This is a genomic window from Mesorhizobium sp. P2_D5, assembly GCF_056404355.1.
This window is the reverse complement of the sequence record NZ_JBFUEE010000001.1, coordinates 388,394-446,064: the sequence shown is the minus strand read 5'-3', so window position 1 is coordinate 446,064 and position 57,671 is coordinate 388,394. Positions and strand designations below refer to the sequence as shown.

Annotated in this window: 49 protein-coding genes (2 of these 49 running past the window's edge); 25 read left to right on the top strand and 24 right to left on the bottom strand. The window is 64.0% G+C overall.

What is annotated here, in order from left to right; all coding sequences use genetic code 11:
- A protein-coding gene (gene rtcR, locus AC1DYW_RS02135) for an RNA repair transcriptional activator RtcR (RefSeq protein WP_477224964.1) crosses the window boundary here: on the bottom strand, positions 1-1,369 show its 5' portion. Its footprint begins 230 nt before the window's first position; the window shows 1,369 of its 1,599 coding nt (coding positions 1-1,369); its start codon is at positions 1,367-1,369; its stop codon lies off the left edge, out of view.
- Between the two features lie 206 nt (positions 1,370-1,575).
- On the opposite strand from rtcR, the gene AC1DYW_RS02130 reads away from it, so the two are divergent.
- Positions 1,576-3,135 carry a vWA domain-containing protein gene (locus AC1DYW_RS02130; protein ID WP_477224963.1) on the top strand — a complete coding sequence of 520 codons (1,560 nt, stop codon included), beginning with the start codon at positions 1,576-1,578 and terminating at the stop codon, positions 3,133-3,135.
- A gap of 1,151 nt (positions 3,136-4,286) precedes the next feature.
- Positions 4,287-5,690 (top strand): RtcB family protein, encoded by a 1,404-nt coding sequence (locus AC1DYW_RS02125; RefSeq protein WP_477224962.1) that lies wholly within the window; start codon positions 4,287-4,289, stop codon positions 5,688-5,690.
- A gap of 46 nt (positions 5,691-5,736) precedes the next feature.
- Here the strand turns inward: AC1DYW_RS02125 and AC1DYW_RS02120 are convergent, their stop codons facing one another.
- Positions 5,737-6,606: a helix-turn-helix domain-containing protein gene (locus AC1DYW_RS02120; protein WP_477224961.1), complete on the bottom strand. Its 870-nt coding sequence runs from the start codon at positions 6,604-6,606 to the stop codon at positions 5,737-5,739.
- A gap of 93 nt (positions 6,607-6,699) precedes the next feature.
- On the opposite strand from AC1DYW_RS02120, the gene AC1DYW_RS02115 reads away from it, so the two are divergent.
- Together AC1DYW_RS02115 and AC1DYW_RS02110 are read left to right on the top strand one after the other, a co-directional pair.
- Positions 6,700-8,244, top strand: coding sequence for a 4-hydroxyphenylacetate 3-hydroxylase N-terminal domain-containing protein (locus AC1DYW_RS02115; RefSeq protein ID WP_477224960.1), 1,545 nt, complete (start codon positions 6,700-6,702; stop codon positions 8,242-8,244).
- A 6-nt stretch (positions 8,245-8,250) separates the two neighbouring features.
- Positions 8,251-8,760 (top strand): flavin reductase, encoded by a 510-nt coding sequence (locus AC1DYW_RS02110; RefSeq protein ID WP_477224959.1) that lies wholly within the window; start codon positions 8,251-8,253, stop codon positions 8,758-8,760.
- Positions 8,761-8,789: 29 nt separating this feature from the next.
- On the opposite strand, the gene hpaR is transcribed toward AC1DYW_RS02110, so the two are convergent.
- Positions 8,790-9,185 (bottom strand): homoprotocatechuate degradation operon regulator HpaR, encoded by a 396-nt coding sequence (gene hpaR / locus AC1DYW_RS02105; protein ID WP_477225557.1) that lies wholly within the window; start codon positions 9,183-9,185, stop codon positions 8,790-8,792.
- A 223-nt stretch (positions 9,186-9,408) separates the two neighbouring features.
- Between hpaR and AC1DYW_RS02100 the strand changes: the two genes are divergently transcribed.
- The 5 genes from AC1DYW_RS02100 to hpaH all read left to right on the top strand — a co-directional run bounded on the left by AC1DYW_RS02100 (position 9,409) and on the right by hpaH (position 14,227).
- On the top strand, positions 9,409-9,795 hold the full coding sequence (locus AC1DYW_RS02100) for a 5-carboxymethyl-2-hydroxymuconate isomerase (RefSeq protein WP_477224958.1): 387 nt from the start codon (positions 9,409-9,411) through the stop codon (positions 9,793-9,795).
- A gap of 11 nt (positions 9,796-9,806) precedes the next feature.
- Positions 9,807-11,324: a 5-carboxymethyl-2-hydroxymuconate semialdehyde dehydrogenase gene (gene hpaE, locus AC1DYW_RS02095; RefSeq protein ID WP_477224957.1), complete on the top strand. Its 1,518-nt coding sequence runs from the start codon at positions 9,807-9,809 to the stop codon at positions 11,322-11,324.
- A 14-nt stretch (positions 11,325-11,338) separates the two neighbouring features.
- Positions 11,339-12,319, top strand: a complete 981-nt coding sequence (hpaD, locus tag AC1DYW_RS02090; protein ID WP_477224956.1) for a 3,4-dihydroxyphenylacetate 2,3-dioxygenase — start codon at positions 11,339-11,341, stop codon at positions 12,317-12,319.
- Between the two features lie 232 nt (positions 12,320-12,551).
- Entirely contained in the window at positions 12,552-13,424 is an 873-nt protein-coding gene (locus tag AC1DYW_RS02085) for a fumarylacetoacetate hydrolase family protein (RefSeq protein WP_477224955.1), read from the top strand.
- A complete protein-coding gene (gene hpaH / locus AC1DYW_RS02080) occupies positions 13,421-14,227 on the top strand; it encodes a 2-oxo-hept-4-ene-1,7-dioate hydratase (protein ID WP_477224954.1) in 807 nt (268 codons plus the stop codon). The genes AC1DYW_RS02085 and hpaH overlap by 4 nt, the downstream gene beginning before the upstream one ends.
- 16 nt (positions 14,228-14,243) lie before the next feature.
- Here the strand turns inward: hpaH and AC1DYW_RS02075 are convergent, their stop codons facing one another.
- Genes AC1DYW_RS02075 through AC1DYW_RS02050 form a run of 6 tightly spaced genes read right to left on the bottom strand, consistent with a single transcriptional unit; the run spans position 14,244 to position 20,705 of the window.
- Positions 14,244-15,266, bottom strand: coding sequence for a phosphotransferase enzyme family protein (locus AC1DYW_RS02075; protein WP_477224953.1), 1,023 nt, complete (start codon positions 15,264-15,266; stop codon positions 14,244-14,246).
- Complete coding sequence (locus AC1DYW_RS02070) at positions 15,263-16,585, bottom strand: aminotransferase class III-fold pyridoxal phosphate-dependent enzyme (RefSeq protein ID WP_477224952.1); 1,323 nt, start codon at positions 16,583-16,585, stop codon at positions 15,263-15,265. Before AC1DYW_RS02070 ends, AC1DYW_RS02075 begins: the two co-directional genes overlap by 4 nt.
- Before the next feature lie 29 nt (positions 16,586-16,614).
- Positions 16,615-17,964 (bottom strand): aminotransferase class III-fold pyridoxal phosphate-dependent enzyme, encoded by a 1,350-nt coding sequence (locus AC1DYW_RS02065; RefSeq protein WP_477224951.1) that lies wholly within the window; start codon positions 17,962-17,964, stop codon positions 16,615-16,617.
- A gap of 19 nt (positions 17,965-17,983) precedes the next feature.
- Positions 17,984-18,640 (bottom strand): HAD-IA family hydrolase, encoded by a 657-nt coding sequence (locus tag AC1DYW_RS02060; protein WP_477225556.1) that lies wholly within the window; start codon positions 18,638-18,640, stop codon positions 17,984-17,986.
- 8 nt (positions 18,641-18,648) lie between these two features.
- Complete coding sequence (locus AC1DYW_RS02055; RefSeq protein ID WP_477224950.1) at positions 18,649-19,935, bottom strand: Tm-1-like ATP-binding domain-containing protein; 1,287 nt, start codon at positions 19,933-19,935, stop codon at positions 18,649-18,651.
- A complete protein-coding gene (locus tag AC1DYW_RS02050; protein ID WP_477224949.1) occupies positions 19,935-20,705 on the bottom strand; it encodes an IclR family transcriptional regulator in 771 nt (256 codons plus the stop codon). The genes AC1DYW_RS02055 and AC1DYW_RS02050 overlap by 1 nt, the downstream gene beginning before the upstream one ends.
- A 184-nt stretch (positions 20,706-20,889) precedes the next feature.
- Between AC1DYW_RS02050 and AC1DYW_RS02045 the strand changes: the two genes are divergently transcribed.
- The 5 genes from AC1DYW_RS02045 to AC1DYW_RS02025 all read left to right on the top strand — a co-directional run bounded on the left by AC1DYW_RS02045 (position 20,890) and on the right by AC1DYW_RS02025 (position 26,809).
- A complete protein-coding gene (locus AC1DYW_RS02045; protein ID WP_477224948.1) occupies positions 20,890-22,338 on the top strand; it encodes an APC family permease in 1,449 nt (482 codons plus the stop codon).
- A gap of 66 nt (positions 22,339-22,404) precedes the next feature.
- Complete coding sequence (locus tag AC1DYW_RS02040) at positions 22,405-23,892, top strand: aldehyde dehydrogenase (protein WP_477224947.1); 1,488 nt, start codon at positions 22,405-22,407, stop codon at positions 23,890-23,892.
- A 248-nt stretch (positions 23,893-24,140) separates the two neighbouring features.
- Positions 24,141-24,995 (top strand): MetQ/NlpA family lipoprotein, encoded by an 855-nt coding sequence (locus AC1DYW_RS02035; RefSeq protein ID WP_477224946.1) that lies wholly within the window; start codon positions 24,141-24,143, stop codon positions 24,993-24,995.
- An 88-nt stretch (positions 24,996-25,083) separates the two neighbouring features.
- Entirely contained in the window at positions 25,084-26,172 is a 1,089-nt protein-coding gene (locus tag AC1DYW_RS02030; protein WP_477224945.1) for a methionine ABC transporter ATP-binding protein, read from the top strand.
- The gene (locus AC1DYW_RS02025) at positions 26,153-26,809 is read left to right on the top strand and encodes a methionine ABC transporter permease (protein WP_127266743.1); all 657 of its coding nucleotides are present in this window, start codon (positions 26,153-26,155) and stop codon (positions 26,807-26,809) included. The genes AC1DYW_RS02030 and AC1DYW_RS02025 overlap by 20 nt, the downstream gene beginning before the upstream one ends.
- 124 nt (positions 26,810-26,933) lie before the next feature.
- Here the strand turns inward: AC1DYW_RS02025 and AC1DYW_RS02020 are convergent, their stop codons facing one another.
- On the bottom strand, positions 26,934-27,140 hold the full coding sequence (locus tag AC1DYW_RS02020; protein ID WP_457151789.1) for a hypothetical protein: 207 nt from the start codon (positions 27,138-27,140) through the stop codon (positions 26,934-26,936).
- Between the two features lie 117 nt (positions 27,141-27,257).
- Here AC1DYW_RS02020 and AC1DYW_RS02015 point away from each other — a divergent pair, with 117 nt between their 5' ends.
- On the top strand, positions 27,258-29,162 hold the full coding sequence (locus AC1DYW_RS02015) for a BTAD domain-containing putative transcriptional regulator (RefSeq protein WP_477224944.1): 1,905 nt from the start codon (positions 27,258-27,260) through the stop codon (positions 29,160-29,162).
- Between the two features lie 67 nt (positions 29,163-29,229).
- Here the strand turns inward: AC1DYW_RS02015 and AC1DYW_RS02010 are convergent, their stop codons facing one another.
- The 4 genes from AC1DYW_RS02010 to AC1DYW_RS01995 form a co-directional block, all read right to left on the bottom strand.
- The gene (locus tag AC1DYW_RS02010; RefSeq protein ID WP_477224943.1) at positions 29,230-30,345 is read right to left on the bottom strand and encodes an aminomethyl transferase family protein; all 1,116 of its coding nucleotides are present in this window, start codon (positions 30,343-30,345) and stop codon (positions 29,230-29,232) included.
- 68 nt (positions 30,346-30,413) lie between these two features.
- The gene (locus AC1DYW_RS02005) at positions 30,414-31,190 is read right to left on the bottom strand and encodes an ABC transporter substrate-binding protein (protein WP_477224942.1); all 777 of its coding nucleotides are present in this window, start codon (positions 31,188-31,190) and stop codon (positions 30,414-30,416) included.
- Positions 31,191-31,306: 116 nt separating this feature from the next.
- A complete protein-coding gene (locus AC1DYW_RS02000; RefSeq protein ID WP_477225555.1) occupies positions 31,307-33,049 on the bottom strand; it encodes a hydantoinase B/oxoprolinase family protein in 1,743 nt (580 codons plus the stop codon).
- Positions 33,050-33,065: 16 nt separating this feature from the next.
- Positions 33,066-35,150 carry a hydantoinase/oxoprolinase family protein gene (locus AC1DYW_RS01995; protein ID WP_477224941.1) on the bottom strand — a complete coding sequence of 695 codons (2,085 nt, stop codon included), beginning with the start codon at positions 35,148-35,150 and terminating at the stop codon, positions 33,066-33,068.
- A gap of 220 nt (positions 35,151-35,370) precedes the next feature.
- On the opposite strand from AC1DYW_RS01995, the gene AC1DYW_RS01990 reads away from it, so the two are divergent.
- From AC1DYW_RS01990 to AC1DYW_RS01970, 5 genes are all read left to right on the top strand, one after another.
- A complete protein-coding gene (locus AC1DYW_RS01990; RefSeq protein WP_457150537.1) occupies positions 35,371-36,198 on the top strand; it encodes a ferredoxin--NADP reductase in 828 nt (275 codons plus the stop codon).
- Positions 36,199-36,441: 243 nt separating this feature from the next.
- Entirely contained in the window at positions 36,442-37,497 is a 1,056-nt protein-coding gene (deoC, locus tag AC1DYW_RS01985; RefSeq protein ID WP_477224940.1) for a deoxyribose-phosphate aldolase, read from the top strand.
- Positions 37,498-37,562: 65 nt separating this feature from the next.
- Entirely contained in the window at positions 37,563-39,935 is a 2,373-nt protein-coding gene (locus AC1DYW_RS01980) for an aldehyde dehydrogenase family protein (RefSeq protein WP_477224939.1), read from the top strand.
- Positions 39,936-40,436: 501 nt separating this feature from the next.
- Positions 40,437-41,168: an SDR family oxidoreductase gene (locus tag AC1DYW_RS01975; RefSeq protein ID WP_477224938.1), complete on the top strand. Its 732-nt coding sequence runs from the start codon at positions 40,437-40,439 to the stop codon at positions 41,166-41,168.
- 26 nt (positions 41,169-41,194) lie between these two features.
- Positions 41,195-42,040 carry a fumarylacetoacetate hydrolase family protein gene (locus AC1DYW_RS01970; protein ID WP_457150533.1) on the top strand — a complete coding sequence of 282 codons (846 nt, stop codon included), beginning with the start codon at positions 41,195-41,197 and terminating at the stop codon, positions 42,038-42,040.
- Positions 42,041-42,145: 105 nt separating this feature from the next.
- Here AC1DYW_RS01970 and AC1DYW_RS01965 read toward each other — a convergent pair whose 3' ends face one another.
- From AC1DYW_RS01965 to AC1DYW_RS01940, 6 genes are all read right to left on the bottom strand, one after another.
- Positions 42,146-43,144, bottom strand: a complete 999-nt coding sequence (locus AC1DYW_RS01965; protein ID WP_457150532.1) for an ABC transporter ATP-binding protein — start codon at positions 43,142-43,144, stop codon at positions 42,146-42,148.
- A 15-nt stretch (positions 43,145-43,159) separates the two neighbouring features.
- Positions 43,160-44,221, bottom strand: a complete 1,062-nt coding sequence (locus AC1DYW_RS01960) for a Gfo/Idh/MocA family protein (RefSeq protein ID WP_477224937.1) — start codon at positions 44,219-44,221, stop codon at positions 43,160-43,162.
- The gene (locus AC1DYW_RS01955) at positions 44,218-45,057 is read right to left on the bottom strand and encodes a carbohydrate ABC transporter permease (RefSeq protein ID WP_095083652.1); all 840 of its coding nucleotides are present in this window, start codon (positions 45,055-45,057) and stop codon (positions 44,218-44,220) included. The genes AC1DYW_RS01960 and AC1DYW_RS01955 overlap by 4 nt, the downstream gene beginning before the upstream one ends.
- Before the next feature lie 10 nt (positions 45,058-45,067).
- A complete protein-coding gene (locus AC1DYW_RS01950) occupies positions 45,068-45,997 on the bottom strand; it encodes a carbohydrate ABC transporter permease (protein ID WP_477224936.1) in 930 nt (309 codons plus the stop codon).
- A gap of 255 nt (positions 45,998-46,252) precedes the next feature.
- Positions 46,253-47,512, bottom strand: a complete 1,260-nt coding sequence (locus tag AC1DYW_RS01945; RefSeq protein WP_477224935.1) for an ABC transporter substrate-binding protein — start codon at positions 47,510-47,512, stop codon at positions 46,253-46,255.
- Between the two features lie 2 nt (positions 47,513-47,514).
- On the bottom strand, positions 47,515-48,474 hold the full coding sequence (locus tag AC1DYW_RS01940) for an N-acetylmuramic acid 6-phosphate etherase (protein WP_477224934.1): 960 nt from the start codon (positions 48,472-48,474) through the stop codon (positions 47,515-47,517).
- Between the two features lie 198 nt (positions 48,475-48,672).
- Here AC1DYW_RS01940 and AC1DYW_RS01935 point away from each other — a divergent pair, with 198 nt between their 5' ends.
- The 5 genes from AC1DYW_RS01935 to AC1DYW_RS01915 are packed head-to-tail and all read left to right on the top strand — an operon-like array spanning position 48,673 to position 53,712.
- Positions 48,673-49,554 carry a glucosamine kinase nucleotide-binding domain-containing protein gene (locus AC1DYW_RS01935; RefSeq protein ID WP_477224933.1) on the top strand — a complete coding sequence of 294 codons (882 nt, stop codon included), beginning with the start codon at positions 48,673-48,675 and terminating at the stop codon, positions 49,552-49,554.
- Positions 49,551-50,333, top strand: a complete 783-nt coding sequence (locus tag AC1DYW_RS01930) for a GntR family transcriptional regulator (RefSeq protein WP_477224932.1) — start codon at positions 49,551-49,553, stop codon at positions 50,331-50,333. The genes AC1DYW_RS01935 and AC1DYW_RS01930 overlap by 4 nt, the downstream gene beginning before the upstream one ends.
- A 50-nt stretch (positions 50,334-50,383) precedes the next feature.
- Positions 50,384-51,418, top strand: a complete 1,035-nt coding sequence (locus AC1DYW_RS01925) for an SIS domain-containing protein (protein WP_477225554.1) — start codon at positions 50,384-50,386, stop codon at positions 51,416-51,418.
- On the top strand, positions 51,415-52,590 hold the full coding sequence (gene nagA, locus AC1DYW_RS01920) for an N-acetylglucosamine-6-phosphate deacetylase (RefSeq protein WP_477224931.1): 1,176 nt from the start codon (positions 51,415-51,417) through the stop codon (positions 52,588-52,590). The genes AC1DYW_RS01925 and nagA overlap by 4 nt, the downstream gene beginning before the upstream one ends.
- A gap of 9 nt (positions 52,591-52,599) precedes the next feature.
- Positions 52,600-53,712: an NAD(P)/FAD-dependent oxidoreductase gene (locus AC1DYW_RS01915; RefSeq protein WP_477224930.1), complete on the top strand. Its 1,113-nt coding sequence runs from the start codon at positions 52,600-52,602 to the stop codon at positions 53,710-53,712.
- Between the two features lie 24 nt (positions 53,713-53,736).
- On the opposite strand, the gene AC1DYW_RS01910 is transcribed toward AC1DYW_RS01915, so the two are convergent.
- The 4 genes from AC1DYW_RS01910 to AC1DYW_RS01895 form a co-directional block, all read right to left on the bottom strand.
- Positions 53,737-55,251, bottom strand: a complete 1,515-nt coding sequence (locus AC1DYW_RS01910) for a malonate--CoA ligase (protein ID WP_477224929.1) — start codon at positions 55,249-55,251, stop codon at positions 53,737-53,739.
- 170 nt (positions 55,252-55,421) lie between these two features.
- Complete coding sequence (locus AC1DYW_RS01905; RefSeq protein WP_477224928.1) at positions 55,422-56,168, bottom strand: GntR family transcriptional regulator; 747 nt, start codon at positions 56,166-56,168, stop codon at positions 55,422-55,424.
- A 391-nt stretch (positions 56,169-56,559) separates the two neighbouring features.
- On the bottom strand, positions 56,560-57,237 hold the full coding sequence (gene rpe / locus AC1DYW_RS01900; protein WP_095083670.1) for a ribulose-phosphate 3-epimerase: 678 nt from the start codon (positions 57,235-57,237) through the stop codon (positions 56,560-56,562).
- Positions 57,238-57,431: 194 nt separating this feature from the next.
- Positions 57,432-57,671 carry the end of a DUF7929 domain-containing protein gene (locus AC1DYW_RS01895; protein ID WP_477224927.1) on the bottom strand. Its footprint extends 3,618 nt past the window's final position, so only the last 240 of its 3,858 coding nucleotides appear in the window; its start codon lies beyond the right edge, outside the window; the stop codon is at positions 57,432-57,434.

Sequence of the window (57,671 nt, the reverse complement as noted above, 5' to 3'; positions counted from 1 at the left end):
TGGCTTCACGATTGCCTGCATCACCAGCACGCCACAGGACGGTCAGACGATCGACCTCGTCGCGCACGGTCTCTTCATCGATGCGGCCAAGCGGGGCCAGCGTCGCCATGCGGGTGACGGATGCCGAGAGATCGCGGAAATTCGCCCGCCACACCGCCTCCGGCGCGATTGCGAATCTGAGATAGAGCTCGCGCGCCTCCTTGTTGAAGGTGGCGTTCTGGCCCTCGCGCTCACTGAAGCGACGCAGCTCGAATTCGAGGTTCGGCTCGATGTCTTCCTTACGGTCACGCAGCGCCGGAAGCTGGAACGTCCACAGGTTCAGCCGCGCAAACAGATCCTCGCGGAACTTGCCCTCCTTCACACCGATCGAAAGATCGCGGTTGGTGCCGGCGAGAAGCTGGAAATCCGACATCACGTCCTGGTCGGCGCCGACCGGTAGGAAGCGCTTTTCCTCGATGGCGCGCAGGCACATGGCTTGCTCGTCAAGGCCGAGCTCGCCGATCTCGTCGAGGAAAAGCACGCCCTTATTAGCCGACTTCATCAATCCGGCACGCTCGTTTTGGGCACCGGTGAAGGCACCCTTGACGTGGCCGAACAGCGTCGACATCGCCTGATCGCCGCGGAGCGTCGCGCAATTGACCTCGATGAAGGCCCCGGAGACCTGCCGCTGCGCCTTCTTGAGTTCGTAGATGCGCCGAGCCAGCTGTGACTTGCCTGCCCCCGTCGGGCCGGTCAACAACACCGGCGCGCGCGAGCGGATCGTCACCTTCTCGATCTGGTCGATCATCTGGTTGAAAGCCGGATTGCGGGTGGCAATGCCCGATTTCAGGAACGATGTCGCTTCGTCGTGTTCGGCCGTAAAGCGCGTGGCGATCGCATCGTAGCGGGACAGGTCGAGATCGATGATCGAATGGCTGCCGGAGACATCCTCGTCGCGCCCCTGCTTGCGTGGCGAAAGCTGCAGCAGCCGCGCCGGGATGAAGTGCGCCTCGGTGAGCAGGAACCAGCATATCTGCGCGACATGGGTGCCGGTGGTGATGTTGACGAGGTAGTCTTCCTTCTCAGGGTCGAATGCATAGCCGCGGGCGAAATCGCGCAGGCCGGTATAGACCTCGCTGAAATCCCAGGGATCCCGCATGCTGATGAGATGGGGCCGCACCTCGGTGGCGGGCGAGACCTGCTCGATGTCGGCGATGACCTGCGTGGCGAGCTGCCGCGACTGAGTCCCGTGAATGAGCTCCAGCCGATCGATGAACAACCCCGGTTGCTGGCACAGCGCCACCGTCGGCCGCCATTTTCGCCAGCGGTCATCGGTCCGGCCGGCATCGAGCGTCGTTCCGAGAATGCCAATCGCAACGCGTCTTTTCATTTTATCCTATATTATAAATGTTGAGATTTCTAGATCACTATACAGACACATGCCTGGACGACGCCAGAGCCAAGGAGTTTTGCGCTTGATTTTTCTTTTCTAATAAAATCAATAGTTACCGCAAACTAAGCGAACCGGGACCCGCTCGCGCTTCGAACTGGCATGCCGCTTGTAGTGATGCTGGTGTGAAATGAAGGATGAGAACAATGGCGAACAAATCCGTGTTTGCGACGATTGCAGGAAAGCTGCTCCCGCCGGCTGACGCCAAGAACCATGAGGGCGCCCAGGCTTACCGCCTGTCGCCCCACCAGGCTCTGGCGCAGCTGGCGGCGACGGGAACGTTCAACGCGACCTTCTATGCCGAACCGCGTGAGCAGCTGGACGAGGTGCTGAAGCTCGCCTGGCAGGTCGAGCCGGGATTCCTGGCGCGCACCGCCGTCCACGCCTTCGAGCAGGGCTACATGAAGGATATGCCGGCGTTCCTGCTGGCCGTTCTCTCCTGCATGCAGGGTGACGAGTTCAACCGTGCGTTCGGGCGCATCGTCAGGAACGGCAAGATGCTGCGCACTTTCGTGCAGGTAATGCGTTCCGGCGCCACCGGGCGTAAGTCGCTCGGCACGCGGCCGAAACGCCTTGTCCAGGCGTGGCTCGAGCAGGCGGCCGACTTTGAGATCATGCGGGCCGCGGTCGGCAACGATCCGTCGCTGGCCGATGTCATCAAGATGGTTCACCCGAAGCCGAAATCGGCGTCGCGTGAGGCGCTTTATGGCTACCTGATCGGTAAGCCGCATGAATTCGTGGCCTTGCCGGAGGTGGTGAAGGCTTTCGAGGCGTTCAAGCGCGATCCGTCGCTGCCTGTGCCCGAAGTGCCGTTCCAGATGCTGACCTCGATGCCGCTGACATCAGCGCATTGGGTGCAGATCGCGGAGACGGCCGGATGGCAGATGCTGCGGCAGAACCTGAACACTTTCGCCCGCAACGGCGTGTTCGAAGTGGACGGGTTCGCGGAAAGGCTGGCGACGCGTCTGCGTGATCCGGAGGAAATCCGGCGCGCCCGGGTGTTCCCGTATCAGCTCATGGTGGCGTTCACCATGACCGATGCGAACGTGCCCGGCGTGGTCAGGGACGCACTGCAGGACGCGATGGAAATCGCGCTCGGCAACGTTCCCCTGATCAACGGCAACGTGGTCGTGTGCCCGGACGTTTCGGGCTCCATGGGCTCGCCGGCGACCGGGTATCGCAAGGGCGCGACGTCGGCCGTGCGCTGTATCGACGTGGCTGCCCTGGTGGCCGCCGCGATGCTGCGCCGCAACCCAACGGCCCGGGTCCTGCCGTTCGAGAACGATGTGGTTGATATCAGCCTCAACGCTCGTGACACGGTGATGACCAACGCCGCGAAGCTTGCCGCCATCGGCGGTGGCGGGACCAATTGTTCGGCTCCGCTGGCACGGCTGGTGCGGGAGAAGGCGAAAGTCGACCTGGTGGTGTTCGTGTCGGATAACCAGTCCTGGGTGGATGCGTCCGCGCATGCACATCAGGGCACGGTGACGATGCAGGAATGGCGCAAGCTGAAGGCGTTTAACCCGGCAGCCAAGCTGGTCTGCGTCGACATCCAGCCGTACACGACGACGCAGGCCAAGCCGCCGGCCGACATCCTGAATGTCGGCGGCTTCTCCGACCGCGTCTTCGAAGTGATCGGGACGATGTTGTCCTCGAGCGGCGACCCGGATCATTGGGTGCGCACAATCGAGGCGGTCGAACTCTAGACAATGGTCCCGGCGGCGCGCCCGCCGGGACCAACAAACAAAGGTCATCAGGGCATGACGAATGCCGATGGAACTACAGGCTGTTCACCTCCAGGTCGCGGGTTCGAATCCCGTCGGGTCCGCCACTATGGACCAGTAGCTCAGCGGTCAGAGCGGGACGTTTCGTCAAACCTTGTCGTCATGTCCGACGACTTTTTGCACGGCTTCGGTCGTGGTTGGAAAAGGAGAAGAGAAATTGAGAGCGTGACGAATGCCTGTGGAACTACATCCTAACTTTCGGGTCGCGGGTTCGATTCCCGCCGGAGCTGCCAATCGGCTCCGTAGCTCAGTCGGCAGAGCAGAAAGGCAGTTTCACAACAGACTTGTCGTCACCCTCGCAAGAAACAGCCGCGGCGAATGCCGGATGGAACTACTGTACCAAGGAACGGGATGCTCCGTGAGGTTCGACTCCTCACCTCGCAGGCGCTCTCTGGCACGAGCAGGACTCCCAGGTTTCATCATCCCTTGTCGCCGCGGCGACAGATCAGAGCATGATCCCGAAAAGTGGATTCCGGTTTTCGGGAAAGATCATGCTCAAGAAATGGCGAATGCAGGCAGGACTACAGGTAGCGCGCCCGCCAAAAGGCGGGAGGTCGGGTGTTCAAATCACTCTCTCGCTCCACGGAGCGGGGTGGCGCAGTCACCGTCCTGCCGATCCTTGTCGCCTGCTGATTGAACAGGGCGAATGCCTGCGGGACTACATTGGTGTCTGGCGGTTCGATTCCGCCCGCCGATCAGTTGATCGGTTGGATTCTCGCATCGACTCGTCGCCGCCCGGAGAAGGAAAATGAATGGCGAATGCAGGCAGGACTACAGGGATAGAGCGTCCGCGGCGAAAGCGGCGGAAGGTCGGATGTTCAAGCCATCCCTTCCATCCCTTTGGGACGGAAAGTAGCTCAGTCATTGTCCTGCCGATCCTTGTCGCCAGACCGAATGAAAAGGACGAATGCCTGCGAGACTACAGGTAGACGCAGCCCGCTTTTGCGGGCGCCGAAAGGCGTGAGGGTTCGTGTCCCTCCTTCGCATCTTGCGAAGTGGCGGAAAAATGTCTCGTACTCCCTCGTCGTCCGTCCGCAATGCGCAGTGCAGCAGATGTACCGAAAGTGAAAGACATGACCGAGATTTTGAGTGGACAGGATTTGATCGACGCCGGTATGCCGCAAGGCAAATGGTTCGGCAAGGCGCTCGTCGCCGCCAACGCGGTACTGGAGGGCGGCGGACCACACAGAGATGCGCTGGAGGCCGCGCGTGCTTTCGCGCCGCCGCCGGCACTGCCGCTGCATGCTGTCGCCTCCATGCCGCTGCATTTGAACATCGAGGCGGAAACGCCTGATGAGGCTGCCAACGTCGAAGAGGTGACACGCAGCATGGTCGAGTTGATGCGCACGCCGGTCATTCGTGCGGGCGCCATCATGCCGGATGCCTGCCCGACTGGTCCGTCGGGCACCATTCCGGTTGGCGGCGTCGCTGTTTCGGAAGGCATCCACCCCGGCATGCATTCCGCCGATATCTGCTGCTCGATGGCGATCTCGGTGTTTCCTGGCGTGGCGCCTGCAGCACTCCTCGATGCCGTCCACGCGGTCACCCATTTCGGGCCGGGCGGACGTCCGCGCGGCCAGCAGATCCGGCCGGCCAAGGAGGTCTTCGAGCGCTTCGAGGCCAACCCCTTGCTGCGCGATCTGACGAGTGCTGCGATCGAGCATTTCGGCACGCAGGGCGACGGCAACCATTTTGCCTATGTCGGCACGCTGAAGTCGAGCGGCGAGACGGCGCTAGTCACCCATCACGGCTCGCGCTCTCCGGGCGCGCGGTTGTACAGCAAGGGGATGAAGATCGCCGAGGGTGTTCGCAAGATCCTGTCTCCGGAAACCTTGCCGCAGAATGCCTGGATTCCGGCCGACACCAAGGAAGGCGACGAGTATTGGGAGGCCCTGCAGACGATCCGCGAATGGACCAAGGGCAACCACATGCTCATCCACGATCTGGCGGCCGAGCGTCTGTCGGCGAAGGTGTCGGAGCGGTTCTGGAACGAGCATAACTTCGTCTTCCGCCGTTCGGACGGGCTGTTCTACCACGGCAAAGGGGCCACGCCGGCCTTCGACGACTGGGCCGACGATGCGACCGATCTGACGCTGATCCCGCTCAACATGGCGGAGCCGGTGCTGATCGTGCGCGGCAAGAACGCGGCGCACGGACTTGGCTTCTCGCCGCATGGCGCCGGGCGAAATTTCTCGCGTACCCAGCACCGGCGCATGCAGGCCGGGCGCAGCGACGCCGATATCTTCGCGCAGGAGACGAAGGGCATCGATGCCCGTTTCTTCTCCGGCGTGACGGATATTTCGGAGCTGCCGAGCGCCTACAAGAACGCCGCCTCGATGCGCCGCCAGATCGAGCATTTCGGTCTGGCGGAGGTCGTCGACGAGGTTCTGCCCCATGGCTGCATCATGGCCGGCGATTGGGAGGCCAATGCGCCCTGGCGCAAGAAACGGGAAGCGCGCCTGCAACAGGGGCGCTAGCCAGAAAATGGATGCGGGCCGCAAGGTCCGCATCCAGATCATCCGGTCAAGGCTCCCGCAACTGCTTGCGGCGCCAGGCGGCCGGCGCTTCGCCGATCCGTTCGCGGAAGACCCTCGAGAAATAGGCGGGGTCGTCAAAGCCGATCTCGTAGGCGATGTCCTCGACCGTGCGTACTGTGAACAGCAGCAGTCGCTTCGCCTCCAGCAATCGACGCTCGCTGACCACCCGTTTGACGCCGGTGCCCAGCACCGTGCGGGCGGCCTTGTCGAGCAAATGTGGTGTCGTGGCCAGCGTCTCGACATAGCGGTCGACCGGCCAGTTGTCGCGGAAATGCATGTCGACGAGCCGCCGCAAGCCCAGTGCCAGCGAAGCCTCGGAAGAGGGTGTGGCGGTTGTCCCGTCCGGACCGAGGCGGGCGATGTGGGAGAGCGCGACGGCGATCAGCGCCGGCAGCATCTTGTCATTGCCGGCTTGCACCTCGGCGTATTCGGCCGCGATCATCTCCAGCACAGCCGCCAGCCTTTTCCACGCGGTATGGTGCGGCGGGCCGTCGGTAAACACCGGCCTGTCCAGCGGCAGCAAGCTCTGGCCGGCAATGGCGGCGAGCGCGTCATCGGCGACCGAAACGACGATGGCATCGGTGCCTGGGCCGATCGAGAAGCCATGCACGACATTGCTTGGCACGAAGCTGACGGCGGGCGCCGAAAAGTCCCAGGAGCGCTCTTCGATGCGGTAGGTGCCTGAGCCACTGGTCCAGTAGGTGATCTGGCCCATCTGCGGATGCTTGTGCGCGGCGACCTCGCCGAGATGGATGTTGCTGCGGGCAAGCACCGTCTCGACATGCAGGAAACCGACGTCGAGCGGCCGCACCGGCTCGCCGTAGACGAAGAAGTCAGGGATGGAACTCTGGCTCATGGCGCCGGAAAAAGTCCAATCGGTTTTGCGGTTCCGTCCATAACCGATCCCCGGCTGCGGCGCTACAGTCGTCACCGCAAGTGGAGGAACATCATGCGATCCGAAGACTTTCGTGCCGACAAGGGGCGTCCGTTCAGCGGGGCCGAATATCTGGCGAGCCTGCGCGACGGCCGAGAGGTCTACATCAACGGCGAACGCATTGCCGATGTCACAACGCATCCGGCGATGCGCAATTCGGCGCGGTCGCTGGCGCGCCTTTATGATGCCCTGCATGACGCCAAGCAGCAAGACGCGTTGACCTCGCCGACGGACACCGGTTCGGGCGGCTACACCCACAAATATTTCCGCGTCGCCAAATCCTCCGCCGAGCTTGTCGACCAGCAAGCAGCTATCGCCCAGTGGTCGCGCATGTCCTATGGCTGGATGGGGCGCACACCCGATTACAAGGCGGCGCTGATGAACACGCTTGGCGCCAATGCCGACTGGTACGGGCCGTTCAAGGACAACGCTCTGTCCTGGCACAAGCGCGCCCAGGAGGCGGCGCTGTTCATGAACCACGCCATCGTCAATCCGCCGATCGACCGCCACAAGCCGGCCGAACAGGTGAAGGACGTCTTCGTCCACATCACTGGGGAAACCGATGCCGGCATCACTGTGTCCGGCGCCAAGGTGGTGGCGACGTCCTCGGCGCTGACCCACTATAATTTCCTGGCGCAGGGCTCGGCGACGGTCACCGAGGATCCGTCGCTGTCGGTGATGTTCATCGTGCCGATGAATGCGCCGGGGATAAAGATGTTCTGCCGCGTCTCCTACGAGCAAACGGCCAATACCGTTGCAGCACCCTTCGATTATCCGCTGTCGTCGCGCTTCGACGAAAACGACGCGATCCTGGTACTCGACAACGTCTTCATCCCCTGGGAGGACGTGCTGGTGCTGCGCGACGCGCAGAAAATCCTGTCGTTCCATCCTGCTTCCGGCTTCATGCACGGCTATTGCTTCCAGGGCTGCACGCGGTTTGCTGTCAAGCTCGACTTCCTCGCCGGCCTGCTGGCGAAGGCGCTGCGCGCCACCGGTGGCGATGCCTTCCGCGGCAACCAGGCAGCGCTGGGCGAGGTCATCGCGCTGCGGCACATGTTCTGGAGCTTTTCCAATGCCATGGCCTACAACCCGATCCCGTGGGCGAACGGCGCGGTGCTGCCCAATCTGGAAGCCGCCCTTGCCTACCGGACCTTCATGTCGGAAGCCTATCCGCGCGTCATCGACACCGTGCGCCGGGTGATCGCCTCGGGGTTGATCTACCTGCCATCGTCGGTGCGCGATTTCAACAATCCCGAGATCGACAAATATCTGGCGCAGTATGTGCGCGGCTCGAACGACATGGGCCATATCGAGCGCATCAAGATCATGAAGCTGTTGTGGGACGCGACCGGCACCGAATTCGGCGGCCGCCACGCACTCTACGAGCTCAACTATGCCGGGGCGCCGGAAGAGGTGCGGCTGCAGGTGCTGAAGGGCGCCGAACGCGGCGGGCGGCTGAAGGCGATGGAAGAGCTGGTCGACACCTGCATGGCCGACTATGACGAGAACGGCTGGACGGGAGATACCTGGTTCAATCCGCTTGCTTCGTCGGCTGAGTGAACCCAGATGGCCATGCAGATTTCGAAAGCCGATTTCCGCGACGCCATGGCGAGGGTCTGCGCGCCGGTCAACATCGTCACCACTGACGGCCCGGCCGGACGCGGCGGCTTCACCGCCACCGCCATGTGCAGCGTCTCCGACGAGCCGCCGACACTGCTGGTGTGCATGAATGGCCGCTCGACGCAGGCCGCCATGTTCCTGTCCAACCGGCGCTTCTGCGTCAACGTGCTGACCCATGACCACATGCATCTTGCGGGAAAGTTCGCCGGCGCGACCAGGGACATGGAAGCACGCTATTCGGCGGCACGTTGGCAGACGCTCACGTCCGGCACGCCGGCACTGTCGGATGCGATCGTCAATTTCGATTGCGAGATCGAGGATGTGCATATCGTCGGCACGCATAATGTCATGATCGGCCGGGTCATCGATGTCCGGCATGGGAGCGGCGGCTCGGCGCTGCTCTATGTCGACCGCAACTATACGCAGCCGACGCGACTTGGCAGCTTTGGCGGGTGAGCCCTAGCGATACCGCCCGGACCGAACGGTCAGCTCTCGCCGTCGATGAGGTTTTCCAGGAGATCGAGCAGCTTTTCCAGCCTGTCGTGGCCGAAGCGCTGTTCGATGTCGTCATAGATGATGCGACGCTCGGGTGAAAGCGCATCGATCAGGGCGGAACCAGCCGGGGCGATTGTCAGCACGACGCGGCGGCCGTCGCCTTCGGCCTTGTTGCGGGTGATGAACCTGCGCCCCTCGAGCGCCTTGATGATGCGCGTCAGGCTGGGCGGCAACACCGATGCGCGATCGGCAAGCTCCGTCGCCTCGACCGGGCCGGCTTCGCTCAGCACGCGGAGCACGCGCCATTGCTGTTCGGTCACATCGTGGGCCGCGAGCATCGGACGAAACCGCGCCATCACCACTTCGCGGGCGTGCAGGAGCGCCATTGGCAGGGAACGACGGGTGTTTTCAGGCAGCAAGAAAAAAGGCCTCCCACGCTGGCTTGCGATCGAAAACAGGCCTTCCTTTAGCCGAGTCCGCCCACCGAAAGCCCGTTCCAGCCATCCCCGTATCGTTGCGCCAAGGCCGATGCAAGACTTGACTTCATGGGCGCCTCATGTAATTAACGCGTTAACTACAACAAGGCAAGTGATTGGGGAGCGAAACGACGTGCCGCACTTCACCATCGAGTATTCGGCCAATCTCGATGCCAAGGTCGATATGGGCGAGCTGTGCGAGCTGGTGTTGCGCACCGTGCTGGATACCGGGCTGTTCGAAACAGGCGCCGTGCGGGTGCGGGCTTTTCGCGCCGAAGCCTATGCGGTGGCCGACAGGCTGCCGGAAAACGCCTTCCTCGACATGTCGTTTCGCATCGGGACCGGGCGCAGCGCGGAGGAGAAGAAGCGGACCGGCGAAGCCGTCTTCGCGGCGGTGAGCGAGCACCTTGCCACGCTGTTCGAGACACCGCATTTCGCCCTGTCGCTCGAGATCCGGGAAATCGACCCGGTGCTGAGTTGGAAGAAGAACGCAATCCACCCGCGACTGCGCGGCAAGTGACGGAAGCTGAGATGTCCGACCTGCAAGATAATCTGAAGAAGGCCGAGGCCTATCTGGCCCGTTTCAAGCGCGACGGCGTGCTGAACCAGATCGGCGGCGAAGCGGTGCCGGCGCTCGACGGCACGACCTTCGAAACGCTGTCGCCGGTCGACCTCAAGCCGCTGGCCAAAGTCGCGCGCGGCAATGCCGCCGACATCGACCGCGCCGCCAGGGCGGCGAAGGCGGCGTTTCCGGCCTGGGCCGCGATGCCCGGCGAAGCGCGCAAGAAGCTGCTGCACAAAATAGCCGACGCGATCGAGGCGCGCGCCGAGGAGATTGCCTTCGTCGAATGCATGGACACCGGCCAGGCGCTGAAGTTCATGGCCAAAGCTGCGTTGCGTGGCGCCGAGAATTTCCGCTTCTTCGCCGACCGTGCGCCGGAGGCGCGCGACGGCGAAACGCTGCGGACCACGGGCCAGGTCAATATGACCACTCGGGTGCCGATCGGCCCGGTCGGCATCATCACGCCGTGGAACACGCCGTTCATGCTGTCGACCTGGAAAATCGCGCCGGCACTGGCTGCCGGCTGCACCGTGATTCATAAGCCGGCTGAATTCTCGCCGCTGACCGCCCGCCTGCTGGTCGAGATCGCCGAAGAGGCCGGCCTGCCCAAGGGTGTGTGGAACCTTGTCAACGGCCTCGGCGAGCACGCCGGCAAGGCGCTGACCGAGCATCCCGACATCAAGGCGATCGGCTTCGTCGGCGAAAGCCGCACCGGCTCGATGATCATGCGCCAAGGCGCCGACACGCTGAAGCGCGTCCATTTCGAGCTTGGCGGCAAGAATCCGGTGATCGTCTTCGCCGACGCCGACCTGGAGCGCGCGGCGGACGCCGCCGTCTTCATGATCTATTCGCTGAACGGTGAACGCTGCACCTCCTCGTCACGGCTGCTGATCGAAGCCTCGGTCTACGACGAATTCACCGATCTGGTGGCGGAGAAGGCAAAGCGCATCAAGATCGGCCATCCCCTGGACCCCGCAACGGTGGTCGGCCCGCTGATCCATCCGGTGCACGAGGAAAAGGTGCTCTCCTATATCAAGATCGGCAAATCGGAAGGCGCGGTGGTCGTTGCCGGCGGCGGCAAGTTCGCCGGCCCGGGCGGCGGCTGCTATGTCAGCCCGACGCTGTTCGTCGGCGCCACCAACAGGATGCGCATTGCCCAGGAAGAGATCTTCGGGCCGGTGCTGACTGCCATTTCCTTCAAGGATGAGGCGGAAGCGCTGGCGCTGGCCAACGACACGCAATACGGCCTGACCGGCTATCTCTGGACGTCGGACGTCACCCGCGCCTTCCGCTTCACCGACGCGCTGGACGTAGGCATGATCTGGGTCAATTCGGAGAATGTGCGCCATTTGCCGACGCCGTTCGGCGGCGTCAAGAATTCCGGCATAGGCCGCGACGGTGGCGACCATTCCTTCGACTTCTACATGGAGACGAAGAACATAGCCTTCGCCACGACGGCGCACGCGATCCAGAAACTCGGCGGCTGATCAGAGGAAATCAAATGCCCTTGCCCAAGCCCAATCTCTACCCTGAATTCAACATCGTGCGCCTCAGCCATGTCGAACTGGCCGTCACCGACCTCGCCAGGTCCCGCGCCTTCTATGTCGACACACTCGGCCTGCAGGTCACCGACGAGACCGCCGATACCATCTATCTCAGGGCATTGGAGGAGCGCGGGCATCATTGCATCGTGCTGAAGAAGGCCACTACGGCCGAAGCGCGCGACCTCGGCTTCAAGCTGTTCTCCGAGGAGGATCTCGACAAGGCCGAGCATTTCTTTGGAGGAAAAGGCCTGCCGGTGGAATGGGTCGAGCGGCCCTACCAGTCGCGCACCTTCCGCACCCGCGATCCGCACGGCATACCGCTCGAATTCTACGCTCAGATGGAGCGGCTGCCGCCGATCCATCAGAAATATGCGCTCTATCACGGCGTCAAGCCGCTGCGCATCGATCACTTCAACTGTTTCTCGCCCAATGTCGACGAGTCCGTCGCCTTCTACAACGAGCTCGGCTTCCGCGTCACCGAATACACAGAGGATGCGAGCAGCGGAAAGCTGTGGGCGGCGTGGACGCATCGCAAGGGCGGTGTGCACGACATCGCCTTCACCAACGGCATCGGGCCGCGCCTGCACCATGTCGCCTTCTGGGTGCCGACTCCGCTCAACATCATCGACCTGCTCGACCTGATGGCAACGACCGGCTATCTGCCGAACATCGAACGCGGCCCGGGACGGCACGGCATTTCCAACGCCTTCTTCCTCTATATCAGAGATCCGGACAACCACCGCATCGAGATCTATTGTTCGGACTACCAGACGGTCGACCCGGACCTCGAGCCGATCAAATGGGACCTCAAGGACCCGCAGCGGCAGACGCTGTGGGGCGCGCCGGCGCCGAAGAGCTGGTTCGAGGAGGGTAGCAGCTTTGCCGGGGTTGCGGCGCGCCAGCCGGATCTGACGGCTTCGCCGATTGTGGCGCCGTGAGTGTTTCGAAAATGATGTCTGCGTTCCTTCGCGCCCCCCTCTGTCCTGCCGGACATCTCCCCCACTTGGGGGGAGATCGGCTGGCCGCTCGGCCGGCGCCTTTCTTGCAGCGTCGGAAATTGGCGAAAGCGGAGGTGACATCCAATCTCTCCCCTCGTGGGGGAGATGTCCGGCAGGACAGAGGGGGGCGCCGTAAAGCTCCAAACCAGCAGAAGCCCACCGGAGTTGCAGCATGAGCAGGGCACGGCTCGCCACCTTCACCGTCAGCGGCAAGGCACGGTATGGCGCGATCACCGGCAAGGGCGTCGTCGACCTGTCGGCCCGCTACGGCCAGTGGCCGACGCTGCGCGAAGTGATCGAGGCCGGCGCCTTGCTGCGGCTGGCGGAAGAGGCCGATGCCTTGGCCGCCGATTTCCCGCTCGACGCCATCGCCTACGACATCCCTGTCCCGGTTCCGGAAAAGATCATCTGCGTCGGCGTCAACTATCCCGACCGCAACGAGGAGTACAAGGACGGGCAGGCGGCGCCTTCCAATCCGTCGCTGTTCATCCGTTTCCCCCGCTCGTTTGTCGGCCATGGCGCGCCGCTGGTGCGGCCGCCGGAATCACCGCAGCTCGACTATGAGGGCGAGGTCGTCATCGTCATCGGCAAGGGCGGCCGGCGCATCGCGGAGACCGACGCCCTCCGCCACATCGCTGCACTGTCGCTGTGCAATGAGGGCACCCTCCGCGACTGGGTGCGCCATGCCAAGTTCAACGTCACGCAAGGCAAGAATTTCGACCGCAGCGGCTCGATCGGTCCCTGGCTGGTGCCGTTCACGGATGAGGCGCAGATCGCCGACATCACGCTTTCCACCCGGGTCAATGGCGAACTGCGTCAGCAAGACCGCACCAGCCGCATGATCTTTCCGTTCCGCAAGATCATCGCCTACATCTCGACCTTCACCACGCTGGTGCCCGGCGATATCATCGTCACCGGCACGCCGACCGGTGCCGGCGCGCGCTTCGACCCGCCGGTCTGGCTGAAGCCGGGCGATGTGATCGAGGTCGAGGCAGACGGCATCGGCGTGTTGCACAACAGCGTCGTCGACGAGGCAGCGACATGACCCCGGAGCACGTGGAAGACGCCGCCAACCGGCTGTTCGAGGCCGAGCGTTCGCGCCGCCAGATCCGGCTGCTCAGCCTCGACTTCCCCGAGGCGACGATGGAGGACGCCTATCGCGTGCAGGCCGCTCTGGTGACGCGCAAGATCGATGCCGGACTGAAACCGAAGGGCTGGAAGATCGGCCTGACCTCCAAGGCGATGCAGTATGCGCTGGCCATCGACACGCCGGATTCGGGCGTGCTGTTCGACGACATGTTCTTTAGCGATGGCGCAACAATTCCCGCCGGCCGCTTCATCCAGCCGCGCGTCGAGGCTGAGATCGCCTTTGTCATGAAGGCACCGCTGAAGGGTCCGGGCGTGACCCTCTTCGACGTGCTCAACGCCACCGACTACATCACGCCGGCGCTCGAAATCCTCGACACGCGCATCGAGCGCGTCAATGCCGAGACGAAGAAGACGCGCACCTTCTTCGACACGATCTCCGACAACGCAGCCAATGCCGGCATCGTCATCGGCGGCCGGCCGCAACGGCCCGAGGTCGCCGACATGCGCTGGATCGGCGCCATCGTCTCGCGCAATGCCGAGGTCGAGGAGACCGGGCTTGGCGCCGGCGTGCTCAACCATCCGGCTATGGGCATAGCCTGGCTGGCGGACAGGCTCGCCCGCTACGGTATGTCGATCGCGGCCGGCGAAGTGGTGCTGTCGGGATCGTTCGTGCGGCCGGTCGAGGCGCGGCCCGGCGACACCATCGTCGCCGATTTCGGCAGTTCAGGCACGGTCAGCATTCATTTCGCCAAGGGCTGACCGGCTCTATCCGCCCCTATTCGCCGCGCAGATAGGCGATCACCACATCGGCCGCGATGTTGGACATGCGCAGGCCAACCTCCCTCGTGATGTCGCCTTCGACGCGACTTTGCACCCAGCCGAGGAAGGCGAAAGCGCGCAACGCTGAAAACAGCGGCAGTGCGGCAATGTCCTGCGCCGTCAGTCCCCGCAACTGCCGATAACCGTCGAGCAGGGCGGCCTCGATCAGCGGATAGATCGCTTCCTCGCGGTTCTGGTAGAGGGCAACGGCAAGATCGTACATGTGCCAGCCATAGCCGCAATCGTCGAAATCGATGATGCGGATCGCGCCGTCGTGGACGAGCACGTTCTCGCGCACCAGATCGGCGTGGATGATGCCGAAATTGCGGGCGCTGCGTTCATGCTCCGACAGCGCCTTCACAGCCTTGTCCCGCGCCTGGAAAACCAGCTCGCGGCGAAGACCGTCGAGGAAGGGCGAGGTCTCGAAGCGGCCCCAGGTCGGGGCCGGGCCGAAGAAGCCGTCGAAATCCCAGGCATGGCGGGTAAAGCCGGCGGGCGGCGTCCAGGCGGCCGTGACATTGTGTATATGGGCGATTGTTCGTCCGATCGCGGTGAAGACATGCCTTGCCTGCTCGGGCGTGTAATCCAGCGGCACGCCTCGCGCCCCGACGGCGCGGCCCTCCAGCCAGCTGAGGCAATCAACCTGGCGAGGCGGCGCCGATGTGCCGGTATCGACCGGCACGAACAGGTCGCCGGTCAGCGTCGCGACCGGAGACGGCGTGGCGACGCCAGCCGACTGCAGGAAGGACATCCATTGCAGTTCCGAGCGCAGCGCAGCGTCGGAATGATAGCCAAGCCGGTGAACGCGCATGGCTGCCGGCTGGCCATCGGGCAGGCGGACCCGAAACACGGCGTTCTCGCGGAATTTCAGCAGCTCGGGCTCACCGTCGCGGATGCCCCAATGCTGGAGCGCGCGCCGCGCCAGTTCGGTGACGGTGGCGGCATCTTCCGGTTCGGACGGCAGGGAAACGGCGTTCACGCCGGCACTCCGCCGACTTCATCGAGCACCTCGTCGAGCGTGCCTATCAGGAAGGCGGCATCGTCGCGGGAAAACGGCATGGGCGGGCGGATCTTCAGCACATTGCCGTGGATGCCGGTCTTGCCCATCAGCACACCGCGATGGCGCATCCGGTTGGCGACTTGCTCGGCAAGGTCTGATGCCGGCTCGCGCGTCTTGCGGTCGTGAACCAGCTCGGCGCCGAAAAACAGTCCGGCGCCCCTGACCTGGCCGATGCATTCGTGGCGTTCGGCCAGCGGGCGCAGCAGTCCGAGCGCATAGGCGCCGACTTCGCGAGCGTTGGCGACGAGATTTTCCTGCTCCAGGACATCGAGAACGGCGTTCGCCACCACGCAGGAAACCGGGTTGCCGCCAAAAGTGTTGAAGTAGCGGAAAGCGTCGCGGAAGGTCGCGAGGATCTCCCTGGTGGTGACCACGGCGGCGACCGGGTGGCCGTTGCCCATCGGCTTGCCCATGGTGACGATGTCGGGAACGAAACCGGCGCGCTGATGGCCCCAGAAATGGCTGCCGGTGCGGCCAAAGCCGGGCTGCACCTCGTCGGCGATGACCAGGCCGCCGGCTTCGCGCACCGCGCGCAGCGCGTCATCGAAGAACCCGGACGGCAGCGCCGGAAAGCCTTCGTTGGCGAGCAGCGGACACAGGATGATGCCGGACAGGCCGATACCGTCCTGTTCCAGCGAGGCGATGGCTTCGCGCACCGCGTCGCCAAAAGCCTTGCCGTTGGCCATCGCCTCCGGATGGCGATAGCTGTCGGGCGCCGGCACCAGCCTGACATGGCGGGCGCGGCCGCCTACCGGCGGCATGCGCGTGCTGAGCTGCGAAACGGCAGAAGTGTTGCCGTGATAGGTCGCGTCGGTGGCGATGATGCCCATGCGGCCGGTGGCGGCCTGCGCCATGCGCAACGCGATGTCGTTGGCCTCGCTGCCGGTGCAGGTGAGGATGGCGGTGGACAGGCTGGCATCGAAGGTCGCGGTCAGCCGCTCGACATAGTCGAGGATGGCGGTATGCAGATAGCGCGTGTGGGTGTTGAGCAGGCTTGCCTGCCGGCACAGAGCCTCGACCACATGCGGATGGCAATGTCCGACATGCGCGACATTGTTGTAGGCATCGAGATATTTGCGGCCGTCGGCGTCATAGAGCCAGACGCCTTCGCCGCGCACCAGATGCACGGGCTCGTCATAGAACAATTGCGATTTCGCGCCGAGCAGCCGGGAACGCCGGCTAACCAGCGCCTCCGGACCCTCATTTTGCTGCCCCACTTTTTCCAGCGAATAAGCCATTTGCGTACAGAAACTCCGTTGTAACCGCGTCAGACCTTAGACAGGCCTTCATCCAGCGCTTCGCCGATCTTCACAACGTCGGTGGCGCTGATGATCAGCGGCGGCGAGAGGATGATGTTGTTGCCCGAAACGCGCAACATGACGCCGGCTTCGTAGGCCGCCTCCGAAACCACGGCCATGGTCTTCTTGTCGGCCGGCTTCTTGCTGGAGCGATCCGAGACCAGTTCGAGTGCCGCCATCAGGCCCTTGTACCTGACATCGCCGACGATGGCGTGCCGGGCCTTCAGCCCTTCCAGCACGGCTGCAAGTTCGATGCCCCGCGCGGCCGCGTTCTCGTTCAAGCGAAGCCGTTTGGTTTCGGCAAGCGCCGCCAGCCCGGCCGCGCAGCCGACCGGATGGCCGGAATAGGTATAGCCGTGGCCGATCGAGCCGAAGCTGGTCTTGTCGGCCTCGAAGACATCGGCCACCTTGGCACCAATCAGGGTGGCGCCGAGCGGGAAATAGCCGGACGTGATCGCCTTGGCGATGGTCATGAAATCCGGCTTCACGCCCGACAGCCTGGAGCCTGACCATGCGCCCGAGCGGCCGAAGCCCGTGACCACTTCGTCGGCGATCAAAAGGATCTCGTGGCGGTCGCAGATCTCGCGCACCAGCGGCATGAAGCTCTCATGCGGAACGATGACGCCGCCGGCGCCGAGAACCGGCTCCATGATGAAGGCGGCAATGGTGTCGCCACCCTGGAAGGCGATCTCGTCCTCCAGCGCCTTGGCGCACAGTTTCGCCAGCCGCGCCGGGTCGGTCTCGTCGAACGGGTTGCGGAAGGTCCACGGCGCCGGGATGTGGAAGACACCTGGCAGCAGCGGCTCGTAGTTGCGGCGAAAATTGGCGTTGCCGTTGACCGAGGCGCCGCCGAAATGGGTACCGTGATAGCCCTTCTTCAGGGCGAGGAACTTTGTTCGATCACCCTGCCCGCGGATTTTCCAGTACTGCCGGGCCAGCCGTAACGCAGTTTCGACCGAATCCGAGCCGCCCGAGGTGAAGAAGGTCCGCACCATGCCCTCCGGCTCGAACCATTCACTGAGCTCGTAGGCGAGCTCAATCGACGGTCCGGTCGAGGTGCCGCGGAAGCCGGAATAGTAAGGCAGCGCACTGAGCTGGTCGGCGATTGCCTTTTTGATCGGGTCGCAGCTGTAGCCGAGATTGACGTTCCACAAGCCGCCGACGGCGTCGAGCACGCTTCTGCCATCGATGTCGGTGACGGTGACGCCCTCGCCCTTCATGATGATCTTCGGCGGATTGGCCCGCATCTCGGCCGGATGCGCCATCGGATGCCAGATCGGCTTGGCGTTTGTCTCGGTGAGGAAATTGATGTCGCGCATGACAGGCTCCGCAAATGGTCTAGGCAGCTGGGACGAGGTCGAAATGGCCGAGGGCTTCGGCATAGGAAAGTGCTGGCCGCGCAACGTCGAAATGAACGGTGCGCATGCCTGCGGCACGGCCGCCATCGACATTGCGCTGCTGGTCATCGACGAAGACGCAGGCCTCGGCAGGCAGGCCGAGCGCCTCGGTGACGAAGGCATAGGCGCGAGGGTCGGGCTTGAGGACACCGGTATAGGTGGCGTCGATTATTGTGTCGAACAGGCCGAGCAGCGGCAGCCGCCGGCGAAAGTCGGTGCCGTAGAAGAGGTCGAGCTCGTTGGACAGGATCGCCAGGCGAAAGCCCGCCGCATGGACGGCGCGGATGGCGGTGTCGGCCTCCGGCCGCACCACCTTTTGCGGCTCCGCCCCGCGCGCACGCTGGACGAAGGTCTCCATCGCCTGCCAGTCCTCGCCGACGAGCCGGCCGACTTCGCTTGTGCGCGTGCGCCAGTAGTCGCGTTCGCTGATCTCGTCGGCCTGCATCGCGCGCCAGAGCGGATCGCTGTCCGGATCGAACGGCCCGCGCCATTGCAGCGTTCCCGGCTCGAGGCCGAGCGCCTGTTCGGTCAAGGCATGGGTCTCGAACAGCGTCCGGGTGACGACACCGCCGAAATCCAGGACCAACGCCTTAGCCAAAGGAACGCTCAAGCGGCTTCTCCGTTGGCTGGCGCACCGCGCGGAACAATGCCTTCCTCGACCCATCGGTCGAAGATCTCGAGCGCCTTGCCGACGAAGTCGTCACTGTTGATGTGGGCGTCGATCTCGTGGAACTCCACGCCAACAGGCATGGCCTTGCGTATTTCGTCGGCGAAGGCGGCGAGAGCCTCCGGTTCGTAGAGCGGCTCGCCCGGCATGTCCCATTCCTGGATGCCGCCGGAGGGCAGGATGAAGGCGGCGCGCCCTTTCGACGCGCCGAGCTTGGCGGCGATGGTTCTGGCGACCTGGCGGCGATCGTCGGCATCGACGGTGACCGAACCGATCAGCCTGTTATGAGCGTGGAACGGGCGTAGCGCAAATTTAGCCGGCAAATCCTGCCAGGTCGGCAGATCGACCATGTCGACCGCACCGGGCGCCGCGATCTGCGGAATGCCGCGGGCGCCGGCATTCTCCAGCCGGTCGATGCCGGAACTGACGACGGAGCCGGCGAGATGGTTGGTGATTTCCTGCAGGCTGAAGTCGAACACCGCGCAGAAATGGCCTTGCCCGGCAATCGATTCGAAGGCACGGCCGCCCATTCCGGTGGTGTGGAATACGGCGACGTCGTAGCCGCGCTGCTCCAGCGCCGGCTTCAGTGTCTTCATGTAGCGCAGGCAGCTGCTGCCGAGCGAGGTCATGCCGATGGTCGGACCGGTGGCGGGAGCCGTGGCGCGCGACGCCAGCATGATCCTGGCCGCGCCGACAACGGCGCCGCAGGCCTGCGAGAGAACAGCCTTGCAGATGGTGTTGAGGCCATAAAGCCCACCCGCCCAGAGGATCATCATCAGGTCGGGCGCGACCCGTTCGGGTGGGATGAGATGCGAATAGGCTATGGTCGAGACGACGAATTTGGGCACGCCGAGCGGCAGGCAAAGCGCGACGTCGAGCGCGAGGTCGGTTCCCATCGAGCCGCCGATGGCGATGAAGCCGTCGATTTCGCCGGCTTGATGAAGCTTGCGCGCCAGCTGCACGGCGCCCCCGGCCATCAGCGTCATGGCGGTGTTCTCGTCACCGCTCGAAACGATCTCGGCGATCGTCACATCCACGGCGCGCGCAACGGCATGCTTGTCGTGATCCGGGCTGTAAGGCGGGTCGCCCAGCACGCTGACATCCATCATCACGGCGCGGCCACCGGATGCCTCGATGCACTGCTTCATGAAGCGCAGCTCGTCGGCCTTGGTGTCACCGGTGCCGATGACCAGGATTCGGGGCACTGTTGCCGTCTCCACGGACATCACGCCTGCCTCCTCAGCGTTTGCAGGTTTTCGCCATTGAGGCGCATCGAAATCTCCCGTGCCGCGGCCATCACTGCAAGTCCCCGGTCCGCGATCGCCGCCGGCGTCGTCCTGGCCTTCGGCGCGGCCACCGCGATGGTGCCAAGCGCAAAGCCGTCCGCCGCGCGGATTGCCGCCGCGACGCTGATCACCCCTTCCTCGAAACCCTGGTCGCAGATCGAATAGCCGCGATCGCGCGTCTCGGCGATGGATGTGGAGATGGCGGCCGGCTCGATCAGCGTATGTGCCGTGAAGGCCTTGAGGGAGCCCGTCAGGCATGCCTTGACGGTCTCGTCGCGGGCGAAGGCCAGATAGGCGATGCCGGAGGCGGTGGAGTGCAGCGGCAGAAGCTGGCCGATATCGATATTGACCCGGTTTGCCCAGGCCGGATGCTCGACATGGACGGTGACCAGCGCATCGACGCCGAATTCCGACAGATGCACGGTCTCGGCTGTGGACGCCGCGAGGTCCCGCACCAGGGGAACCGCTGTCTGCAGGAAGGGAAAGCGCGCCTCGCGGATGCGGGCCAGACGCGACAGGCCGGCGCCGAGGCGATAGTGCCGCGTGGCGGCATCCTGTTCGACGAAGCCATGGCCGGTCAACGCCACCAGCAGCCGTCGCGTCGTCGCCTTGTCGAAGCCCGACCGGCGCGCCAGATCGGACAGTCCGAGTTCGGGCTCGTCGACGGAGAACAGCTCCAGAAGTGAAATCGCCTTGCCGACCGTACCCAACTCAGCCTCCCAGCATCGCCGCCCATTCTGAGCAATCAATTAACGTGTGAATTAACTTGACAGGCATCGGCTTTGTTTGCAAGTCTATATTCAAAATAAGGGTTCAAATAATGAACCGGTATTCAGAGCAGATGGAACAGGCCGATTGGCCGGCGGACCCATGGTTCGCACACAGGAGGGACCAATGTCAGCAGTTACGGAGCAGGCGCCGGCCAACAGGCTGCGCAAGAACAGTCTCGGCGTCGGTGCCATCACCTTCATGGTGATTTCGGCGGCGGCCCCCCTTACGGCGGTGGCCGGCGGCACACCGCTCGGCATGCTGATGGGCAACGGCGCCGGCTTTGCCGGCACCTATCTCATCGTGACCATCCTGCTGCTTTTGTTCGCGGTCGGCTATGTGACGATGTCGCGCCATGTCGGCAATGCCGGCGCCTTCTACGCCTATGCAGCGCGCGGGCTTGGCGGCATGGCCGGCGGCGCCACGGCGTTGATCGCCATCCTGTCCTACAATGCCATGCAGATCGGCGTGATGGGCCTGCTCGGCGCGGCGACGGCCGGATTGTTTGCCGGCTGGGGCATCAATTTGCCCTGGTGGGTATGGAGTTTCATCGCCATCGCGCTGGTCGCCGTGCTCGGCTATCGCCAAGTCGACCTGTCGGCCAAGATCCTGACGGTGCTGGTGCTGTGCGAATATCTGGTGGTGCTGGTCCTCGACATCGCCATCCTCAAGACCGGTGGCGATAGCGGGTTGTCGGCGGCGCCGTTCAGCTGGAGCCAGATCACATCAGGTGCACCGGCCATCGCCATCCTGTTCTGCTTTGCCGCCTTCATCGGTTTCGAGGCGACGACCATCTATGCCGAGGAAGCCCGCGACCCCGAGGTCACGGTTCCGCGCGCCACCTATTTCTCCGTACTGCTGATCGGCGTCTTCTACATGGTCACGGCATGGCTGATGGCGGTCGGCGCCGGTGTCGACAAGCTGCTGCCGGCGCTGCAGGGGCTGCAGGACCCGACGACCTTCCTGTTCGGCCTGTCCGACCGTTACGCCGGAACGATGCTGTCGCATGCGATGAGCATCCTGTTCGTGTCGAGCTTGTTTGCCGGCGTGCTGGCGTTCCACAATGCGGTTGCTCGCTACATCTACGTCTCGGGCCGCGAAAAGCTTCTGCCACAGACGATCGGCGTGACCCATTCGGTGCACCAGAGCCCGCATGTCGCGTCGGTCATCCAGAGCGTGCTGGCGGCAATCGTCGTCGGGCTGTTCGCCGTGCTCGGCCTCGATCCGGTGCTGGCGCTGTTTTCGTGGCTGACCAATGTCGCAACGCTCGGCGTCATCGTCATGATGGCGGTGGCGTCGCTCGCCGTGGTGATGTTCTTCCGTGCCAATCCGGCTGCTCGGGAGAATGCGCTGAAGACCACCATTCTGCCCGGGCTGACCTTCATCGCCTTCGTCGTCATCATCTACCTGATCGTCATCAATTTCGGCAGCCTGTCGGGCGCCGGCGGCTTCCTTGGCGTGTTCCTGCCGGGATTGGTGCTGATTGCCGCAATTGTCGGATTGCTGCTGGCAAGCGCGCTGAAGAGCCGCGATCCGGTCGCCTTCGAAAATCTCGGTCAGCCGCTGAAAGACTGAGCGCGGCAAAGGGGGGCGGCGCATCATGCCGCCCGCCACTGCATGTTTCCTTGAAGTGAGAAGACAATGATCAGCCAGAATGCCATCGACGCGCTACGCAAGGCGGAGATCGGGGCGCGGCGCCTGTTCATCGATGGCGCACAGATCGATGGCATGAGCGGCGCGAGTCTGTCGGTGACGTCGCCGATCGACGGCCGGCCCTTCGCCAGCATAGCTGACGGCAATGCCGCCGACATCGACCGTGCCGTCAAGTCGGCGCGCAAGGCCTTCGAGAAAGGTTCGTGGTCGCGCTCGGCACCCGCCTTCCGCAAGAAGGTGCTGACAAGACTCGCCGAGCTGGTCGAAAAGCATGCCGACGAACTGGCTGTGCTTGGCGTCCGCGACAATGGCACAGAAATCGGCATGGCCTACAAGGCCGAACCGCTGTCGGCGGCAGGCACCATCCGCTACTATGCCGAGGCGATCGACAAGATCTATGGCGAGATCGCGCCGACGGCCGAGAACGTGCTCGGGCTGATCCACAAGGAACCGCTCGGCGTCGTAGGCGTCATCGTGCCGTGGAATTTTCCGCTGATGATCGGCGCCTGGAAGATCGCGCCCGCGCTCGCCGCCGGCAATTGCGTGGTGGTCAAGCCGCCGGAGATCGCTTCGCTGACGCTGCTGCGGCTGGCCGAGTTGGCAAGCGAGGCCGGACTCCCCGCCGGTGTGTTCAACGTCGTCACCGGGCGCGGCGCGGTCACCGGTGAAGCGCTCGGCCTGCATATGGATGTCGACGCCATCGCCTTCACCGGGTCGGGGCCGGTCGGCCGGCGGCTGCTCGAATATTCCGCGCGTTCCAATTTGAAGCGGGTCTTCCTCGAACTCGGCGGCAAGTCGCCCAACATCGTCTTTGCCGACGCCCCGGACCTGAAGCAGGCGGCCGTCGTCTCGGCCAATGGCATCTTCCGCAATTCCGGCCAGGTCTGTGTCGCCGGCTCACGCCTGCTCGTCCAGGCGTCCGTCTATGACCGCTTCATGGAAGAGCTGCTCTCGGCAACCACGCGGCTTAAGGTCGGCGATCCGCTCGACCTCTCAAGCGACATCGGCGCGGTGTCGAGCGCCGAGCAGCTGGCCAAGAATCTCGGCTTTGTCGACCGGGCGCAAGCCGAAGGCGCCCGGCTGGTCACCGGCGGCGAACGGATACTTGCCGAGACCGGCGGCAGCTACATGGCGCCGACGATCTTCGAAAACGTGACGCAGGAGATGCAGCTGGCCCGCGAGGAGGTGTTCGGGCCGGTGCTCGGCGTCATGCGCTTCGAGACCGAGGAGGAGGCGGTGCGGCTTGCCAATTCGACCGTCTATGGGCTGGCCTCGGCGGTGTGGACGGCCAACCTTTCCACCGCGCATCGCATGGTGCGCGCCATCAATGCCGGCGTCGTCCACGTCAACACCTATGGCGGCGCCGACGTTACGGTGCCGCTCGGCGGCGTCAAGCAGTCCGGCTTCGGCCGCGACAAGTCGCTGCACGCGCTGGACAAATATCTCGACCTAAAGACTGCCTGGATCGCTCTCTGAGACCGGCGAACCGGTTCTCTTGGAATCTGCCTCCCTCTCAGGGCGCGCCGGGATCGACTGTAGGCCCCGCCGCGGTCGGTCCGGCGGCGTCCTGTGCTCACTCTCCTGAAATTTTTGAGAGAATATTCCCGGCTTTGACGAGAACGGCGAAACGCGTTCTTTGATAAAATCGATAGAATTTCTGATGATGTGATCAAGGCTCGGCAATCAGCCCGGCTGCCATGACTTCACAACCGCAGAGATCAATCATGACTGACTTCAAAAACACTTTGCCATCTTCCCTTTGGTCAACCCTCAACCGGCGCAGTGGCCTTGCTCTGCTGTTCGCATCGGCTGTCGCCATCGGCAGCCTGATGGCGCCTCATGCGTCGTTCGCCGAGGACAAGAAGGCGATCAAGGTCGGCATCATCAGCGGCGAGGACGAGGATGTCTGGCGCGTCGTTGTCGCGCAGGCGGCCGAAAAGGGCCTCACCATCGAGACCGTGGTGTTCAACGACTATACCCAGCCCAACGAAGCGCTCGAGCGCGGCGAGATCGACGCCAACGCCTTCCAGCACCAGCCCTATCTCGACAACCAGATCAAGACACAAGGCTACCACATCGTCCGCGTCGGCTATACCGGCGTCTGGCCGATCGGTCTCTACTCGAAGAAGTACACCAAAGTCGCCGACCTGCCCGAAGGCGCGGTCATCGGCGTGCCGAACGATCCGTCCAACGAAGGCCGGGCGCTGCGCGTGCTGCAGAACGAGGGCGTGATCAAGCTGAAGGACGGCACCGGCATTCTGGCCACCACCGCCGACATCGCCGAGAACGCCAAAAAGGTGGTGATCAAGGAGCTCGACGCCGGCATCGTCGGCCGCTCGGTCGAGGATCTCGACGCCGCCGTGGTCAACACGGACTGGGCGCTGAAAAGCGGCCTGACGCCGGAAAACCGCATCGCGCAGGAGCCCATCGCCGACAATCCCTATCGCAACTTCATCGCGGTGAAGGTCGGCAATGAGAACGAGGCCTGGGTGAAGACGCTGGTGGCGTCCTATCAGAACGAGGCGGTGAAGGCCGAGTTCGACAAGGTCTACAAAGGCACCGGCCTCAGCGCCTACTAGGCATATGCGGGCGCTGACGTGCCTGCTTTTGCCGGGAAAGCGGTCCGCGCAACGCGCGGGCCGCAATTGTATTTCTAGGGATCCGCGCATGAACCAGCATTTTACCGCAACCGCCGAGACCACGGACCAGCCGGGCGCAACACCGCAGGACGTGGTGCGCCTTGTCGACCTGAAGCGCCGTTTTGGCGCGACAGCGGCACTCGATGGCATCTCGCTGACGGTGCGCAAGGGCGAGATCCTCGGCATCATCGGCCGCAGCGGCGCCGGCAAATCGACGCTGATCCGCTGCCTGAACGGGCTGGAGCGGCCCGATTCCGGCGAAGTGTTCATCGAAGGTCGCGAGATCAGCCGGCTTGGCGAGCGCGATCTGCAGCCGCTGCGGCGACGCATCGGCATGATCTTCCAGCACTTCAACCTTTTGTCGGCCAAGACGGTCGAGGACAATGTGGCGCTGCCGCTGAAGATAGAGGGCCGGCCGAAGGCCGAGCGGCTGCAGCGCGCCGCCGAACTGCTTGACCTCGTCGGCCTGTCGGAGAAGGCCAAGGCCTATCCGGCATCGCTATCGGGCGGCCAGAAGCAGCGCGTCGGCATCGCCCGGGCGCTTGCCGCGCGGCCGGCGCTGCTGCTGTCGGACGAAGCCACCTCGGCGCTCGACCCGGAGACGACACGCTCCATCCTCGCTCTGCTGAAAGACATCAACCGGCAGCTTGGGCTGACCATCCTGCTGATCACCCATGAGATGGAGGTGATCCGCTCGATCGCCGACCGGGTGGCGGTGATCGATGCCGGCCGCATCGTCGAGGAAGGGCCGGTCTGGTCGGTGTTTGCCGAGCCGCGTTCGGAGATCACACGCAGCCTGCTCGGCGCCATCCGGCCGCAGCTGCCCGCCGAACTGGCAGCCCAGCTGCTGCCGTCGGCCGGGACTGAGACGGTCCTGCGTGTGGACGTGGCCGGCGAGGCGGCTCGCGGCCCATTGCTGTCCGATCTCGCCACTGCTGTTCCAGGCCCCTTCCGCCTCGTCCATGGCGGCATCGACCACATCCAGCAGCAGCCCGTCGGCACGCTGTTCGTTTCTGTCCCTGGCAGCGATGCAAGCCATCTCGCCGCCGTCATCACATTCCTGAAGGCCCGCCAGGCGCGGGTGGAGGTGCTTGGCCATGTCGCCAATCCTGTTTGAGCTTCTGCTGCGTTCGATCTGGGAGACCGTGCTGATGACGGCCGCGTCCGGCCTGATCTCGCTGGTCTTCGGCCTGCCGCTGGGGCTGGCGCTGATCGCCACCGAACGCGGCGGCATCGCCGAAAGCCTATGGGTGAACCGCGCGCTCGGCGCCGTCATCAACGGCTTCCGTTCGGTGCCCTTCATCATCCTTCTGGTGGCGCTGATCCCGGTGACGCGGCTTATCGTCGGCACCTCGATCGGCACGTGGGCGGCCATCGTGCCGCTGTCGATCGCCGCCACGCCCTATTATGCGCGTATCGCCGAAGTGTCGCTGCGCGAAGTCGACCGTGGGCTGATCGAGGCGGCGCGCGCCATGGGCGGCAATCGTTGGACGATCATCCGCGAGGTGCTGGTGCCCGAAGCCCTGCCCGGCATCGTCGCTGGTTTCACCGTGACGCTGGTGACACTGATCGGCGCCTCGGCGATGGCCGGCGCCATCGGCGCCGGTGGGCTCGGCGATCTCGCCATCCGCTACGGCTATCAGCGTTTCGAGACCAGCGTCATGATCGCCGTGGTGATCGTGCTGATCATCCTGGTCTGCGGCATCCAGTGGGCGGGTGACCGGCTGGTGGCGAGGCTGGACCGGCGAGGGTGAGGACTGGGCCGACGATCTGGGTGACGTTGTCTTCCATACGAACCTATAGCAATGCTTCTGAACCACAAGGCCCGACGATCATGGCTTGGATGAGGTCTGCGTCGCGGCGTTGGGACGAAGACGTTCAGTAGTTGCCGACGTCGTCGTCAGGTCGACGCCCGGGACTATTCGCACCAAGGCCAGTAGCCGCCCCGTAGGCCTTCCAGGTCGCAGAGGCATATGCCGCTGCTATGCTGTACAAAAATCGGCCAAGGTGGACCTTACGCCATTTCGGCAGTTCGTTCGTGAGCGTTTCACCTGCCTTTCCCAAAACCTCGGTGACGATGGACATTGGAGTTTCCTCTCGGATGTTGTTAGTTGCGAGAGGCAACATCGAATGCGGGGCGTGAGATGCCTGTGAAAAGCTCGTGAATATCGCGGAAAAAGCAGAAATTCAGAGTATATCGCGATGAGCCCAGCGCGGCTCGATCTCCTGGGTGGTTTTCACCTGACGTCGCCGCAGGGGAAACCCTTGGAGGTGGCTGCCAAGAAGAATAGAGCACTTCTGGGCATTCTCGCCGTAGCACCGAACCAGGAGGCGACGCGTCACAAGCTGGCTGCTCTTCTATGGAGCGATCGAGGCGAGGAGCAGGCAAGGGACAGTCTGCGGCAGGCCCTGGCCGCTATCCGCAAGGACTTTGCCGGGTTGGGAGCGGATGCCTTGGCCCTGGTCGGGGATCGTGTCGCGCTCAATCCGAAATTCTTCACCATCGACGTGACTGAATTCGTCGCTGCATCCGCAAGCCGTGATGCGGCCGAGCTTCGGCGGGCAGCCACCCTCTATGCCGGACCTTTTCTTGATGGGTTGAGCACGTTTGACAACGCTTTCGAGGATTGGCTTCGCGAAGTCCGTGCCGACCTGTCCTTGCGGGCAATCAATGTGTTCGAGCTTCTGGCAGAATCGGAGAGCGGCATCGAGCGCGTTGCAATTTGCGAACGGCTGGTCGCTCTTGATCCGCTGCGGGAGCCGTCGCATGCCGCGCTGATGCGGGCGCATATCGCCTCGGGTCAGGCCGCGCTCGCCATCAAGCATTATGAGGCGTGCAAGCTGTTGCTGAAGCGCGAGCTGAACCTGGAGCCAGGTGACGAGCTTCGGCTATTGCGCAGGAGCATGGACGAGACGCCCAGACCGCAAACCGACGGCGCATCAAGCCGCGGACCAGTCGTTGCAGTTCTCGCATTCGAGAATATGAGCAGCGACGCCAGCCAGGAATATTTCAGCGACGGGGTCACCGAGGACATCATCACCGAACTGGGGCGATTCGGTGAACTTCATCTTATAGCCCGCAATTCCTCCTTTGTGTTCAAGGGAAGGACTGTCGACGCCGTCACCATCGCGAAGCAGTTGTCCGTCGACTACCTGCTTCGGGGTAGCATTCGCCGGGCCGGCGACAGGGTCAGGATCTCATCGCAACTCATAGAGGCCAGATCCGGCAATCAAATCTGGGCCGATCGATTCGATCGGGAGCTGACAGATATTTTTGAGCTCCAGGAGGAGATCGCCAGAAGCGTCGCTATCACCGTCGTCGGCACAATCCGAACTTCGGGTGTGGAGAAGATACGGCGCCTTCCGATCACCCAGCTCGACGCCTACGACCTGTATCTTCAGGCTCGCGTTCGGATGGTTCGCTATGACACTACTCTGGAAGCAGAGCCCTATCTTGCCAGGGCGATTGAGCTCGACCCGAACGTCGCTACCATCCATGCCATGATGGCGACTGTACTCACAAGCAAATGGCTGCTTGAGGGGGACGGGAACACGCTCAAGATCGCGCTTGTCCATGCTCGCCGCGCTCTAAAGCTTGGGCCGAAAGAGGCATGGAGCCATATAGCGGTGGATCACACGCTGATCTTCATGGGACAGTTGGAGGAGGCGCTGCTGCATCTCGAGCAGGGTGTGATCCTCAACCCGAACGAAACCCGGGCAAGGGCGATACGGGGCTTGTGCTGGAGCTATCTCGGTCGGCATGAAGAAGCTTTGTCCGATCTGGACGTCTGCATCGCCCGTGATCCGCTGAATTACGATTGGTTCTGGGATCTACGCGGACAAGTTCTTCTGGTTCTCGGACGGTATCCTGAGGCGATAGCCTCCTACCGGAATCTCAATGCCTATGCATTTTGGGCCTATGCGTTTCTGGCGGTGTGTCATTTGAGAATGGGCGACGAGCAACTCGCCGCTCACGCAGCCAGGCAGTGTCTGGCGGCAAGGCCCGATGCGACTGTAAGCACCATCTTGATCGATCCGTATCGTAACCCAAAAATCCTGGAGGACCTTCGGAGAGACCTGCTTGCTGTCGGCATACCCGATGGATGAATGTCGACCTTCCGCCATACCCTTAGCCGAAAGGAAGGCCCAAGAGCGATTTCCGGAACAAGCCGCGCTAGCCCCTCAGCCTGACCCCCTCGGGGTCGAAGAACGGGATTGGCGCGACGACCGCGCGGGTCGGCTTTCCGTCTATGTCGATGCTGAGTTCCGTGCCGACAGCCGTGAACGGCAGCCGCATATGCGCGGTCGCCAGCACCTTGCCGAGGGAATAGCCGTGGTCGCTGTAGGTGACGATGCCGGCGTCCTCACCATCGGCCAGCACCCTGGCGTCGGTCGCGGCCGGCCTGTCGCCGTCGAGGATCAGCCCGACCCATTGCTCGTCCAGGCCCTTGTCGCGGACCTTGAGCAAGGCTTCGCGGCCGACGAAATCGCCCTTGTCGAATTTGATCCAGCGGTCGAGGCCGACATGGAACGGCGTGCGGGTCTCGTCCATGTCGATGCCATGCGCCGGATAGGCTTTTTCCAGTCCGAGCGTGAACATCGCCAGCACGCCATAGGGTTTCAGGCCAAAGTCACGGCCGGCCGTCATCAGCGCGTTCCAGACCGAAGCCGCCTCGTCGGCCGGCACGAACAGTTCGAAGCCTAGCTCGCCGGTCACCCCGGTGCGCGAGATCAGTATCTTCGTCTCACCAATGCGCCCTGAGGCGAACGACCAGCGCTTGAGCCCGTCCAGATCGGCATCCGAGATCAACGCCTTCAGCAGGTCGCGCGAGCGCGGCCCCTGGATGGTCGGGAAGGCGATGGCCGCGGTGATGTCGGTGACATAGGCCTTGCGCCCCTGCACATGATGCAGCAGCCACGGCAGCATCTTCAGGCGATTGACCGAGCCGGTCACCAGCATGAAATGTTCGGGCGCCAGACGGAACACGGTGAGATCGTCCATGATGCCGCCATCCTCGCGGCAGACGGTGGAATAACGGACCTGGCCGGGCTTCATCGCCGCCGCATCGTTGACGATGACATGATTGACCAGCGCCTCGGCGTCCGGCCCCTTGATGTCCATCTTGCCCATGGTGCTGAGATCCTGCACGCCGACATTCTTGCGCGTGTTCAGGTGCTCGTCGGCGATGCCGGAATAAGTCTTGGCCGAGATGAAATCGCCACCGACCCGACCCATGGTCGCGCCCAATCCGACGATGCTGCTGTAGAAGGGGGAGCGCCGTTCAGCCAAGAAAGTCTCCACTATTCATAGAAATCGGCAGCGCCGGACAGCGCTGCCGAAGGGAATTGCTGCCGGGATCAGCTGCCGTAAACGTCGAAGGAAAAGTATTTATCGTTGATTTCCTTGTATTTTCCGTTGGCACGCAGCGCGTCTATCGCGGCATTGAACTTGTCGGCCAGCTCCTTGTCGCCCTTCTGCAGCGCGATGCCGACGCCGGGGCCGTGAATGGCCGGAACGGCCGTCAGCGTGCCAAGCAGCTTGCAGCAGGCGCCGTCCGGTTTCTTCAGCCATTCGGTCAGGATGATCGAGCCGTCCATCATTGCGTCGAGGCGGCCATTGGCCATGTCGGTGCGGGCGTCATCGCCGGTCGGATAGGCCTTGACGGTCGAGCCTGAGTATTTCTGCTCGGCGAATTTCTGGTGGATGGTCGCGGTCTGCACGCCGAGCGCCTTGCCTTTCAGGTCCTCGGGCGATGTGCCTGATATGGTCGAATCCTTCGGCACCGCGATGGCCGGCGGCGTCTGGTAGTATTTGTGGGTGAACTCGACCTTCTCGGCCCGCTCGGGCGTGATGGTGATGTTGATGATCGCATCGAACTTGCCGGCCTGCAGCGCCGGTATAGAACCGTCGAAATCCTGCACGGTGAACTCGCACTCGGCCTTCATCTCGGCGCACAGCGCCTTGCCGAGCTCGATGTCGAAACCGCCCAGCGTGCCGTCGGCATTGGCGTAGTTGAAGGGCGGATAGGCGCCCTCGGTGCCGATCCTGAGTTTCTTGTCCTGGGCGGAAGCAGCCCCCGTGGCGAGAACCAGGGCGACCGAGGCGGCAAGCACGAAACGACCGAAAAGACGCATGTCCGAGATCTCCGTTGACCGGAGAAGTCTACGGGCTTTCGTGACTCCGGCGGAGACGGAAACGACATGTGCTGCGGCGATCACGGCGCGGCGAGCGATCCAAGCCGCCTTCAGTGTTAGCCGGCGCGCTGCTCGTCCGTCGCCTTGCGGTCAATGGCGAACTCGCCCGCCGACAGGACAACGCCGAATTTTTCGCTGGCTTCCGCTGACGTGTAGTATCCCAACGCCACATCGCGCAGTACCAGATCGGCATCGCGCTCAAGCGGATCGCCATAGCCGCCGCCGCCCGGCGTGCCGACGCGCACGCGGTCGCCGGCCTTAAGCGCGATATCCTGCTCCTTGGACAGATGTGGCGGCACATGCTCCTCGCCATTGCGGAAGACGGTCACCGTGTTGACCGCGCCGTCCCTGCCGCCGAGCGCGCCCTGCGGGCCGAAACGGCCATGGTCCATGACGAAGGAGGCGCGGGCGTCGCCGCGCAGGATTTCGACCTCGTAGGCGAGGCCGAAACCGCCGCGCTGCTTGCCTGCGCCGCCCGAACCTTCGCGCAAGGCGTAGTGGCGGTAGAGCACCGGAAAGGCCTGCTCCATGATCTCGACCGGCGGCGACTTGGAGATGCCGATGGTCGAGCAGCCATTGGTCAGGCCGTCATGGCTGGAATTGCCGCCATAGCCGCCGCCGGAGATCTGGTACATGACGTAGTCGCGGCCGCGCGCCGGATCGTTGCCGCCGAGTGCGAAATTGCCGCTGGAGCCGGCCGGTGCCGCCGTCACCTTGTCCGGCAGCGCCTGGACCATCGCCGCGAACACCGCCTCGGCGATGCGCTGCGAGACCTCGGCGGCGCAGCCTGAAACCGGGCGCGGATATTTGGCGTCGAGGAAGGTGCCTTCCGGCCGCTTGACCTCAAGCGGCTCGAAAGCGCCAGCGCTAATCGGCACATCCGGGAAAATGTGGCGCATGGCGAGATAGACCGAGGACAAGGTCGTCGCCAGCACGCTGTTCATCGGTCCGGCGCAGGGCTTTGACGAGCCGGCAAAATCGAAGGTCAGCGTGTCGCCCTGTTTCTGGACGGCCAGCGCGATGGTCAGCGGCTCGTTGACCACCCCGTCGGAATCGACAAAGGCCTTGGAATGGTAGGTGCCATTGGGGATGGCGGATATGTTGGCACGCATCTGTTCGGCGGCCCGCCGACGCAGTTCGGCGATCGCCTCGACAACGGTTTCGTCTCCGTAACGATCGAGGATTCCGTTAAGCCGATCCTGGCCGATGAGCAGTGCCGCAGCCTGGGCGCGGATGTCGCCGATCCGCTGGTCGGCAACGCGGATGTTGGAGCAAATGATGGCGTAGATTTCGGGGTCGAGTACGCCCTTCTTGAACAGCTTGACCGGTGGCAGCCGCAGGCCTTCCTGTTCGACCGCGGTCGCGGAAGCCGAGAAGCCGCCCGGCACCGAGCCGCCAATGTCAGGCCAGTGGCCGGTGTTGGACAGCCAGCAGAAAATCTTGCCGTCCCGGTAGACCGGCATGGCGAAGCGCACATCCATCAGATGGGTGCCGCCGAGATAGGGATCGTTGACGATGTAGATGTCGCCGGGCTCCGGCGGCAGGCAGCGGCCATCGGCGATCATCTCGATCACCGTTTTGGTCGAATACTGCATGACGCCGACGAACACCGGCAGGCCCTGCGACCCCTGCGCGATCAGCGAGCCATCAACGGCCGAATAGATGCCGTCGGAGCGGTCGTTGGCCTCGGCGATGACCGGCGAGAAGGCGGCGCGGGAGAAGGTCAGGTCCATCTCGTCGCAGACCTGCTGCAAGGCCGCCTGGAGGACCGAAAGGGTGATGGCGTCGAGCTTTGCCATATCAATTTCAGGCATCTCAGGCCTCGCCAATGTCGATGATGATGTTGCCGTCGGCGTCCGAACGCGCCCGGTCGCCGGGTTCGAGCACGGTGGTCGCATCCATCTGTTCGAGGATCGCCGGGCCTACGATGACCGCGTCGAGCGGCAGCTTTTCGCGTGCGTAAACCGGCGTGTCGTGCCAGCGCCCGCCGTACCAGACCGGCCGGATCTCGCGACGCGCCTCGTCGAGCGTTTTTCCGCGACCAGCCGGGTCGATCAAGCGCGACAGGTCGATCGCCGGCCGCACACCCGTCACCGAAGTGTTGAGGTTGACGAGGTTGGCGCGGATTTCCGGCAGCTCGACCTTGAAGCGGGCGAAATAGGCCTTTTCGAACAGTGTTTGCAGCTCGTGCCGGGTCACCGAGGAGGATGGCAATGGCACGTTGATGATGTGGGTCTGGCCGACGAACTGCATGTCGGCGGAGTGAGTGACGCGGATCGTCTCAGGCTTCACCGCTTCCTTGCCGATGAGCTCCTCGCCTTCGTTTCGGTGCCGTTCCAATACAGCGTGAAGCTGGGTCTCGTCGAGCACCGCCACCGGCTGGTTGACGGTGTTGACGAAGTCGTGGCGCAGATCGGCGACGACGCAGCCGAGCGCGTTGGTGATACCTGGCCGCGCCGGCACCAGCACCTTGGGCAGGCCGAGTTCGCGCGCCAGGGCGGTTGCGTGCAGCGGCCCGGCGCCGCCGAAGGCGAACAGTGCGAAATCGCGCGGATCGTGGCCGCGTGACACAGAAACCATGCGGATGGCGCCGGCCATCTTCATGTTGCCGAGCCGCAGCACCGCGCCCGCCGCCTCGACGCCGGACAGGCCGGTCGCCTTGCCGATCTTCTCCTCGAAGATACCGGTGACGCGCTCGACAGTGACCGGGTTTTCGACCGCCAGCAGCTTTTTCGGGGCCAGCCGGCCGAGCACCAGGTTGGCGTCGGTGATGGTCGGCTCGAGGCCGCCGCGTCCGTAGCAGATCGGGCCGGGATTGGCGCCGGCGCTTTCCGGACCGATCTGGATCAGGCCGGCGGCGTCGACGCGGGCGATCGAGCCGCCGCCGGCGCCGACCGTGTGCACCGCCACCATCGGCACGTGGATCGGCATGGCATATTCGATCTCGATCTCGTTCGAGACAGCCGGCTCGGCGTTGCGGATCAGCGCCACGTCGGTCGAGGTGCCGCCCATGTCGTAGGTGACGAGGTTTTCGTAGCCGGCGCGTTTTCCCGTATAGGCGGCGGCGATGACACCCGAGGCCGGACCGGACATGACGGTCTTGGCCGATTCACGTGTGACGAAGCGGGCCGAGATCATGCCGCCATTGCCGTTCATGATCAGGAAGTCGCGGGCATAGCCTTTCGAGCCCAACTCCTTGCGCAGCCGCTCGACATAGCGCTCGAGGATCGGCTGCACCGACGCGTTGACCGAAGCGGTGACGCCGCGCTCGAATTCGCGCGCCTCCGACAGCAGCGCGTGGCCCGACGTGATGTAGCCGTTCGGCCAGAGTTCGGCGGCGATTTCGGCGGCGCGCCGTTCATGCGCCGGGTTGGCGTAGGAATGCAGGAAGTGGATGACCAGGGATTCGCAGCCGGCCTCGATCAGCGCCTTCACGGCGTCGCTCATTTCAGCCTCGTCGAGCGGCGTGCGCACCGTGCCCGACGCCTCGACGCGCTCCGAGACTTCGAGCCTCAGATTGCGCGGGATGATCGGCACGAAACTACCGGTCATGCCATAGGCCTGCGGCCGCGTGCGCCGGCCAAGCTCGATCACGTCGCGAAAGCCGCGCGTGGTGATCATGCCGGTTTTCGCCAGCCGGCGTTCGAGCACCGCATTGGTGGTGGTGGTCGTGCCATGCACGATGAGGTCGATGCCGTCGATCGGAAATCCGGTGGCGCCGAGCGCCGAAACGACGCCGAACGCCTGGTTGTCGACCGTGGTCGGGGTCTTGGCTATATGCACCCGGCCACCGTCTCGGCCGTCGATCAGAAGCAGGTCGGTAAAGGTCCCGCCGACATCGATACCGGCGACGACGCTGCCCAGGGAATCCGGCTGCTGCACCGAAAAATTCTCTTTCATTGTCGAAACCCGAAATGCGCGGACTACGGATATGTCACAGTTTGGAAAGGTGTTTCGCGGCGGTATCTTGACGCAAATATCGTTTGTATACTAATAAATTCCGGACACAAGAGCTTACTGCTTCGGAGTGTGCAGGCAGCACGCCGGAACCTGAACGGTTCGGGCGCGCAGGTGAAGGTTTGGTGCCCGCGTTTGCAGTTGGGCCAGAAGGTTGGATTTGATGAACACCACATCCGCATTCAATACCGCCGGCGCCCGCCCGCTGCAGTTTCCGATTCCGGCCAATGTCTATGCCGAGACCGTCGTCTCGGTGAAGCACTATACGGACCGGCTGTTCTCGTTCCGCATCACCCGGCCGCAGTCGCTGCGCTTCCGTTCCGGCGAGTTCGTCATGATCGGCCTGCCCAATGCCGAGAAGCCGGTGTTCCGCGCCTATTCGGTGGCGAGCCCCGCCTGGGACGACGAGCTGGAGTTCTTCTCGATCAAGGTGCCGGACGGCCCGCTGACCTCGGAACTACAGAAGATCCAGGTCGGCGACACCGTCATCATGCGCCAGAAGTCGACCGGCACGCTGGTCGTCGACGCGCTGACGCCCGCAAAACGCCTGTTCATGATCTCGACCGGCACCGGCATAGCACCCTTCGCCAGCCTGCTGCGCGACCCCGACACCTATGAGAAGTTCGAGCAGGTCGTCCTGACCCATACCTGCCGCGACACTGCCGAGCTCATCTATGGCCAGGAGCTGGTCGCCGGGCTCGAAAGCGATCCGCTGATCGGCGAGCTGACCGGTGGCCGTGTCACCCTCTACAATTCGACGACCCGCGAAGAATCGGCGCGCATGGGCCGCATCACCGCGCTGATCGGATCCGGCAAGTTCTATACCGATCTCGGCATCGACAAGCTCAATCCGGAAACCGACCGCATCATGATCTGCGGTTCGATGCACATGCTGAAGGACGTCAAGGAGCTGGCCGAGCGCCTCGGCTTCGAGGAGGGCTCTCTGCATCATCCGGCGAGTTTTGTCGTCGAACGCGCCTTCGTCGGCTGAGCCGACCAACACACTCAGAAATCAAGTTTTGACCTTTCGGTCAAAAAACTAGCTGCTTTCGCGGCCTTTTTAAGCTATGAGCGCAAAAGCGCGTCGCCTTACGCGACGCGCTTTTTGTTTTTTGTCGATGCATGCCGTTGTCCCAAAACCGCTGCGCACTTTGGGCGGCATGCATTAAGGGACTCGTGAAGCGTCAATTCACGGGCTATCTTCGGCGCAAGTCGCTGAATGAAAGGGCAGGAGATGAGCAGCACTATCCGCGAAGCCGAGCTTGGTGCCGGCGCGTCGAAGGTGACGCCACTGCCGGCGCGCGCCGCCGCCAATACCCCCGTTCCGCTGGACCATCGCATCGCGCGCAACCCCGGCATGAAGCTCGACCTCAGCTTCATGGAGTCGGTGCGCAGCGTCAACCGCTCGGCGCTCGAACGCCGCGTCGCGAGCCTGACCAAGCGGCGCTCTATCAAGGCCGACAATCAGGCGGCCTGGCTGCTGCGCGCCGTCGCCTGCATGGACCTGACGACGCTGAATTCCAACGACACCGAAGAGCGCGTGCGCCGGCTGTGCGCCAAGGCGATCAATCCGTTCCGCCGCGATATCGTCGAGGGTCTCGGTATTGCGGGCGAGGTCATTCGCCCGGCCGCCGTTTGCGTCTACCATCCCTTCGTCGCGACCGCGGTCGATGCCGTGCGCGGCACCGGCATTCACGTCGCAGCCGTTTCCACCGCCTTCCCGCACGGCCTTGCCCCACTTTCCACCCGCCTGCAGGAAATCGAGGCCTCGGTGAAGGACGGCGCCGACGAGATCGACGTTGTCATTCCACGCGGGTTGGTGTTCGGCGCCAAGTGGCGGGAGCTCTACAACGAGATCGTCTCGATGCGCGCCGCCTGTGGGGATGCGCATCTGAAGGTTATCCTCGGCACCGGTGACCTCGCCACGCTGCGCAATGTCATGCTCGCCTCGATGGTGGCTATGATGGCCGGCGCCGACTTCATCAAGACCTCGACCGGCAAGGAAAGTGTGAACGCCACGCTACCGGTTGGCCTCGCCATGGTTCGCGCCATCCGCGCCTATTTCGAGGAGACCGGCTATCACATCGGATTCAAGCCGGCTGGCGGCATCTCCACGGCAAAAGCCTCGCTCGACTGGCTGGTGCTGATGAAGGAAGAACTCGGCCGGCCATGGCTGGAGCCCGAGCTGTTCCGCTTCGGCGCCTCGAGCCTTTTGACCGACATCGAGCGCCAGCTCGAACACCATCTGACCGGGCACTATTCGGCCAATCATCGCCACGCGATGGCTTGAACGCCCCACCCCGATCGGCTTTGCCGATCGACCCTCCCCACGAGGGGAGGTGAAGGAGGAACCCTATGAACATTCTCGACCGCTATCACGCCATGGAGTACGGCCCGGCGCCGGAAGCCCGCAACGAGGCCGACGCCTGGCTTGCGGCGCGCGACTTCGGCAAGGCGCTGTTCATCGGCGGCGAATGGAAAGCCGCTTCCGGCGGCAAGACCTTCGAGACCAGCGAGCCCTCCTCCGGCAAGCTGCTGGCCAAAGTGTCGGACGCCAATGCCGCCGATATAGACGCCGCGGTTTCGGCCGCGGCCAAGGCGCTGCCGAAATGGTCGGCGTCTTCAGGCTATGTCAGAGCGAAAGTGCTCTATGCCATCGGCCGGGCCATGCAGCGCCACCAGCGCTTGTTCGCGGTGCTGGAGTCGATCGACAATGGCAAGCCGATCCGCGAAAGCCGCGACATCGACGTGCCGCTGGCCATCCGCCATTTCATCCACCATGCCGGCTGGGCACAGGCGCTGGACAGGGATTTCCCCGGCGACAAGGGTGTCGGCGTCGTCGGCCAAATCATCCCGTGGAATTTTCCGCTGCTGATGCTGGCCTGGAAGATCGCGCCGGCGCTTGCCGCCGGCTGCACCGTGGTTCTGAAACCGGCCGAATTCACGCCGCTGACCGCCATCCTGTTCGCCGAAATCTGCGAACGTGCCGGCGTGCCGAAAGGCGTTGTCAACATCGTCCAGGGCGGTCCGGAGGCCGGCGCGGCCATCGTCAACCACCCCGGCACCCAGAAGATCGCCTTCACCGGTTCATCCGAGGTCGGCAAGATCATCAGGAAAGCCACGGCGGGGTCAGGGAAGAAACTGTCGCTTGAACTTGGCGGCAAGTCGGCCTTCATCGTCTTCGAGGATGCCGATCTCGACAGCGCCGTCGAAGGCCTGGTCGACGGCATCTGGTTCAACCAGGGCCAGGTCTGCTGCGCCGGCTCGCGGCTGCTGGTGCAGGAAGGCATCGCCGATGCCCTCATCGCCAAGGTCAAGACACGAATGAGCCGGCTGCGGGTCGGCAGCCCGCTCGACAAGAACACCGATATCGGCCCGCTGGTCGACGCCACACAGCTCGACCGGGTCAAGGGCCTGGTTGCCGAGGGCGCCAGACAGGGCGCCGTGTGCTGGCAGCCGGACGCCGCGCTGCCAACGTCGGGTTACTACCACCTGCCGACGCTCGCCACCGGCATTTCGCCGGCTAACATTCTAGCGCAAGAGGAAGTGTTCGGGCCGGTGCTGGCGACCATGACCTTCCGCAACACGGAGGAAGCGATCGAGCTTGCCAACAACACGCGCTATGGGCTGGCCGCCTCGGTGTGGAGCGAGAACGTCAACCTCGCCTTGCATGTCGCGCCGCAATTGAAGGCTGGCGTTGTCTGGGTCAACGGCACCAACATGTTCGACGCCGCCTGCGGTTTCGGCGGCTACCGCGAGAGCGGTTTCGGCCGCGAAGGCGGGCGCGAAGGCATGTTCGAATATCTGGCGGCCAAATTGCCACTTGGCCCGGTGATCAAGCCGGCGGCAGTCTCTGCGCAACCTGCCGAGCAATCCGACGGCGATATGATCGACCGCACGGCAAAGCTGTTCATCGGCGGCAAGCAAGTGCGGCCGGACGGCAATTACTCGCTGGCTGTCGCCACCGCCAAGGGCAAGCTTGCCGGCGAGGTCGGTCTCGGCAGCCGCAAGGATATCCGCGACGCCGTTTCGGCGGCGCGGGCCTGCAAAGCCTGGCCGGAGGCGACCGCCTACAACCGCTCCCAGGTGCTTTATTATCTGGCCGAAAATCTTTCCGGCCGCGCCGGCGAGTTTGCCGCCCGCCTCACCGAGTTGACCGGCGCTACGCCCAAGGCAGCGCGTGACGAGGTGGACCAGTCGATCGAACGGCTGTTCCTCTATGCAGGTCTTGCCGACAAGTTCGAGGGCCGCGTTCACCAGCCGCCGGCACGTGCCGTGACACTGGCGCTGCACGAACCGGTCGGCGTTGTCGGCGTCGTCGCCCCCGACGCGTCACCGCTGCTTGGCCTGATCTCGCTCATCGCACCGGCGCTCGCCATGGGCAACACCGTGGTCGCGGTGCCGTCCGAGCGGTACCCGCTGCTCGCCACCGACCTCTATCAGGTCATCGAATATTCCGACGTTCCGGCCGGCGCCATCAACATCGTCACCGGCCGCACGGCCGAACTTGCCGGTGTGCTGGCCAAGCATGACGATGTTGACGGGCTTTGGGTGTTTGCCGATGCCGACACCTGCGCCAAGGCGGAGGCCGAGTCCATCGGCAACCTCAAGCGCGTCTGGAGCGGCAATGGCCGCGGCCTCGACTGGGCGTCCGACGAGGCGGCTGGCGACGCCTTCCTGCGCCGCGCCGTCGAGGTCAAGAACGTCTGGGTGCCTTACGGGGACTGAGCAGTTGCGACGCTGCCGCGATGGTGAGCGCAGGGCAATCGAGTCAAGTTTGATTTCGCTCCACCAGCCTTTTCGGGGCGCTGGCGCAGCCCCTCACCTGCCTGCCGGCATTCTCTCCCCGTATAGCGACGGGGAGAGGGGCGTTGCCATCGACGATTTCGCCAATCGCCAGCGGCGCAAGATCGGCGCCGGCATTGCGGTCAGCCCCTTCTCCCCGTCACTATATGGGGAGAAGTGCCCGGCAGGGCGATGAGGGGCGGCGCCGACCTCGGCAATTGGTGGTCTCCGCCACAAGTCGAACTTGTCGTTGGTCTGAGGCGATTGCCGCGATGGTGATCGTGTTCGGACTTGACGCCCGGATGCATGTTCTTTAACGAGAAAAAACATCTTTATCTGTGGGCTGACAGGCGCGCAGGCCGCATGATGGCGTCCGACTGGCCCATGACGCCGTGGCCGACCACCGGTAGACCCGGACGATCCCAAGCGGACGAGGAGAAGAGCATGGCGGATCTGGCAGGCAAGGTCGTTGTCGTTACGGCAGCGGCGCAAGGCATCGGCAAGGCGAGCGCGCTGGCCTTCGCCAAGGCGGGTGCCGTCGTCTACGCCACCGACATCAACGAGGCGCTGCTGGCGGAACTCGCCAAGACCTCCGACATCAAGACCCGCAAGCTCGATGTGCTCAATGACGATGCCGTCAACGCCGCCTTCGCCGAGATCGGCAAGGTCGACGTGCTGTTCAATTGTGCCGGCTTCGTCCATTCCGGCTCGATACTCGAGATGAAGGACGCCGATCTCGATTTCGCCTTCAACCTCAACGTCCGCGCCATGATACGCACCATCAAAGCGGTGCTGCCCGGCATGCTCGAGCGCGGCGACGGATCGATCATCAACATGTCGTCGGTTGCCGGCGCCGGCAAGGGCGTGCCGAACCGCTTCGCCTATGGCGTCACCAAGGCCGCGGTCATCGGCCTGACCAAGGCAATCGCTGCCGACTATGTCGCCAAGGGCATTCGCTGCAATGCCATTTGCCCCGGCACGGTCGAGAGCCCGTCGCTGCAGGACCGTATGCATGCGCAGGGCGACTACGAAGCCGCCCGCGCCGCCTTCATCGCCCGCCAGCCGATGGGCCGGCTCGGCACGCCGGAGGAAATCGCCGATCTCGCCGTCTATCTGGCCGGCGCTACCTATACGTCCGGACAGGCCTATAATATCGACGGCGGCTGGTCGATCTGAACCAAACCGACTGAGGAGACTCTACCATGAAGCTGCTGCGCTATGGCGAGGCGGGGAGCGAACGCCCCGGCCTGCTCGATGCGGATGGAACGATCCGTGATCTCACCGGCCACGTCGCCGACATCGGCGGCAAGGCACTCGATCCGGCATCGCTGGCGACGCTGGCCAAGCTCGATCCGAAGTCGCTGCCGGCAGTTTCCGGCAAGCCCCGCATCGGCGCCTGCGTTGCTGGCACCGGCAAGTTCATCTGCATCGGCCTCAACTATTCCGACCACGCCGCCGAGACCGGCGCCACCGTGCCGCCGGAGCCGATCATCTTCATGAAGGCAAGCTCGGCCATCGTCGGGCCGGACGACGACGTGCTGATCCCGCGCGGCTCGGTGAAGACCGACTGGGAAGTCGAACTGGCCGTGGTCATCGGCAAGACGGCGAAATATGTCAGCGAAGCCGACGCGCTCGACTATGTCGCCGGCTATTGCGTCGCCCACGATGTCTCCGAACGCGCCTTCCAGGCCGAGCGGCAGGGCCAGTGGACCAAGGGCAAGTCCTGCGACACCTTCGGTCCGATCGGCCCGTGGCTGGTGACAAAGGACGAGGTCGCCGACCCGCAGAACATCAAGATGTGGCTGACCGTCAACGGCAAGACGATGCAGAACGGCTCGACCAAGACCATGGTCTATGGCGTGGCATACCTTGTTTCCTACCTCAGCCAGTTCATGTCGCTACACCCCGGCGACATCATCTCGACCGGCACGCCACCCGGCGTCGGGCTGGGCATGAAGCCGCCGGTGTTCCTGAAGGCCGGCGACGTGGTCGAGCTCGGCATCGAGGGCCTTGGCCAGCAGAAGCAGACGTTCAAGGCTGACGCTTGAGCACTTAAGTTCGATAAGTTTGCGACGCCCCTCATCCGCCTGCCGGCACCTTCTCCCCGTATAGTAACGGGGAGAAGGGAACCAACGCTGCCCTCTGCAGCGATATTACTTCAGCACCTTCCCATCCGCGCCAAACCGATAGGTCTTGGCCGGGTCCGGCGTCGCATAGAGCGTGGCGCCCGGTTCGGCGTCGTAGACGCCGAAGATGCGCACGGTGATCAGGCCGGCCTTCTCGCAGTCGAGATAAAGATTGGTGTCGGCTCCGAGATGCTCGGCGTGAACGACCGTGCCCTTCCAGGCGCCGGATTTCGGATCGACGGTCAGATGCTCCGGCCGCACGCCGATGGTCTTGGCGGTTTCACCAAGCCTGGCGCCATCGACGAAGTTCATCTTCGGCGAGCCGATGAAGCCGGCGACGAACTCATTCGCCGGCGAATTGTAGAGTTCCATCGGGCCGCCGATCTGCTCGATCCTGCCGGCATTCAGCACCACGATCTTGTCGGCCAGCGTCATCGCCTCGACCTGGTCGTGGGTGACGTAGATCATCGTCGCCTTCAGCCGGCGGTGCAGCTGCGCGATCTCCAGCCGCGTGTTGACGCGTAGCGCCGCATCAAGATTCGACAGCGGCTCGTCGAAGAGAAAAAGCTTGGGCTCGCGCACCACGGCGCGGCCGATGGCGACGCGTTGGCGCTGGCCGCCGGAAAGTTCGGCCGGCCGCCTTTCGAGATAGGGCTCCAGCGACAGCATCGAGGAGGCAATGCCAATGCGGCGGTCGATCTCGGCCGCCGGCGTGCCCGCCTGCTTCAGCCCGAGGCCCATATTGTTCTTCACCGTCAGATGCGGGTAGAGCGCATAGGTCTGGAACACCATGGCGATGCCGCGCTTGGCCGGCGGCGTGACGGACACGTCCTGGCCGTCGATGACGACCCGGCCCGAGGTCGAATCCTCCAGTCCGGCAATGACCCGGAGCAAGGTCGACTTGCCGCAGCCCGACGGACCGACGAAGACGACGAATTCGCCGTCCGTCACCTCGAGGTTGATGCCCTTCAGCACCTCGACCGGCCCGAAGGCCTTCTTCACGTTCTCGATGTTCAGCGAGCCCACGGCTTCGTCCCTGTTCTAGAGTTTGACGGCTGCGCCGCTGCGCACGCTCTCGTCTGCGGCAAGGCAGACGGCGAGCGATTTCACCGCGTCGTCCATGTGCCTGGTGAGGTCGATATCCTCGCGGATCGCCTTCAATACGAAGGCCTGTTCGAGATCGCAGAGATCCTGATGGCCGGGCTCGCCCGCCATCGACAGCATTTCGTCAGGCTTGGCGAACTTGCCGTCCGGGCCGGTCGCGGCACTGTGCAGGCGGATGGTCGAGGTCTTGGTGTGGGTGTCGATGTCATCGGACTTCACACCCTCCTTCATGACGATCGACACGCAGCCATTGGGCGAAATGACGTCCTTCACGAAGAAGGCCGTTTCCGAAATCATCGGACCCCAGCCGGCTTCGTACCAGCCGACCGAACCGTCATCGAACAGCACCTGCAGATGGCCGTAATTGTACATCGACGGCGCGATCTCCTCGCTCATCCGCAACCCCATGCCGCGCACCTCGACCGGCCTGGCGTCGGTGATCTGCAGCATCACGTCGAGATAGTGCACGCCGCAGTCGACGATCGGCGACGTCGTCTGCATCAACTGCTTGTGCGTGTCCCAGGTATGGCCGGAGGATTGCTGGTTGAGGTTCATGCGGAAGACATAGGGGCCGCCGAGCTTGCGCGCCTCGGCGATCAGCCTGATCCAGGACGGGTGATGGCGCAGGATGTAGCCGATCACCAGCTTCCTGCCGTTGGCCTTTGCCGCCGCAACGACGCGCTTGGCATCGGCCACCGTCGTTGCCAACGGCTTTTCGACAAAGACATGGCAGCCGGCCTCGAACGCCTTCACCGCATAGTCGGCATGGCTGTCGGAATAGGTGGCGATGCAGGCGACATCGGGCTTTTCGTCGCGCAACGCCTCGTCGAAGGAGCGCCTGATGCCATAGCCGGAAAGCCCTTCCGGCAGCGGCACGTCGGAGCGGTTGACCAGAGCGGCGATCTCGAAGCCCGGATTGGTGTGATAGGCCAGCGCATGGCTGCGGCCCATATTGCCAAGGCCGGCGACGACGACGCGAAGGGGTGTCTGCGAACTCACTTGACGGCTCCCGAGGTGATGCCGCGGATCAGCTGCCGCGAGAAGATGACGTAGAGGATCAGCACCGGCATGATCGCCAGCGAGAGCGCGGCCAGGATGGCGTTCCAGTTGGTGACGAACTGGCCGAGGAACAATTGCGCGCCGAGCGTCACCGTCTTGGTCTCTTCCGACGGCGCCAGGATCAGCGGGAACCACAGGTCGTTCCAGATCGGGATCATGGTGAAGACGGCGACGGTCGCCATCGATGGCCTGACCAGCGGCAGCACCAGCCGGAAGAAGATGGTGTATTCGGACAAGCCGTCGATGCGGCCGGCGTTCTTCAGGTCGTCGGATACCTGCTTCATGAATTCCGACAGGATGAAGATGGCGAGCGGCAGGCCTTGCGCGGTGTAGACCAGGATCAGCGCCGTCAGCGTGTTGACCAGCCCGCTCGCCACCATCAGCTGCAGGATGGCGACGGTGCCGAGGCGGATCGGGATCATGATGCCGAGCGCCAAATAGAGCCCCATCAACGAGTTGCCGCGAAACCGGTATTCCGACAGCGCGAAGGCGGCCATGGCGCCGAACAGAAGCACGAAGAACAGCGAAGCGACGGTGACGACGAGGCTGTTTTGGAAATAGTGGATGAAATCGCCCTGGCCGATGACGGTGGTGTAGCCGATCAGGTCGAAGGTTTTTGGCGTCGGCGGCGTCAGCGGCGCGCCGAAGATGCCGGCGCGGGACTTGAACGAATTCATGATGACGAGGATCACAGGAAACAGCGCGATCGCCGTATAGGTCAACAGGATTGCGTGGGCGCCGATGGTGCGGGGCAGGGAACGGGTGGCGGTGCTCATCTCTTGCTCCTCAGAACTGGTAGCGACGCAGGCGCGTCTGCACGAGGAAGAGATAGACGCAGACGCCGCCGAGGATGATCAGGAACATCATCGTGGCGATCGCCGCGCCCATGTTGGGGTCGCCGACCTGCAACTGGAAGCCGAAGAAGGCGCGGTAGAGGAAAGTGCCGAGAATATCGGTCGAATAGTTCGGCCCGGCGAGCGCGCCTTGCGCGGTGTAGATCAGGTCGAAGGCGTTGAAATTGCCGACGAAGGTGAGGATCGAGATGATGCCGATCGACGGCAGGATCAGCGGCAGCTTGATCTTCCAGAACTGTGACATGCCGGTGATGCCGTCGCATTCGGCGGCCTCGATCACCTCTTCGGGGATAGACAGCAGGGCGGCATAGATCAGCATCATCGGGATGCCGACGAACTGCCACACCGAGATCAGGCTGAGCGCCGTCAGCGCGTATTCTTCCTTGCCCAGCCACGGCGTGAACAGGCTTTTCAGGCCGACGAGATCGAGCAGATGCGGCGCCACGCCCCACAGCGGCGACAGGATCAGCTTCCAGGCGAAGCCGACAATGACGAAGGACAAGATGGTCGGCACGAAGATTGCCGTGCGGTAGAAGGCGGCAAATCTCAGTCTCGGGCTGGACAGAAGTGCGGCCAGCATGACGCCGATCGGGTTCTGCACCAACATGTGGATGATGAAGAACCAGGTGTTGTTCCGGAGCGCATTCCAGAAATTCACCGACCAGTTGGGGTCGCCGAACAGCGTGCGGAAGTTCTCCAGCCCGACGAAGACCTGGTGCTGCTCGATGTTGCGGAACAGCGACAGCTGCAGCGTGCCGGCCAGCGGCAGGATCATGATCGCCGTATAGACAAGCACCGCCGGCGCCAGGAAGACGCCAATGTGCCAACGGAACGGTCTTTTCGGTCGTGTGTCTGCGGCCATGAGTTCGGTCCCCGCCGTCTCTCGGTTCCAAATGGGTGTTGATCTAGATGATGCCTCGATGCACGGCCCGAACATTCTTGCCCCGTGCGGCAAGAACAAAGGCCTGCGACTGATCAGCTAGCCTTCCCCATGAAAAGCAAGGGTAAGGCCGAGAGGCGGTGCCGACAATCGCTATCTGAACGGGCGCAATCTGAAGAACCAGGGTAGTCCGAGACCGGCCAGGCGTACGCCCGGCCGATCTCGTTGCCTGAGCTCTTACTTCGCCGGCTTGTACCAGCTGTCGAGGCCGGTCTGCAGCTTCTTGGCCGCAGCTTCCGGGGTGTCGGTGCCGTTGATGACGTTGGCCGATTCAACCCACGTCTCGTTTTCGAGGTTCGGCGTGCCACGCGACAGGATCTGGTAGGTCGAGCGGATCGTCGACTTGCACTTGCCGCGCCAGGAGACGAATTCCTGGGCCAGCGGGTCTGCCATCTTCACCGGCGAGGAGTTCAGGCTGAAGAAGCCCGGCAGCGCGTTGGCGTAGATGGTGGCGAAGTCCGGCGAGGCGACCCAGGACAGGAAGGTCTTGGCCGCATCTGCGTTCTTCGAAGCCGCATTCAGACCCATGCCGATATCGGTATGGTCGGAGATGTAGCAGGTGTCGCCGGCTTTCTCGACCGGCGGCGGGAAGGCGCCCATCTTGAACTGGGCCTGGGTGTTGAACAGGCCGATTTCCCAAGAACCGGCCGGGTAGATGGCGGCGCGGCCAAGCGTGAACAGGTTCTGGCTGTCTGGATAGGTCTGCGCCTCGAAGCCGTCGCCGAGATAAGGCTTCCACTTGGCCAGTTCCTCATACGGCGCGACCCAGTCCTTGTCGGTCAGCTTCTGGTCGCCCTTGATCAACGCAGCGCGGCCGTCCTCGCCCTTCCAGTAGTTGGGGCCGATGTTCTGGTAGCCCATGGTCGCGGCTTCCCACAGATCCTTGGTGCCCATCGCCATCGGGATGTAGGTGCCGTCGGCCTTGATCTTGTCGAGCGCGGCGAAGAACTCGTCGCGGGTCTCCGGCACCTTGATGCCGAGCTTGTCGAAGGCGTCCTTGTTGTAGATGAAGCCGTGGATGACCGAGGCCATCGGCACGCAGAAGCTCGCCTTGCCGTCGTCGGTCTGCCAGGCGGACTTGGCCACCGGCGAGAAATTGTCCATGCCGGGCAGCGCCGAGAGGTCGGCAAGGTTGCCCTTCTTGAACAGTTCAAGCGACTTGTCGAACGGGCGGCAGGTGATTAGGTCGCCCGCAGAGCCGGCGGCGAGCTTGGCGCCAAGGGCGGCGTCATACTCGGTCGGCGCCGAAGGTGCGAACACCACCTTGATACCCGGGTTCTTGGCTTCGAAGGCCGGGATCAGCTTGTCCTTCCAGATGGCAAGGTCGTCACCGCGCCAGCTTTCGATGTTGAGCGTTACGTCTGCAGCATTAGCCACCCCAGCCGAGCCGAGAATGCTGGTGCCCAGAAGCAGTGCCGTCAGTAGTTTCGTTGTCATGCTCAGTCTCCCTGTTGACCTTTTTCAGGTTCGGTTTTGATGAGAACAGAGGCTGCGCGCCCCTTGCTCCCCTCGATCGCGGAAAGCGCCGGCCTCAGCTTCTGGCCGGTTCCTTCCAGCAGTTTCTCCGCCGCATCGGCGCTGTCGGCGCCGGCGGCGAGCAGAATGGCGGTCTTGACCGCGCCGCCGCTCTTCTCGAGCAGGCGCGCCGCTTCGTCCCTGCCGCGCCCGCTGACTGCGGCGACGATGCGCGCTGCGCGGTCGCGCAGCTTGATGTTGTCGGCCATCAGGTTGACCATGTAGCCGTCATGCACATGGCCGAGATGGACGGCGGTCAGCGTCGACAGCATGTTGAGCGCGATCTTCTGGGCGGTGCCGGCGCCCATGCGCGTCGAGCCGGCAATCAGTTCCGGCGGCGTTTCGAGCAGGATGGCGGTTTCGGCCTGCCGCAGCAGAGCCGAGTCCCGGTTGTTGGCGATGCCGATGGTGGCGGCCCCGCGATTGGCGGCTTCCTCGATGGCCCGCACCGCATAGGGCGTCGTGCCGCTGGCCGAAATGGCGATCAGGCAATCGCCCTTGCCGATGCCAGCATTGATGACGGCTGCTGCCGCCTCCTCGGCGTCGTCCTCTGGACCGCCGGCCAATGTCCGGAAGGCTTCGTCGCCGCCGGCGATCAGGATGGCGATGCGGTCGCGGTGAATGCCGAAGGTGCCCGGAAGCTCAAGCGCATCGGCCAGCGCCATCAGGCCTGAACTGCCGGCCGCGGCATAGGCAAGCTTGCCGCCGCTGCTCAACCTGCCGGCGATGATCTCGGCCGCCCTGGCGATGGAGGGAATGGCGTGGCGCACGACTTTTGCAGCCTCGATCTGCGCGTCGGCCAAAGAAGAAAGGATGGCGTCCGGGGCCTGGATATCCAGCCCCTCGGCATTTTGGTGAAGCGCTTCGGTGCGCGTTTCGGCCATCCCGGTTCCTCCAATGCGGAAACAATACCAAAAAAATACCACTTGTCCACATGCATTAACGAATTCGCTGGCAGGAAATCGCTCAGCCAACGAAATGCCTAGGTTTTTCAATAAAATACGGCTTAATCTTTTTGAAACAGAAATTAACTCTTGGCTATTGGTATTTTATTGGTATTATCCGCCCGGAGGAGAAATCGCGTGAATTTCGTGCTCGGTATCGATGGCGGCGGCACCAGCTGCAGGGCCGCCCTGGCAACCGCGGATGGCGCCGTCATTGGCCGCGCCAAGAGCGGCGCCGCCAACATCCGCACCGATCTTACCGGCGCCCGGTCGAACATCGTCGAAGCGGCAAGGCAGGCGTTCATTGCCGCCGGGCACGATCCGGAGCTGATCCCGCAGACACCGGCCATTCTCGGCCTTGCCGGCGCCAATGTCGGCACCTACCGGCAGCAGCTCGAAGCGATCCTGCCGTTCAGCATCAGCCGTGTCGAGACCGACGCCGAGATCGCGCTGGAAGGGGCTGTCGGCTCCGGCGACGGCGCCATGGCCATCCTCGGCACCGGCACCGCCTATATGGCGCGCAAGAACGGCAAATCGCGCGCCATCGGTGGCTGGGGCTTTCAAGTCGGCGACCAGGGCAGCGGCGCCCGCATCGGACGCGACCTGCTCGAACAGACGCTGCTTGCCTATGACGGCGTCCGCGAGGGCTCGCCGCTGACGCAGAGCATGCTGGCGGTGTTCCGCAACAATCCGCAGGACGTGGTGGAATTCACCACCAATGCCAAGCCCGGCGATTTCGGCGGCTTCGCGCCCAAGGTGTTCGAGCATGCCGAAAAGGGCGACAGCGTTGCCAACTGGATCCTGGACAGGGTGGTCGCCGATGTCGAAGCCGCGCTCGGCGCGCTCGACCTAGCGGATGACGCTCCGCTGTGCCTGCTCGGCGGGCTGGCGCCGCTTTACGCGCCGCGCCTGTCGGCCCGCTACCGGGCGCTGCTGAAGCCGCCGCTCGACGATGCGCTGGGCGGCGCCGTGCAGATGGCGGCCCGGCTTTTCGCCGGGACAACGGAGGCGGCTCGATGAGCGATGCCGCCGACCAGATCTTCGCCACGCTGAAACAGTCGTCGCAGAGCGGCGCGCCGCTTTATCTGCAACTCAGGAAGAGCATCGAGGACGCGGTCAATCGCGGTCTGATCGGACCGGGCGACGCACTGCCCTCGGAGCGTGACATCGCCAGCAAGGCCGACATTTCGCGCGTCACCGTGCGCAAGGCGGTGCAGGACCTGGTCAAGGGCGGCATCCTGGTGCAACGCCATGGCTCCGGCACGTTCGTGGCGCCGCGCATGGAGCGCGTCGAGCAGTCGCTGTCGCGGCTGACCTCCTTCACTGAGGACATGGCGCGGCGCGGCATGGCGGTGCGTTCGGCCTGGCTCGACCGCGGCCTTTATGCGCCCTCGCCCGACGAGATGATGGTGCTCGGCCTGTCGTCGAACGAACTGGTGGCGCGGGTGGCGCGCCTGCGTATCGCCAACGACACGCCGCTGGCGATCGAACGCGCCTCGCTGTCGGCCAGCGTGCTGCCCGACCCGGCGGGAATAGGTTCCTCGCTCTATGCGGCGCTGGAATTGACCGGCAACCGGCCGGTGCGGGCGGTGCAGCGCATCTCAGCCGCCAACCTCGGCGACGGCGACGCGCGCCTGCTCGAGGTGCCGCCGGGCATTGCCGGCCTGCACATCGAACGCATTTCCTATCTGGCGAGCGGCAAGGTGATCGAATTCACCCGTTCCATCTACAGGGGCGACGCCTATGATTTCGTCGCCGAACTGCGGCTGACAGGGCCGAGCGAAGAGGGCCGACCATGACCACAGAGCCGAGAATGCCGAATGAACCGACCCCGTCGGCTGAGCCGACCATGTCGGCTGGGATGACCCATATGCGGCGCGAGATCGAGGAGATCCCGCTGGCCGTCGCCCGCCTGCTCGACGGCTCCGGCACTGTCCTGACCGAGGCCGGGCGCGGCATCCGCGAACGCGACCCGCAGTTTGTCGTCACCGTGGCGCGCGGTTCGTCCGACCATGCAGCGACCTTCATGAAATATGCCGTCGAGCTGACCGCGGGCCTTGCCGTCGCATCGGTCGGTCCGTCGATCGCCTCGATCTATGGTGCCGAGCTCAGGCTCGGCGGCTCGGCCTGCCTGGCGATCTCGCAGTCGGGCAAGAGCCCCGACATCGTCGCCATGGCAGAGACGGCGCGGGCCGGTGGCGCGCTGACCATCGCCATCACCAACACCGCCGATTCGCCGCTGGCGCGTGCCTCGGACTATGCGATCGATATCCTGGCCGGACCGGAGCGCAGCGTCGCGGCGACCAAGACCTTCATCAATTCCGCCGTCGCCGGTCTTGGCCTGATGGCGCATGCCACTGGAGACGAGGCGCTGCTGGCGGCGCTCTTCGAATTGCCCGACCATTTCCGCAAGGCGATCGCCTGCGACTGGATGACGGTGCTGTCCGAAACGATCGAAAAGCAGAAGTCGCTGTTCATCCTCGGCCGCGGCCCGTCGGCGGCGATGGCCAACGAGGCGGCGCTGAAGTTCAAGGAGACCTGCGGCATGCATGCCGAGGCCTACAGTGCGGCCGAAGTCATGCATGGCCCGCTGGCGCTGATCGGCCCGGACTTTCCGGTGCTGGCGCTGGCCGCGCGTGACGCATCGGAGCCTTCCGTTGCCGAGGCCGCCGACAGCCTGGCGGCCAAGGGTGCGCCGGTGTTCGTCACCTCCGCACTTGCCCAGCGCGCCGTGCGCCTGCCGCATGTCGCCACGGGCCATCCGCTGACCGATCCGCTGACGCTGATCGTCTCCTTCTACATGTTCGTCGAGGCGTTTGCCCGCCATCGCGGCCTCGATCCGGACACGCCGCGCAATCTTCGCAAGGTGACGGAGACCGTATGAGCGACCGTTTTGCCCTGACTGGCGCCCGCATTTTCGACGGTGACGACTGGCACGACGGCGCAGCACTCGTCGTGCGCGACGGCCTCGTCGAGGCCATCCTGCCCGCCGGCGCCCTTGCCTCCGACCTCCGCATCGTCGAGACCGGCGGCGGCATGCTGGCGCCCGGCTTCGTCGACCTGCAGGTCAATGGCGGCGGCGGCGTCATGCTCAACGACCACCCCGATGTGGCCTCGCTCGAAACCATCTGCCGGGCGCATGCGCCCTTCGGCACGACCGCGCTCCTGGTGACGCTGATCACCGATACGCCCGCCATCACCGCCGCCGCCGTCGCCGCCGGCGAAGCCGCGACGCTGCGGAAGCTGCCGGGTTTCCTCGGCCTGCATCTGGAAGGCCCGCATCTGTCGATCGCCCGCAAGGGCGCGCATGATCCGGCGCTGATCCGGCCGATGCTGGACGCCGACCAGGCGAAGCTGATCGCGGCGCGGCAGAAACTGCCGGTGCTGCTCACCACCATCGCACCGGAATCCGTCGAACCGGCGCGGGTCTCGGCGCTGACCAGGGCCGGCGTCGTCGTCAGCCTCGGCCATTCCGACACCGGCTACGCCACGGCCAGCACCTTTGCCGAGGCCGGCGCCTCGATGGTCACCCATCTGTTCAACGCGATGAGCCAGATCGGCAACCGCGAGCCCGGGCTGGCTGGCGCAGCCATCGATATCGGCTCCCTGTCGGCCGGCCTCATCGCCGACGGGATCCATGTCGATCCCGCCACCATCAAGATCGCGCTGCGCGCCAAGCAGGGGCCGGCCAAAATCGTGCTGGTCACCGACGCCATGGCGCCGATCGGCACCGATATGACCTCGTTCACGCTCAACGGCCGCACCATCTACCGCAGGGATGGCAGCCTGCGGCTTGCCGACGGGACGCTTGCGGGCGCCGATCTCGACATGATCTCGGCCGTGCGCTTCATCCACCTCGTCGTCGGGGTCGAGCTTTCCGAGGCCTTGCGTATGGCCTCGCTCTACCCGGCGCAAGCGATCGGCCAGTCGCACCGGCTCGGGCGCTTCGCCAATGGCACGGCAGCCGATATCGTTGCGCTGTCGGACGATCTCGACATCAGAGGCGTCTGGATCGGCGGCGGGAAGGTTTTTGCAGGCTCCAACAGCGCTGGGTGATATCAGGCCATGCATGACATCGATTGCGTCATTGCAGGAGCAGGTGTCGTCGGGCTCGCCATCGCCAGGGCGCTCGCCCTGTCGGGCCGCGAGGTGCTGGTGGTCGAGCAGGCCGGCGCGATCGGCACCGGCACAAGTTCGCGCAATTCCGAAGTCATCCATGCAGGGCTCTACTATGCGCCGGGAAGCCTGAAAGCCCGGCTCTGCGTCGAAGGCCGCGAGCGGCTCTATGCCTATTGCCGCGAGCACAATGTTGCCCATGCGCGCACCGGCAAGCTGATCGTCGCCGTCGAACCGGGCCAGTTGGACAGGCTGGACGCGATCAGGGCCAACGCGCAGAGCTGCGGGGTTGGCGATCTCGAAATCTTGACGCAGGCACAAGCCGAGAGCCTCGAACCCGCGCTGCAATGCGCCGGCGCGTTGCTCTCGCCATCGACCGGCATCATCGACAGCCAGGCACTGATGCTGTCGCTGCGCGGCGACGCCGAGGCCGCCGGTGCATCCTTCGCCCTGCTCACGTCCGTTACCGGAGCGGCGATCGAAGCCGATGGGATCCGGATCGATACCCACGATGCCGATGGCGAGGGCTTCGCGCTGAAGGCTGGCGCCTTCGTCAACGCCGCGGGCCTCGATGCGCAGGCTCTCGCCGGCCGCATCGAAGGTTTTCCGCAACGCCTTGTTCCACCGCGATGGCTGGCGCGCGGCAACTATTTTTCACTCTCGGGCCGGTCACCCTTCTCGCGGCTGATCTATCCGGTGCCGGTTAATGGCGGCCTCGGCGTCCATCTCACCCTCGATCTGGGCGGCAGCGCGCGCTTCGGTCCGGATGTCGAATGGATCGACAGCGTGGATTACACGGTCGACCCTGCTCGTGGTGCGGCCTTCTACGGCGAGATCAGGCGCTATTGGCCCGATCTTGCCGACGGCGCCTTGCAGCGGGCCTATGCCGGCGTCCGGCCAAAACTGTCCGGCCCGGGCCAGCCTGCGGCCGACTTTATGATCCAGGGTCCGGCCGACCATGGCACAGGGCCGATCGTCAGTCTGTTCGGCATCGAGAGCCCCGGCCTGACGGCAAGCCTGGCGATCGCCGAGCATGTAGTCGAGCTGCTGTACCGCGGCTGACGAGCTGCCTGTGCACGTCCAGCCTTAAGATGTGTAGAGACCCCTGTAGGTATCGCGCAGCAGGTTCTTCTGCACCTTGCCCATGGTGTTGCGCGGCAATTCGTCGACGAAGATCACCTGCTTCGGGTGCTTGTATTTTGCGACGCGTTCCGCGATGGCGCCGAGAATTTCGGCTCCGGTGATGTTCGAAGCCGGCGACCGCACGACGACAGCGGTGACGCCTTCGCCGAAATCGGGATGGGCAACGCCGATAACAGCGCTTTCGCTCACGCCGTCAAGCGCGTCGATCTCGCTTTCGAGCTCTTTCGGATAGATGTTGTAGCCGCCGGAAATGATCAGATCCTTGCCGCGGCCGACGATGTGGACGTAGCCGTCGGCGTCGACGATGCCGAGATCGCCGGTGATGAAGAAGCCGTCGGCGCGGAATTCCGCCTTGGTCTTTTCCGGCATGCGCCAATAGCCGCCGAAGACGTTCGGGCCCTTGACCTCGATCATGCCGACCTCGCCCTGAGCGAGCGGCCTGCCAGTGTCGGGATCGGCAATGCGAAGCGCCACACCCGGCAAGGGAAAACCGACCGTGCCGGCACGCCGCTCGCCGTCATAGGGGTTCGAGGTGTTCATGTTGGTCTCGGTCATGCCGTAGCGTTCGAGGATCGCGTGGCCGGTTCGCTCACGCCAGGCCTTGTGCGTCTCGGCCAGCAGCGGCGCCGAACCGGAAATGAACAGGCGGATACTTTTCGCCGCCTGACGGTCCAGCCCGTCCTGCTGCAGCAGGCGCACGTAGAAGGTCGGCACGCCCATCAGGGCGGTGGCGCCCGGCAGCAGCGAGACGATGCGGGCCGGGTCGAATTTCCGCTCGAACAGCATCGAGGCGCCGGCCATCAGGACGACGTTGGTGGCAACGAACAGACCATGGGTGTGGAAGATCGGCAGTGCGTGGATCAGCACGTCGTCGGCCGTGAAATGCCAGTGGTCGACCAGCACCCGCGCGTTCGAAGCAAGGTTCTCGTGGCTGAGCATCGCGCCCTTCGAGCGGCCCGTCGTTCCCGAGGTGTAGAGGATCGCCGCGAGATCGTCCTTGGCCCGCACCACATCGTGGAAGTCCGCCGGCAATCGCGAGGCCTGATCCGTCAGCGATCCCTCGCCATTGCGGCCGAGCGTGACGGTGACGGCGCCCGATTTTTCCGCCAGTGCGCCGATGTCGGCCGCCCTTGCCGGATCGCAGACGACCAGACGTGGTGCTGCGTCACCGAAGAAGTACTCCAGCTCGGCCAGTGTGTAGGCGGTGTTGAGCGGCAGGAAGACGGCGCCGGCACGCAGGCAGGCGAGATAGAGCAGGACGGCTTCGGGGCTCTTCTCGACCTGCACGGCGACGCGATCGCCGGGCTCGACATCCAGTTGCAAGAGCGCATGCGCGAGCTGCGCCGACCGCGCCAGCATATCGCCATAGGTCAGCGAGCGACCATCATCGGTTTCCATCAACAAGCGATCGGGCGCCGGCATCCGGGAACGGAACGCGTCGAACAGATGGTTGCTCATGAAGTCTTCCCGGGGATAGTAGAGACGGCGGCGCCGGGCATGCTTTTCGAGCGGCATGCATGGGCGGCGAAGAGTTCGCGGTTCTTGGCCGCGCCGTCAAGACCCGCGGACAGGTGTTTGCCCGTGGCGCCTATGGGCTGCGTGGCTGCAAAAGATTGCCGGAGCCGACGCTATCGCCGGGCGCGTGCCGCCTTGCCGGCGACCGACTTCAGACTCTCACTTTGCCTGATGCGTTCCATGCACATGGCAGCGGTCAGCTGGTAGTGATTGATCAGCGCTTCGACGGCGCCGTCGGCATTGCCGTCCAGAGCACATTCGGCGATCCGGCGATGCTCGCCGAAATCGTCGCGCTGGGCACTTTCGCTGTCACTCGCCATTTGCCGGTAGCGGTAGGCGTGATCGGAAAGCTGCTCGCAGAATCCCACCAGCCATTGCGACCGGCAGGCCGAAATCAGGACCCGATGAAACACGCGGTGCAACTTCTCCCAATCCGGATTGAGCGACGAGAGATCCTGTGGCGAAAGACGTGATGCACGCCCCAGGCGATGCAGCGCCAGTACGAGTTGTTCTTCCCATTCGGCGGTGCGGTGGGCGATCGATTCGCGAAGCGCCCGCTCCTCAAGCCAGCAACGGGTGCGCGTCAGCTCTTCGAGCTCCGCCGCGCTGACCGGCATAATGAAGAAGCCGCGCTGGTCGTGCCTGCCGAGAAGTCCTTCCGAGGCGAGGCGATTGAGAGCCTCGCGGACAGGGGAAGCGCCGGCTCCATATTTGGAAACCACCCATTCGACCCGCAGCTTGCTCTCGGCTTCAAGAACTCCACCGAGAAGGTCATCCCGCAATTGGTGATAGACCGTGCTGGCAAGCGTGCTCTTGGGCCCTGCGCCGTCGTCGTTCAGATTGGCAGCTCCGTATGTCAAAGCGACTCCTTGTCCCCAAATTATGTTTGGGCAATTCGAGTCCGAAGCATCCCCCTTCGTACACGTACCATATCGCGTCTGGCCTCCGAGGCTCAAGCAGAAGATCACGCTATTGTACTTAAGCACGAAGAAATATACGGCATTTTGCCGATCAGCGATGCAAAGTCGCGTATTTCTACAACCTTCGGAAACTTAACGTGTTTTGTATGCACGCAGGATCATCTGTTCTTGTGAGCACGCGCGATCGGCTTTTCTGCCGCGCGCAAAAGACGGAACGAATCAGGCGTCTCGTCCAGGCTCGATGCTTCGCGAATCAGATTCTGACGGACCCTGCCGGGCATGAGAGCCGTTGGCGGCCAATTGGACTTGAAGACAGGATTGGCGTCGTGGATCAGCCGGCTGCCTTGTCGGCTGCCGTCCTGATCGCCTGGATGTTTTGCCGGTAGGCGTCGACGCTGCCGCCCTTGAAGATCGCGGCGCCTGCCACCAACACGTCGGCGCCGGCGGCAGTGACCAGAGGCGCGGTTTCGGCTGACACACCGCCGTCGATCTCGATGCGGATCGGCCGGCTGCCGATCAGCGCCTTGACCCGCTTCACCTTGTCGACGATCGCCGGAATGAAAGCCTGGCCGCCGAAGCCCGGATTAACGGTCATGATCAGGATCAGATCGAGCCGGTCGAGCACATATTCGACCGCACTTTCCGGTGTTGCCGGATTGAGCGACACGCCGGCCTTCTTGCCAAGGTTCCTGATGGTCTGCAGCGAGCGGTCGAGATGCGGCCCTGCCTCGGCATGCACCGTCATGCCGTCGCAGCCAGCGTCGGCGAAGGCGGCCAGATAGGGGTCGGCCGGCGCGATCATCAGATGGCAGTCGAAGAAGGCCTTGGTGCGGTTGCGGATCGCCTTGATCACCGAAGGGCCAAAGGTGATGTTGGGGACGAAATGTCCGTCCATGACATCAAGGTGAATCCAGTCGGCGCCGGCAGCCACCACCGCTTCGACTTCATCGCCGAGCCTGGAAAAATCCGATGCCAGCACCGAGGGTGCAATCAAGGTTTTTTTGCTCATGGGCGCGGCCTTTCCGAGCGCCCTTCTCATTCGGCCACTCTATCGACTGCCTAATGCGCCGCAGGTGACTTGTCGAGTGCGCAGGCGGCTGGCTGCACAGGCTACGTCCCGCCCATGTCGGCTGCCCCTTGCCCGTCCAAACAAAAACCCGCCGGATTGCTCCGGCGGGTTTATGGCTTGTGTCGCGCTGGCGGTTACGGCTTCAAGTTCTGGATGTTTCCAGCCGGATCGCCCTGCTGTTGCTGGTCGCTTTGCGTCTTGCCCCGCGGAAGCAGTTGCTGCAGGACATTCGGGTTCAGCAGGTCTGGCTCCAGTTGGCCACGGATCGGCCTGCAGTTCGGATAGCGCCCAATCGTGCCTTCCGGGCAGTGCCGCCTGATGATCGGCTGGCACTGGCCATTGATCATCTGCGAGCCCGGTGCGCACTCCTCCAC

Bases quoted from the DNA above. Each gene is read 5' to 3' on its own strand.
- AC1DYW_RS02130 (WP_477224963.1), top strand. From the start codon at position 1,576: ATGGCGAACAAATCCGTGTTTGCGACGATTGCAGGAAAGCTGCTCCCG.
- AC1DYW_RS02125 (WP_477224962.1), top strand. From the start codon at position 4,287: ATGACCGAGATTTTGAGTGGACAGGATTTGATCGACGCCGGTATGCCG.
- AC1DYW_RS02120 (WP_477224961.1), bottom strand. From the start codon at position 6,606: ATGAGCCAGAGTTCCATCCCTGACTTCTTCGTCTACGGCGAGCCGGTG.
- AC1DYW_RS02115 (WP_477224960.1), top strand. From the start codon at position 6,700: ATGCGATCCGAAGACTTTCGTGCCGACAAGGGGCGTCCGTTCAGCGGG.
- AC1DYW_RS02110 (WP_477224959.1), top strand. From the start codon at position 8,251: ATGGCCATGCAGATTTCGAAAGCCGATTTCCGCGACGCCATGGCGAGG.
- hpaR (WP_477225557.1), bottom strand. From the start codon at position 9,185: ATGGCGCTCCTGCACGCCCGCGAAGTGGTGATGGCGCGGTTTCGTCCG.
- hpaE (WP_477224957.1), top strand. From the start codon at position 9,807: ATGTCCGACCTGCAAGATAATCTGAAGAAGGCCGAGGCCTATCTGGCC.
- hpaD (WP_477224956.1), top strand. From the start codon at position 11,339: ATGCCCTTGCCCAAGCCCAATCTCTACCCTGAATTCAACATCGTGCGC.
- AC1DYW_RS02085 (WP_477224955.1), top strand. From the start codon at position 12,552: ATGAGCAGGGCACGGCTCGCCACCTTCACCGTCAGCGGCAAGGCACGG.
- hpaH (WP_477224954.1), top strand. From the start codon at position 13,421: ATGACCCCGGAGCACGTGGAAGACGCCGCCAACCGGCTGTTCGAGGCC.
- AC1DYW_RS02070 (WP_477224952.1), bottom strand. From the start codon at position 16,585: ATGGCTTATTCGCTGGAAAAAGTGGGGCAGCAAAATGAGGGTCCGGAG.
- AC1DYW_RS02065 (WP_477224951.1), bottom strand. From the start codon at position 17,964: ATGCGCGACATCAATTTCCTCACCGAGACAAACGCCAAGCCGATCTGG.
- AC1DYW_RS02055 (WP_477224950.1), bottom strand. From the start codon at position 19,935: ATGTCCGTGGAGACGGCAACAGTGCCCCGAATCCTGGTCATCGGCACC.
- AC1DYW_RS02045 (WP_477224948.1), top strand. From the start codon at position 20,890: ATGTCAGCAGTTACGGAGCAGGCGCCGGCCAACAGGCTGCGCAAGAAC.
- AC1DYW_RS02040 (WP_477224947.1), top strand. From the start codon at position 22,405: ATGATCAGCCAGAATGCCATCGACGCGCTACGCAAGGCGGAGATCGGG.
- AC1DYW_RS02035 (WP_477224946.1), top strand. From the start codon at position 24,141: ATGACTGACTTCAAAAACACTTTGCCATCTTCCCTTTGGTCAACCCTC.
- AC1DYW_RS02030 (WP_477224945.1), top strand. From the start codon at position 25,084: ATGAACCAGCATTTTACCGCAACCGCCGAGACCACGGACCAGCCGGGC.
- AC1DYW_RS02025 (WP_127266743.1), top strand. From the start codon at position 26,153: ATGTCGCCAATCCTGTTTGAGCTTCTGCTGCGTTCGATCTGGGAGACC.
- AC1DYW_RS02020 (WP_457151789.1), bottom strand. From the start codon at position 27,140: ATGTCCATCGTCACCGAGGTTTTGGGAAAGGCAGGTGAAACGCTCACG.
- AC1DYW_RS02015 (WP_477224944.1), top strand. From the start codon at position 27,258: ATGAGCCCAGCGCGGCTCGATCTCCTGGGTGGTTTTCACCTGACGTCG.
- AC1DYW_RS02005 (WP_477224942.1), bottom strand. From the start codon at position 31,190: ATGCGTCTTTTCGGTCGTTTCGTGCTTGCCGCCTCGGTCGCCCTGGTT.
- AC1DYW_RS02000 (WP_477225555.1), bottom strand. From the start codon at position 33,049: ATGGCAAAGCTCGACGCCATCACCCTTTCGGTCCTCCAGGCGGCCTTG.
- AC1DYW_RS01995 (WP_477224941.1), bottom strand. From the start codon at position 35,150: ATGAAAGAGAATTTTTCGGTGCAGCAGCCGGATTCCCTGGGCAGCGTC.
- AC1DYW_RS01990 (WP_457150537.1), top strand. From the start codon at position 35,371: ATGAACACCACATCCGCATTCAATACCGCCGGCGCCCGCCCGCTGCAG.
- deoC (WP_477224940.1), top strand. From the start codon at position 36,442: ATGAGCAGCACTATCCGCGAAGCCGAGCTTGGTGCCGGCGCGTCGAAG.
- AC1DYW_RS01980 (WP_477224939.1), top strand. From the start codon at position 37,563: ATGAACATTCTCGACCGCTATCACGCCATGGAGTACGGCCCGGCGCCG.
- AC1DYW_RS01975 (WP_477224938.1), top strand. From the start codon at position 40,437: ATGGCGGATCTGGCAGGCAAGGTCGTTGTCGTTACGGCAGCGGCGCAA.
- AC1DYW_RS01970 (WP_457150533.1), top strand. From the start codon at position 41,195: ATGAAGCTGCTGCGCTATGGCGAGGCGGGGAGCGAACGCCCCGGCCTG.
- AC1DYW_RS01955 (WP_095083652.1), bottom strand. From the start codon at position 45,057: ATGAGCACCGCCACCCGTTCCCTGCCCCGCACCATCGGCGCCCACGCA.
- AC1DYW_RS01950 (WP_477224936.1), bottom strand. From the start codon at position 45,997: ATGGCCGCAGACACACGACCGAAAAGACCGTTCCGTTGGCACATTGGC.
- AC1DYW_RS01945 (WP_477224935.1), bottom strand. From the start codon at position 47,512: ATGACAACGAAACTACTGACGGCACTGCTTCTGGGCACCAGCATTCTC.
- AC1DYW_RS01940 (WP_477224934.1), bottom strand. From the start codon at position 48,474: ATGGCCGAAACGCGCACCGAAGCGCTTCACCAAAATGCCGAGGGGCTG.
- AC1DYW_RS01930 (WP_477224932.1), top strand. From the start codon at position 49,551: ATGAGCGATGCCGCCGACCAGATCTTCGCCACGCTGAAACAGTCGTCG.
- AC1DYW_RS01925 (WP_477225554.1), top strand. From the start codon at position 50,384: ATGTCGGCTGGGATGACCCATATGCGGCGCGAGATCGAGGAGATCCCG.
- nagA (WP_477224931.1), top strand. From the start codon at position 51,415: ATGAGCGACCGTTTTGCCCTGACTGGCGCCCGCATTTTCGACGGTGAC.
- AC1DYW_RS01915 (WP_477224930.1), top strand. From the start codon at position 52,600: ATGCATGACATCGATTGCGTCATTGCAGGAGCAGGTGTCGTCGGGCTC.
- AC1DYW_RS01910 (WP_477224929.1), bottom strand. From the start codon at position 55,251: ATGAGCAACCATCTGTTCGACGCGTTCCGTTCCCGGATGCCGGCGCCC.
- rpe (WP_095083670.1), bottom strand. From the start codon at position 57,237: ATGAGCAAAAAAACCTTGATTGCACCCTCGGTGCTGGCATCGGATTTT.